Source organism: Acinetobacter sp. TTH0-4 (genome assembly GCF_015602665.1).
In the GTDB taxonomy this organism is placed as follows: domain Bacteria; phylum Pseudomonadota; class Gammaproteobacteria; order Pseudomonadales; family Moraxellaceae; genus Acinetobacter; species Acinetobacter albensis.
Window position 1 is genome coordinate 288,357 of the sequence record NZ_CP059079.1, and the last position, 57,671, is coordinate 346,027.

At 39.4% G+C, this 57,671-nt stretch carries 53 protein-coding genes and 1 pseudogene (2 of these 54 cut by a window edge); 36 read left to right on the top strand and 18 right to left on the bottom strand.

All coding sequences use genetic code 11. The features are described 5' to 3' along the window. From pilQ to H0S58_RS01400, 14 genes and pseudogenes are all read left to right on the top strand, one after another. Nucleotides 1–1,791 carry the 3' portion of a type IV pilus secretin PilQ family protein gene (gene pilQ, locus H0S58_RS01335; protein WP_195727540.1) on the top strand. The gene continues 339 nt to the left of window position 1, outside the view, so 1,791 of the gene's 2,130 nt are visible here — the last part of the coding sequence; its start codon lies off the left edge, out of view; the stop codon is at nt 1,789–1,791. A gap of 36 nt (nt 1,792–1,827) precedes the next feature. Next, on the top strand, nt 1,828–2,376 hold the full coding sequence (gene aroK / locus H0S58_RS01340) for a shikimate kinase AroK (protein ID WP_195726932.1): 549 nt from the start codon (nt 1,828–1,830) through the stop codon (nt 2,374–2,376). 17 nt (nt 2,377–2,393) lie between these two features. Further along, nucleotides 2,394–3,479, top strand: coding sequence for a 3-dehydroquinate synthase (aroB, locus tag H0S58_RS01345; RefSeq protein ID WP_193890797.1), 1,086 nt, complete (start codon nt 2,394–2,396; stop codon nt 3,477–3,479). Between the two features lie 3 nt (nt 3,480–3,482). Further along, nucleotides 3,483–4,352: a hypothetical protein gene (locus H0S58_RS01350; protein ID WP_195726933.1), complete on the top strand. Its 870-nt coding sequence runs from the start codon at nt 3,483–3,485 to the stop codon at nt 4,350–4,352. Between the two features lie 439 nt (nt 4,353–4,791). Beyond that, nucleotides 4,792–9,267, top strand: coding sequence for a glutamate synthase large subunit (gene gltB, locus H0S58_RS01355; RefSeq protein WP_195727541.1), 4,476 nt, complete (start codon nt 4,792–4,794; stop codon nt 9,265–9,267). A 73-nt stretch (nt 9,268–9,340) separates the two neighbouring features. After that, nucleotides 9,341–10,762 carry an FAD-dependent oxidoreductase gene (locus tag H0S58_RS01360; RefSeq protein WP_195726934.1) on the top strand — a complete coding sequence of 474 codons (1,422 nt, stop codon included), beginning with the start codon at nt 9,341–9,343 and terminating at the stop codon, nt 10,760–10,762. Nucleotides 10,763–11,051: 289 nt separating this feature from the next. After that, a complete protein-coding gene (locus tag H0S58_RS01365; RefSeq protein ID WP_195726935.1) occupies nt 11,052–11,942 on the top strand; it encodes a metal-dependent hydrolase in 891 nt (296 codons plus the stop codon). 145 nt (nt 11,943–12,087) lie between these two features. Continuing rightward, nucleotides 12,088–12,678, top strand: a complete 591-nt coding sequence (locus H0S58_RS01370) for a LemA family protein (protein ID WP_195726936.1) — start codon at nt 12,088–12,090, stop codon at nt 12,676–12,678. Nucleotides 12,679–12,753: 75 nt separating this feature from the next. Then, a pseudogene (locus tag H0S58_RS01375) lies at nt 12,754–13,778 on the top strand (TPM domain-containing protein). Further along, nucleotides 13,772–14,332, top strand: a complete 561-nt coding sequence (locus H0S58_RS01380; RefSeq protein ID WP_195726937.1) for a TPM domain-containing protein — start codon at nt 13,772–13,774, stop codon at nt 14,330–14,332. Before H0S58_RS01375 ends, H0S58_RS01380 begins: the two are co-directional and overlap by 7 nt. Nucleotides 14,333–14,540: 208 nt before the next feature. After that, the gene (locus H0S58_RS01385) at nt 14,541–15,023 is read left to right on the top strand and encodes a pilin (protein WP_195726938.1); all 483 of its coding nucleotides are present in this window, start codon (nt 14,541–14,543) and stop codon (nt 15,021–15,023) included. 65 nt (nt 15,024–15,088) lie between these two features. Further along, nucleotides 15,089–16,762: a PglL family O-oligosaccharyltransferase gene (locus H0S58_RS01390; protein ID WP_227592249.1), complete on the top strand. Its 1,674-nt coding sequence runs from the start codon at nt 15,089–15,091 to the stop codon at nt 16,760–16,762. A gap of 4 nt (nt 16,763–16,766) precedes the next feature. After that, on the top strand, nt 16,767–17,495 hold the full coding sequence (tfpZ, locus tag H0S58_RS01395; RefSeq protein ID WP_195726939.1) for a TfpX/TfpZ family type IV pilin accessory protein: 729 nt from the start codon (nt 16,767–16,769) through the stop codon (nt 17,493–17,495). A 70-nt stretch (nt 17,496–17,565) separates the two neighbouring features. Beyond that, nucleotides 17,566–19,212: a PglL family O-oligosaccharyltransferase gene (locus tag H0S58_RS01400; RefSeq protein WP_195726940.1), complete on the top strand. Its 1,647-nt coding sequence runs from the start codon at nt 17,566–17,568 to the stop codon at nt 19,210–19,212. Nucleotides 19,213–19,276: 64 nt separating this feature from the next. Here H0S58_RS01400 and bfr read toward each other — a convergent pair whose 3' ends face one another. The 6 genes from bfr to gmk all read right to left on the bottom strand — a co-directional run bounded on the left by bfr (nt 19,277) and on the right by gmk (nt 24,377). Beyond that, entirely contained in the window at nt 19,277–19,741 is a 465-nt protein-coding gene (gene bfr / locus H0S58_RS01405) for a heteropolymeric bacterioferritin subunit Bfr (RefSeq protein WP_053579434.1), read from the bottom strand. Nucleotides 19,742–20,061: 320 nt separating this feature from the next. After that, nucleotides 20,062–20,256 (bottom strand): bacterioferritin-associated ferredoxin, encoded by a 195-nt coding sequence (locus H0S58_RS01410; protein ID WP_053579435.1) that lies wholly within the window; start codon nt 20,254–20,256, stop codon nt 20,062–20,064. Nucleotides 20,257–20,610: 354 nt separating this feature from the next. Continuing rightward, complete coding sequence (locus H0S58_RS01415) at nt 20,611–20,997, bottom strand: RidA family protein (RefSeq protein WP_092718725.1); 387 nt, start codon at nt 20,995–20,997, stop codon at nt 20,611–20,613. Between the two features lie 60 nt (nt 20,998–21,057). Beyond that, complete coding sequence (locus H0S58_RS01420) at nt 21,058–23,163, bottom strand: RelA/SpoT family protein (RefSeq protein ID WP_195726941.1); 2,106 nt, start codon at nt 23,161–23,163, stop codon at nt 21,058–21,060. A gap of 232 nt (nt 23,164–23,395) precedes the next feature. Next, complete coding sequence (rpoZ, locus tag H0S58_RS01425) at nt 23,396–23,677, bottom strand: DNA-directed RNA polymerase subunit omega (RefSeq protein WP_053579438.1); 282 nt, start codon at nt 23,675–23,677, stop codon at nt 23,396–23,398. A gap of 76 nt (nt 23,678–23,753) precedes the next feature. Further along, nucleotides 23,754–24,377 (bottom strand): guanylate kinase, encoded by a 624-nt coding sequence (gene gmk, locus H0S58_RS01430; protein WP_092718719.1) that lies wholly within the window; start codon nt 24,375–24,377, stop codon nt 23,754–23,756. A 134-nt stretch (nt 24,378–24,511) separates the two neighbouring features. On the opposite strand from gmk, the gene ispH reads away from it, so the two are divergent. The 12 genes from ispH (at nt 24,512) to rplS (ending at nt 35,955) form a co-directional block, all read left to right on the top strand. Further along, the gene (gene ispH / locus H0S58_RS01435) at nt 24,512–25,462 is read left to right on the top strand and encodes a 4-hydroxy-3-methylbut-2-enyl diphosphate reductase (protein ID WP_195726942.1); all 951 of its coding nucleotides are present in this window, start codon (nt 24,512–24,514) and stop codon (nt 25,460–25,462) included. Between the two features lie 144 nt (nt 25,463–25,606). Then, nucleotides 25,607–26,107 (top strand): GspH/FimT family pseudopilin, encoded by a 501-nt coding sequence (locus tag H0S58_RS01440; protein WP_195726943.1) that lies wholly within the window; start codon nt 25,607–25,609, stop codon nt 26,105–26,107. Then, nucleotides 26,104–26,613 (top strand): type IV pilus modification protein PilV, encoded by a 510-nt coding sequence (gene pilV / locus H0S58_RS01445; RefSeq protein WP_195726944.1) that lies wholly within the window; start codon nt 26,104–26,106, stop codon nt 26,611–26,613. The genes H0S58_RS01440 and pilV overlap by 4 nt, the downstream gene beginning before the upstream one ends. Further along, on the top strand, nt 26,613–27,581 hold the full coding sequence (locus tag H0S58_RS01450; protein ID WP_195726945.1) for a PilW family protein: 969 nt from the start codon (nt 26,613–26,615) through the stop codon (nt 27,579–27,581). Before pilV ends, H0S58_RS01450 begins: the two co-directional genes overlap by 1 nt. Next, nucleotides 27,581–28,390 (top strand): hypothetical protein, encoded by an 810-nt coding sequence (locus H0S58_RS01455; RefSeq protein ID WP_195726946.1) that lies wholly within the window; start codon nt 27,581–27,583, stop codon nt 28,388–28,390. The genes H0S58_RS01450 and H0S58_RS01455 overlap by 1 nt, the downstream gene beginning before the upstream one ends. Nucleotides 28,391–28,414: 24 nt before the next feature. Then, nucleotides 28,415–32,686, top strand: a complete 4,272-nt coding sequence (locus H0S58_RS01460) for a PilC/PilY family type IV pilus protein (protein ID WP_195726947.1) — start codon at nt 28,415–28,417, stop codon at nt 32,684–32,686. An 11-nt stretch (nt 32,687–32,697) separates the two neighbouring features. Continuing rightward, entirely contained in the window at nt 32,698–33,198 is a 501-nt protein-coding gene (locus H0S58_RS01465; RefSeq protein WP_195726948.1) for a type IV pilin protein, read from the top strand. 1 nt (nt 33,199) lies between these two features. Beyond that, nucleotides 33,200–33,658 (top strand): type IV pilin protein, encoded by a 459-nt coding sequence (locus H0S58_RS01470; protein WP_195726949.1) that lies wholly within the window; start codon nt 33,200–33,202, stop codon nt 33,656–33,658. Nucleotides 33,659–33,797: 139 nt separating this feature from the next. Beyond that, nucleotides 33,798–34,055 (top strand): 30S ribosomal protein S16, encoded by a 258-nt coding sequence (rpsP, locus tag H0S58_RS01475; protein ID WP_004718284.1) that lies wholly within the window; start codon nt 33,798–33,800, stop codon nt 34,053–34,055. A 30-nt stretch (nt 34,056–34,085) separates the two neighbouring features. Beyond that, nucleotides 34,086–34,634, top strand: coding sequence for a ribosome maturation factor RimM (rimM, locus tag H0S58_RS01480; protein WP_092718701.1), 549 nt, complete (start codon nt 34,086–34,088; stop codon nt 34,632–34,634). Nucleotides 34,635–34,691: 57 nt separating this feature from the next. After that, entirely contained in the window at nt 34,692–35,432 is a 741-nt protein-coding gene (gene trmD, locus H0S58_RS01485; protein WP_053579448.1) for a tRNA (guanosine(37)-N1)-methyltransferase TrmD, read from the top strand. 148 nt (nt 35,433–35,580) lie between these two features. After that, on the top strand, nt 35,581–35,955 hold the full coding sequence (gene rplS, locus H0S58_RS01490) for a 50S ribosomal protein L19 (protein ID WP_053579449.1): 375 nt from the start codon (nt 35,581–35,583) through the stop codon (nt 35,953–35,955). A 59-nt stretch (nt 35,956–36,014) separates the two neighbouring features. Here rplS and H0S58_RS01495 read toward each other — a convergent pair whose 3' ends face one another. The 3 genes from H0S58_RS01495 to H0S58_RS01505 form a co-directional block, all read right to left on the bottom strand. Beyond that, on the bottom strand, nt 36,015–36,986 hold the full coding sequence (locus H0S58_RS01495) for a lipase family alpha/beta hydrolase (RefSeq protein ID WP_195726950.1): 972 nt from the start codon (nt 36,984–36,986) through the stop codon (nt 36,015–36,017). A gap of 172 nt (nt 36,987–37,158) precedes the next feature. Next, nucleotides 37,159–38,142 (bottom strand): lipase family alpha/beta hydrolase, encoded by a 984-nt coding sequence (locus tag H0S58_RS01500; protein ID WP_195727543.1) that lies wholly within the window; start codon nt 38,140–38,142, stop codon nt 37,159–37,161. 43 nt (nt 38,143–38,185) lie between these two features. Further along, the gene (locus H0S58_RS01505) at nt 38,186–39,214 is read right to left on the bottom strand and encodes a lipase secretion chaperone (RefSeq protein ID WP_195726951.1); all 1,029 of its coding nucleotides are present in this window, start codon (nt 39,212–39,214) and stop codon (nt 38,186–38,188) included. A 144-nt stretch (nt 39,215–39,358) separates the two neighbouring features. On the opposite strand from H0S58_RS01505, the gene truB reads away from it, so the two are divergent. From truB to H0S58_RS01520, 3 genes are all read left to right on the top strand, one after another. Then, the gene (truB, locus tag H0S58_RS01510; protein ID WP_195726952.1) at nt 39,359–40,264 is read left to right on the top strand and encodes a tRNA pseudouridine(55) synthase TruB; all 906 of its coding nucleotides are present in this window, start codon (nt 39,359–39,361) and stop codon (nt 40,262–40,264) included. 29 nt (nt 40,265–40,293) lie between these two features. Next, nucleotides 40,294–41,064, top strand: a complete 771-nt coding sequence (locus H0S58_RS01515) for a sulfite exporter TauE/SafE family protein (protein ID WP_195726953.1) — start codon at nt 40,294–40,296, stop codon at nt 41,062–41,064. A 135-nt stretch (nt 41,065–41,199) separates the two neighbouring features. After that, nucleotides 41,200–41,658 (top strand): hemerythrin domain-containing protein, encoded by a 459-nt coding sequence (locus H0S58_RS01520; protein ID WP_053579454.1) that lies wholly within the window; start codon nt 41,200–41,202, stop codon nt 41,656–41,658. Nucleotides 41,659–41,733: 75 nt separating this feature from the next. Here H0S58_RS01520 and H0S58_RS01525 read toward each other — a convergent pair whose 3' ends face one another. The 3 genes from H0S58_RS01525 to serA form a co-directional block, all read right to left on the bottom strand. After that, on the bottom strand, nt 41,734–42,594 hold the full coding sequence (locus tag H0S58_RS01525; protein WP_195726954.1) for an EamA family transporter: 861 nt from the start codon (nt 42,592–42,594) through the stop codon (nt 41,734–41,736). 154 nt (nt 42,595–42,748) lie between these two features. Further along, nucleotides 42,749–43,630 carry an EamA family transporter gene (locus H0S58_RS01530; RefSeq protein ID WP_195726955.1) on the bottom strand — a complete coding sequence of 294 codons (882 nt, stop codon included), beginning with the start codon at nt 43,628–43,630 and terminating at the stop codon, nt 42,749–42,751. A gap of 114 nt (nt 43,631–43,744) precedes the next feature. Further along, a complete protein-coding gene (gene serA / locus H0S58_RS01535; RefSeq protein ID WP_092718682.1) occupies nt 43,745–44,977 on the bottom strand; it encodes a phosphoglycerate dehydrogenase in 1,233 nt (410 codons plus the stop codon). A 464-nt stretch (nt 44,978–45,441) separates the two neighbouring features. Between serA and H0S58_RS01540 the strand changes: the two genes are divergently transcribed. The 3 genes from H0S58_RS01540 (at nt 45,442) to H0S58_RS01550 (ending at nt 49,179) form a co-directional block, all read left to right on the top strand. Beyond that, nucleotides 45,442–46,851 (top strand): FAD-binding oxidoreductase, encoded by a 1,410-nt coding sequence (locus tag H0S58_RS01540; protein ID WP_092718679.1) that lies wholly within the window; start codon nt 45,442–45,444, stop codon nt 46,849–46,851. A gap of 111 nt (nt 46,852–46,962) precedes the next feature. Continuing rightward, entirely contained in the window at nt 46,963–47,337 is a 375-nt protein-coding gene (locus tag H0S58_RS01545; RefSeq protein WP_053579459.1) for a hypothetical protein, read from the top strand. 612 nt (nt 47,338–47,949) lie between these two features. Further along, nucleotides 47,950–49,179: an MFS transporter gene (locus tag H0S58_RS01550; RefSeq protein WP_195726956.1), complete on the top strand. Its 1,230-nt coding sequence runs from the start codon at nt 47,950–47,952 to the stop codon at nt 49,177–49,179. Between the two features lie 144 nt (nt 49,180–49,323). Here H0S58_RS01550 and yccS read toward each other — a convergent pair whose 3' ends face one another. The 4 genes from yccS to H0S58_RS01570 all read right to left on the bottom strand — a co-directional run bounded on the left by yccS (nt 49,324) and on the right by H0S58_RS01570 (nt 54,227). Beyond that, nucleotides 49,324–51,474: a YccS family putative transporter gene (gene yccS / locus H0S58_RS01555; RefSeq protein WP_195726957.1), complete on the bottom strand. Its 2,151-nt coding sequence runs from the start codon at nt 51,472–51,474 to the stop codon at nt 49,324–49,326. Nucleotides 51,475–51,659: 185 nt separating this feature from the next. Then, on the bottom strand, nt 51,660–52,151 hold the full coding sequence (sodC, locus tag H0S58_RS01560; protein WP_413784414.1) for a superoxide dismutase [Cu-Zn] SodC: 492 nt from the start codon (nt 52,149–52,151) through the stop codon (nt 51,660–51,662). Nucleotides 52,152–52,312: 161 nt separating this feature from the next. Then, entirely contained in the window at nt 52,313–53,446 is a 1,134-nt protein-coding gene (locus H0S58_RS01565; RefSeq protein WP_193889763.1) for an AI-2E family transporter, read from the bottom strand. Between the two features lie 136 nt (nt 53,447–53,582). Next, nucleotides 53,583–54,227 carry a ParA family protein gene (locus H0S58_RS01570; protein WP_053579463.1) on the bottom strand — a complete coding sequence of 215 codons (645 nt, stop codon included), beginning with the start codon at nt 54,225–54,227 and terminating at the stop codon, nt 53,583–53,585. Nucleotides 54,228–54,350: 123 nt separating this feature from the next. Here H0S58_RS01570 and H0S58_RS01575 point away from each other — a divergent pair, with 123 nt between their 5' ends. Beyond that, on the top strand, nt 54,351–54,818 hold the full coding sequence (locus H0S58_RS01575; protein WP_053579464.1) for a Holliday junction resolvase-like protein: 468 nt from the start codon (nt 54,351–54,353) through the stop codon (nt 54,816–54,818). A gap of 77 nt (nt 54,819–54,895) precedes the next feature. Here H0S58_RS01575 and H0S58_RS01580 read toward each other — a convergent pair whose 3' ends face one another. Beyond that, a complete protein-coding gene (locus H0S58_RS01580; protein WP_193889544.1) occupies nt 54,896–55,558 on the bottom strand; it encodes a class I SAM-dependent methyltransferase in 663 nt (220 codons plus the stop codon). A 168-nt stretch (nt 55,559–55,726) separates the two neighbouring features. On the opposite strand from H0S58_RS01580, the gene H0S58_RS01585 reads away from it, so the two are divergent. Together H0S58_RS01585 and H0S58_RS01590 are read left to right on the top strand one after the other, a co-directional pair. After that, the gene (locus H0S58_RS01585; protein WP_193889546.1) at nt 55,727–56,287 is read left to right on the top strand and encodes a hypothetical protein; all 561 of its coding nucleotides are present in this window, start codon (nt 55,727–55,729) and stop codon (nt 56,285–56,287) included. Between the two features lie 48 nt (nt 56,288–56,335). After that, nucleotides 56,336–56,752 (top strand): protease inhibitor I42 family protein, encoded by a 417-nt coding sequence (locus H0S58_RS01590; RefSeq protein WP_092718662.1) that lies wholly within the window; start codon nt 56,336–56,338, stop codon nt 56,750–56,752. Between the two features lie 74 nt (nt 56,753–56,826). Here the strand turns inward: H0S58_RS01590 and H0S58_RS01595 are convergent, their stop codons facing one another. After that, nucleotides 56,827–57,159, bottom strand: coding sequence for a HopJ type III effector protein (locus tag H0S58_RS01595; protein ID WP_053579468.1), 333 nt, complete (start codon nt 57,157–57,159; stop codon nt 56,827–56,829). Between the two features lie 159 nt (nt 57,160–57,318). Between H0S58_RS01595 and crcB the strand changes: the two genes are divergently transcribed. Then, nucleotides 57,319–57,671, top strand: the 5' portion of a protein-coding gene (crcB, locus tag H0S58_RS01600; RefSeq protein WP_053579469.1) for a fluoride efflux transporter CrcB. The gene runs 28 nt beyond the window's last position; the window shows 353 of its 381 coding nt (coding positions 1–353); the start codon lies at nt 57,319–57,321; the stop codon falls past the right edge of the window.

Below are 57,671 nucleotides of genomic sequence, written 5' to 3' on the forward strand. Positions count from 1 at the left end.
CGTATGGAAGGCAATACTTTTATTTTAAAAATTAATACAGTTGAGAATAATAATTTTAGTACTCAACAGGCGGTTGCTCAGAATCCAACACAAGGCATTTCAAATATTGGCTTTCAGCGTGGCAGTCAAGGTGAAGGTCAAGTCGTGATTGATTTGCTGGGCAGCAATACGCCTGTCGATGTGCAACAACAAGGCAGTAAAGTAGTAATACGCACATTAGGAAATAAAGTGCCGACACATTTGGCACGTCGTTTAAATGTGAATGATTTTGCCACGCCGGTTTCAGTTGTAGATGCAAAGAATGACGGTGGTAATGGTGTTATAACAATTCAAACTGAGGGTAGCTATGAATATATGGCCTATCAAACGGATAATAAACTCACCATTAGTTTGAAGCGTCCAGAAGATAAAGACCCCTTCAAACCTAAAGCTGCGAACAGTTATACAGGTAAAAAGATTTCTTTAGATTTTCAAGATATTGAAGTACGTCGTGTACTACAATTATTGGCGGATTTTACTGAAATCAATATGGTGACTGCTGATACAGTACAAGGCAATATTACCCTACGTTTAAAGGATGTTCCTTGGGATCAAGCCTTAGATATCATTTTAAAAACCAAGAACTTGGATAAACGTCGTAATGGAAATGTGATTTGGATTGCCCCTGTCACAGAATTGATTAAATCGGAAGAAGAAGAAGCAAAAGCGATTGCGCAAAGCGTTAAACTTGCGCCATTACAAACAGAATATATTCAACTCAGTTATGCTAAAGCGGTTGATATTGAGAAACTCATTACTCAAGGTAAAAACTCTTCAAATGGATCGAATCGCTCTAGTGGTTCTGGAGCAGACTCTCTGGGGGATAGTGTAGGAGGTTTACTCAGTCCACGAGGGACAATTTCAACTGATCCGCGGACCAATACGATTATTGTAAATGATACTTCGGTAAAAATTGATCAAATCCGTAAAATGATTGACTTGTTGGATGTGTCAGTAAAACAAGTGATGGTTGAGGCACGTATTGTGCGTGCTTCTACTGAGTTTAGTAAGCAGATGGGGGTGAAGTGGGGAATTTTATCCCAAGGTATTAACCAAAATAGTGACTTATTAGTGGGTGGTAGTGATACGACTTTATGGGATTTAAAAACACCAGATGATGATGGTAAATATACCATTCAACGTCCAGATAATTTAAATGTCGATTTAGGTGTAACAGCACCTGGTGCCAGTAAGATTGCCTTTGGTCTCATTAGTTTATCTGACTTTATGTTGGATTTGGAGCTTTCAGCACTACAAGCTGATGGTTATGGAGAAGTCATTTCAACGCCAAAAGTGCTGACTGCGGATAAACAAGCTGCCAAAGTTGCTTCAGGTACACAGATTCCTTATCAATCTGCCGAAGGTGGTGGTGCAAATGCAGTGTCTACCACAGAATTTATTGATGCAACCTTAAGTCTGGATGTCACCCCAAGTATTACCCCAGATGGCAAAATTCAAATGATGTTGCAAATCAAAAATGACTCCGTGGGCAATCCGACTCCTACAGGTCAATTAACGATTAATAAAAATGAAATTAACACCAATGTTCTGGTTGATAATGGTGAGACTGTAGTCTTGGGCGGTATTTTTGAGCAAACCACTGCCAACCAACAAACCAAAGTCCCGTTTTTGGGAGATTTACCTTATATTGGGCGTTTATTCCGTAAAGATGTAAAATCTGATAATAAGAGTGAGCTCTTGATTTTTGTGACACCACGAATTGTTAATGACAGTGTTTCAAGAAATCATTAATATATTTTTAATTTAACGAAATAAATAGGTGACTCCTTGCCAAGCAATGAGTTTGAAACCCTACCAAATATTTATTTGGTAGGGCCAATGGGGGCTGGGAAAACAACTGTTGGTCGACATTTAGCGGAACTATTAGGACGTGAGTTTCTTGATAGTGATCATGAAATTGAGCGTAAAACAGGAGCGACTATACCTTGGATTTTTGAAAAAGAAGGTGAGAAAGGATTTCGTCATCGTGAGACCATGGTGATTAATGAGCTTACAGCACGCACAGAATTGGTTCTCGCTACAGGAGGTGGGGCAGTTACTCAATCTCCTAATCGTGAATTTTTAAAACAACGTGGTATTGTTGTTTATCTTTATACTCCTGTCGAAATTCAATTACAGCGTACTTATCGGGATAAGAACCGTCCTTTATTACAAGTTGACAATCCTGAACAAAAGTTACGTGATTTATTGACACTTCGTGATCCATTATATCGAGAAGTTGCACATTATATTATTGAAACCAATCAGGGTGCTGCGCGTGATTTGGCGCAAAAAATTCTTCATTTAATTATGGCTCAAGAAGCAGATTTAATTTAATTAACGGTTTTAATTTCATGCAAACTTTACATGTTGAACTTGGCGATCGGCGCTATCCTATTTTTATTGGTAGCGATTTAAACCCACGCAATTTACTTGAACCTTATATTCATGGTCAGCAAGTGATGATTGTGAGCAATACCACGGTGGCTCCTCTGTACTTAACCACTTATGTTGCTGCGCTTGAAGCGTTAGGTAAAAAAGTGGCAACATGTATTTTGCCTGATGGTGAAAAATATAAAAATATTGAATATTTAAACTTAATTTTTGATGCTTTGCTTGAAGCAGGATTTAACCGTGATGCCACCGTTTTAGCTTTAGGCGGTGGTGTGATTGGTGATATGGCTGGTTTTGCTTCGGCCTGTTTCCAACGTGGCGTTTATTTTATTCAAGTCCCTACAACGCTTTTGTCTCAAGTCGATTCGAGTGTGGGAGGCAAAACAGGAATTAATCATCCTTTGGGTAAAAATATGATTGGTGCTTTTCAGCAGCCACAAGTGGTCCTTGCAGATATGGCACAGCTGGTAACTTTGCCTACTCGTGAATTGTCCGCAGGTTTGGCAGAGGTCATTAAATATGCCTTACTGGGTGATGTCGATTTTTTAGACTGGCTAGAACGTCATATAGATGATTTAGTGGGGCGTGATCCTGAACGTTTAGCAGAGGCAGTTTATCGTTCATGTGCACACAAAGCACGGATTGTGGCGAGTGATGAGAAAGAACAGGGCGAACGGGCTTTGCTTAATCTTGGACATACTTTTGGACATGCGATTGAATCATATATGGGCTATGGGGTATGGCTGCATGGAGAAGCAGTTGCTGTGGGTATGGTCATGGCCGCAGATCTGTCGCAGCGTTTGGGTTGGATTTCCACTGATGATTTAGAGCGTACAAAAAAAATCATTCAACGTGCGCATTTACCCGTAAAATGCCCAGCTATTCCATTAGATGAATTTCTTGGTTTTATGGCGCATGATAAAAAAGTACTGAATGGGCAGTTACGACTGGTCCTGATGAGTACTTTAGGAAAAGCAATCATTACCAAAGATTTTGATGTGGAATTGATGAAACAGGCGATTTTAGCGAATCAAGAAAAGGCATAAATCATGACAACTCTGCGTACACCATGGCAGCATATTCAACATTATATTTGGCTTGTGTGTGGCGTAGTCTGCCTGTTTGCAGCGATTGTTTTTTGGGCAATTACGGATACAGATTCGTTAATAGAAGTTGAAAAGTCAGCTGAAACAGAATCTGAATTGCAAATTCAACCTGAAAAAGTGGCTGCAACCAATTTGCTCGGTGCGCTTCAGGATGAAGTTCGTCCTTTAGAAATGATGACGCGTACAGTGACTACGGAAAATTACGAACCTGAGTTTCGGGGGAGTAAGTTTGTCAGTGAAAATAAAAATGCCACCACTATTGAGCTATTTCGTACCACGAAGAACGATATTATTCAGAGCTTTTTAAAAAAGCAGACAGATCGTCAGAATTTTTTCTATCTGCGTCTTAGCGGTGAAGACCAGATTGAGCAGTATGTTTTAGTCTATGGCCTATATAAAAATAGCAATGAAGCAAAAAGAATACTTCAGCAATTACCTTTCCAATTTCCAAAATCTGTTTTACCTCAAGTCGTAGAGATGAAAAACTATTTACCTTTGGTCAATGATATGGGCGCAGAGGAAATGGGCACGAATCATAAGTTATATGCTGTACAATTGAAGTCTGCACCATTGCCTCGCGTAGATGAGAGTTTACTGTCTTTTCCAACCCCAAAAGCTCAATCTAAAGCGAATCAGTCTGTTGATCATAAGGCTGCAACCACCAGTACAACTGTGACACGTCGTGATGAGCAAGGTAATATTGTTGATGTACAACAATCACGTTCTAGCGTTGAAACTGCGCCTAAAAATACGATGCCGAATGCTGAGCCAAACAAAATACCTGAAAAAGAAATAAATGATCCATTTAACTAAAAATAGAGTTCTAAAATAGAGCAAAGTAGGTTATAAAAATATTTATATGCACAAAACTGGTGCGAATAATGTTTTTAAAAAAATACACTATAGCTAATCAAACTGAATTCCTTCTACATTTAAAAGATTTAGATGCTTGTTTTTTTAATTGGCATAATTTTTGCTTTATTGGTGCATGAATTGAGTTCTTGTCCCTATTTTGGCGCGAAAAGATTCAAGGATGAGATTAAATATTTGGTTTTTCTTGCTTTAAAACAGTGCGAAACTTCAATTTAACCTGTGGTTTTATGGGTTAAATCGGATGAGCTGAAAGCATGTGAAAAATAGTTTGATCTCATTTTGATCTGAGTGTGCATAAATTGGACTAAATCGCAAAAAGATATTTGATTGTTAGATGCCCATTTTAAGGGCCATGTTGAAAGAAGGGTACGCTATGCACATGCCATCGCCTAATACTGTAGCTCCCACTCAAGGGTTGTATCAACCAGATGAGTTTAAAGATAACTGTGGTTTCGGTTTAATCGCCCATATGCAGGGTGATGCAAGTCATGATTTGGTCAAGACCGCGATTCATAGTTTAAGTTGTATGACCCACCGTGGTGGTATTGCTGCAGATGGCAAGACCGGAGATGGGTGTGGTTTATTGTTGGCCATGCCAAAAGCGTTTTTCCGCGAAGAAGCGAAAAAACTGAGTGATATCACTTTAAGTGAAGTTTTTGCAGTCGGGACTATATTTTTAAATCTTGACCCTGCGCTTGCAGCACATTCAAAACAAGTATTGACCAAAGAAGTTGAATCTGAAGGCCTAAAAGTATTGGCTTGGCGTGTTATTCCCACCAATGTCGCGGCTTTGGGTGAAATTGCACTTCAGTCGATGCCGGCTTTTGAGCAAATTATTGTTAATTGTCCCATGGGCGTAACAGAAGTTGAATTTAACCGTAAGTTGTTTTTGGCGCGTCGTCGTGCTGAACAGTTATTGGTGAATGATTCTTCATTCTATGTCACGACATTATGTTCAACAGTGATTACCTATAAAGGTTTGATGATGCCTGCAGCAATTGCAGATTTCTATACCGACCTTGCTGATCCGCGTTTGGAATCACATATTGTGGTCTTCCATCAGCGCTTCTCTACCAATACCTTACCGCGTTGGCCTTTGGCACAGCCGTTCCGTTATCTTGCGCATAATGGTGAAATTAACACGATTACTGCGAACCGTAACTGGGCTTTGGCACGTGTGCCTAAATTTGAAAATCCATTGCTTCCGGGTTTAACTGAACTTCATCCGATTGTAAACCGTACTGGTTCTGACTCTTCAAGCCTCGATAATATGCTAGAGATTCTGGTCGGTGGGGGGATGGATTTATTCCGTGCACTGCGTATGTTGGTACCACCTGCATGGCAAAATGTCGAAACACTTGATGCAGATTTACGTGCTTTCTATGAATTTAATTCTAAACACATGGAAGCATGGGATGGTCCAGCAGGTCTGGTGATTCAAGATGGTCGTCATGCGATTTGTATGCTGGATCGTAATGGTTTACGTCCTGCACGTTGGGTCATTACCAAAAATGGTTATATTACACTGGCATCAGAAATTGGGGTGTGGGGTTATCAGCCTGAAGATGTGATTTCCAAAGGCCGTGTTGGTCCAGGTCAAATTTTAGTGATTGATACCTTCACAGGTAAAATGCTAGATACGCAAGATGTCAGCAAACATTTAAAAAATATGCGTCCATACCGTGAATGGTTACGCGAAAATTCAGTGCGCTTACAAGGTAGCCCAGAGCTTGAAGAATATTTATGTGATCAAGGCTTAAAAAGCGATGCGCTAAAAGCTGCACAAAAAATGTTTATGGTGACGTTTGAAGAACGTGACCAGTTATTACGTCCAATCGCTGAAAGTGGTCAGGAAGCGGTGGGATCTATGGGTGATGATACGCCAATGGCTGTTTTGTCACGACAAGTGCGTCATGTTTCGGATTTCTTCCGTCAACAGTTTGCACAAGTGACCAATCCACCTATCGATCCACTGCGTGAATCGATTGTGATGTCATTAGAAACCTGTTTTGGCCGTGAGCAAAATGTATTTGAACAAGGCCCTGAACATGCAGATCGCTTGATCGTATCGAGTCCAGTGCTTTCTAATTCAAAAATGCATCAAATCCGTACATTGGGTCGTAAAGGCTATGAAATTGCCGATATCGATTTGAACTATGCGGAAGCTGAAGGTTTACAAGCTGCGATTACGCGTATTTGTATCGAGGCTGCACAAGCAATTCGTGATGGCAAAACGTTGTTGGTACTTTCAGATAAAAAAATTCGTGAAGATTATTTACCTGCCAATGCTGTAATGGCGACAGGTGCAGTACACCATCACTTGATTCAAGTGGGTTTACGTACTGATGCCAATATCATTGTAGAAACAGGATTGGCACGCGATCCACACCAATTTGCCGTTATTCTAGGATTTGGCGCAACTGCGATTTATCCATATTTAGCGTATGACGTGATCAATGATTTGGTGGCGAAAGGTGAGTTATTGGGTGACCCAATCCAAGCTCAAGCCAATTTCCGTAAAGGCATTGAGAAAGGCTTGCTGAAAGTTCTGTCTAAAATGGGTATTTCAACCGTTGCCTCTTATCGTGGTGGTCAGTTGTTTGAAGCAGTTGGTTTATCCAATGAAGTAGTGGATCAATGCTTTACAGGTGTTCCAAGTCGTATTCAGGGTGCAACATTTATTGACCTTGAAAATGATTTGAAAAAATTGGCGGAGAATGCGTGGAAGTCGCGTAAGCCAATTGATCAAGGCGGTTTATTAAAATTCGTTTTTGATAAGGAATACCATGCATTTAATCCTGATGTAATTAATGCTTTGCATAAATCAGTACGTTCAGGCAATTATGCAGATTTTAAAGAATATGCGGAATTGGTTAACAATCGTCCAATTGCTACCATTCGTGATTTATTTAAGCTCAAAACAGACAATTCGATCGCTTTAGAGCAAGTTGAATCAATTAAAGAGATTTTGCCACGTTTTGACTCGGCAGGTATGTCGCTTGGTGCATTATCGCCAGAAGCGCATGAAGCCATTGCGATTGCGATGAATACGATTGGCGGTCGTTCAAATTCGGGTGAGGGTGGTGAAGATCCTGCACGTTATGGCACGATTCGTAATTCTAAAATTAAACAGATTGCTTCAGGCCGTTTCGGTGTTACACCTGCCTATTTAACCTCTGCTGAAGTATTGCAGATTAAAGTGGCGCAAGGTGCCAAACCAGGGGAAGGCGGTCAATTACCGGGTGGTAAGGTAAATGGCTTAATTGCACGTTTACGTTACTCTGTACCAGGGGTAACGCTGATTTCACCACCACCGCATCATGATATTTATTCAATTGAAGATTTATCGCAATTGATCTTTGACTTAAAACAAGTCAATCCTCAAGCGATGGTTTCAGTGAAATTAGTGTCTGAACCGGGTGTAGGCACGATTGCAGCAGGTGTTGCGAAAGCCTATGCCGATTTCATCACCATTTCGGGTTATGACGGTGGTACAGCAGCATCACCATTGTCTTCTATCCACCATGCCGGTTCACCGTGGGAATTAGGCTTGGCAGAAGCGCATCAAGCACTCCGTGTGAATGACTTACGCGGCAAAGTCCGTGTCCAAACTGATGGTGGTTTGAAAACGGGTCTAGATGTGGTAAAAGCCGCCATTCTAGGAGCCGAAAGTTTTGGTTTTGGTTCAACACCAATGATTGCATTGGGTTGTAAGTACTTGCGTATTTGTCACCTCAACAACTGTGCGACGGGTGTAGCGACGCAACAAGATCATTTACGTCAAGAGCATTATATTGGCGAGCCAGAAATGCTGATTAATTTCTTCCACTTTATTGCAGAAGAAACACGTGAATGGTTAGCCGCATTAGGTGTTTCAAGTCTTAAGGATTTGATTGGCCGTACTGATTTACTTGAAGTATTACCTGGTGATACTGACAAACATGCCCACTTAGATTTAAGTGCTTTGTTAACCTCACATCCTTCTGCGGAAGGTAAGGCACAGTACTGCCAAGTTCAAGGCAATGCGCCTTTTGATAAAGGCTTACTGGCTGAGAAAATGGTGGTTGAAATGCTTCCGACGATTGAAGCAGGACAAAGTGCTGAGTTTAACTACAATGTGGTCAACTGTGACCGTTCAATTGGTGCTCGTATTTCTGGTGAAATTGCACGTCGTTATGGCAATTTAGGTATGGAAAACCATCCTGTTGTCATGAACTTAAAAGGCACAGCTGGACAGTCATTAGGTGTATGGAACGCAGGCGGCTTACATATTAAACTCGAAGGTGATGCCAACGATTACGTGGGTAAAGGTATGGCGGGTGGTCGTATCTCTATTTTCCCACCAAAAGGTTCACCATTCCAAACTCAAAATACCGCGATTATTGGAAATACCTGTTTATACGGAGCTACTGGCGGTAAAGTATTTGCTGCGGGTACCGCAGGTGAGCGTTTTGCAGTACGTAACTCAGGTGCATTTGCAGTGATTGAAGGTGCGGGCGACCATTGTTGTGAATACATGACCGGTGGTATTGTGACTGTACTGGGTAAAGTTGGCCATAACTTTGGTGCAGGTATGACGGGTGGATTTGCCTATGTACTTGACCTCGATAATGACTTCGTTGACCACTACAACCATGAGTTGATTGAATTAAATCGTATCTCGACAGAAGCGATGGAAGAACATCAAGAATTCTTAAGCCGTATTTTAGATGAACACATTCAAGAGACTGGTAGTGCGTGGGCGTATAAGATCCGTAATGAGTTTGATTTTTACAGCCGTAAATTCTGGCTTGTAAAACCAAAAGCTGCTAATTTGCAAACGCTTTTGAAAACGACTAAAGCCGATCCACAATAATTCCACGACGAACAGATTGATAGGCAGGTGTAGCGGATAAATAAACCAACTACACCTACCCACGGAGAGAGACATGGCAGAGCGCCTAAACAATGACTTTCAATTTCTGGATGTTGCACGCCAAGATCCAGAGAAAAAAGATCTCACTGTCCGCAAAGCAGAGTTTGTGGAAATTTATAAACCCTTTACAGCGGAAATTGCGGCCAATCAAACGCATCGTTGTCTCGGTTGTGGTAACCCATATTGCGAATGGAAATGTCCAGTACATAACTACATTCCAAATTGGCTTAAACTCATTGCTGAAGGTCGTATTTTTCAAGCAGCTGAACTGTGTCATCAAACCAACACTTTGCCAGAAGTCTGTGGTCGTGTTTGTCCGCAAGATCGTTTGTGTGAAGGTGCCTGTACCCTCAATGATGGTTTTGGTGCTGTAACGATTGGTAATGCTGAAAAATATATTAACGATACAGCGTTTGCTTTGGGCTGGCGTCCAGATATGTCCAATGTAAAATGGACAAACAAGAAGGTTGCGATTATTGGTGCAGGTCCTGCAGGCTTGGGCTGTGCTGACATCTTGGTACGTAATGGAGTCAAACCTATTGTGTTTGATAAACGTCCTGAAATTGGTGGCTTGCTGACTTTTGGTATTCCAGAATTTAAAATGGAAAAAGATGTCATGAAGCGTCGCCGTGAAATTTTCACAGGCATGGGTGTGGAATTCCGTCTAAATACGGAAATTGGCACTGACATCACGATTGAGCAATTACTTGCAGATTATGATGCTGTATTTATGGGTATGGGAACCTATACTTATATGAAAGGCGGTTTTGCAGGCGAAGAATTTGAAGGTGTCTATGATGCGCTAGATTTCTTGATTGCGAATGTCAACCGTACACAAGGTTGGGAAAAAGACGCTGCTGAATATATTAGTGTTGAAAGCAAGAAAGTGATTGTTCTCGGTGGTGGTGATACTGCAATGGACTGTAACCGAACTTCGATTCGTCAAGGTGCTGAATCTGTAGTATGTGCTTATCGCCGTGATGAAGAGAATATGCCAGGCTCACGCCGTGAAGTGAAAAATGCGCGTGAAGAAGGCGTAGAATTCATGTTTAACCGTCAGCCGATTGAAATTGTTGGGGAAAACGGTAAAGTCACAGGTGTTAAAGTCGTGACAACTCAATTGGGTGAAGCAGACAGTCGTGGTCGTCGTAGTCCAGAACCTGTTCCAGGCTCAGAAGAAATTTTGCCGGCAGATGCTGTGCTCTTGGCTTTTGGTTTCCGTGCGAGCCCAGCAGACTGGTTTGCAGGTGCAAATATTGGTTTAGATGGTTCAGGTCGTGTGGTTGCTGCTGAAAAGCAACAATACCGTTTTCAAACTTCTAATCCGAAAATTTTTGCTGGCGGCGATATGGTCCGTGGTTCAGACCTTGTCGTGACTGCTATTTGGGAAGGTCGAGAAGCTGCTGAAGGTATACTCGATTACTTAGATATCTAGTCAGGATATCTACTAAGCTCAATATTCAGTTTTAAAATCCGTATATAAAAGCCTACATTCTTGTAGGCTTTTTTATGAGTTTTCTATTGTTCTAAATGATGAAAATTAAATTTTTTTATAGATATTTAATGATTGTGTATTGGATTTAAATTGATCTCGCATTTCATAAAGCGCACATTTCGATTTATTTGAGCATTTTGGTCAAGTTTGCGAGTATTTTTGCAATATACAACTGCATATTATCTGTCAGTATGAGGTGAATTATTCATTTTTAGATGGGGCTGCCCGCGTGAAAAAAGCTGAATTTAATGCCGAAAAATCATATTTACAGCGTCCCAAAGCCATCGGGATTACAGTGCGACGCTTACACTTTAAGCCTCAAGCCATCCGTCGACATTATTTTGCCAACTCGCCTATCATGTCTCACTTACTCACCGCACTCTCATCAACCTTTCCAATTGGCGAGCAATTTTTTGTACATAGTGTGCGAAATGTACGTGACCAAGTGAAGGATGAAACTTTACAGGCGCAGATCGCTGCATTTATTGGTCAGGAAGCGATGCATTCCAAAGCTCATACAGAATTTAATGCAGCGTGGCGAACTGAACAATATAATTTAGATCGTTTTCAAGCATGGTTGGAGCGCAAAAATCATCATGTCAAAAAATTGCATCCTAAAATTCAATTGGCGATTACCTGTGCATTTGAACATTTCACCGCTTTATTGGGGGGATATCTGTTGAAACATCCAGAAATTCTGAGCACTTTAGATGATGAAGCAGCCAAGTTATGGATTTGGCATGCGATTGAAGAAATTGAACATCGTGCAGTGGCATTCGATGTCTATCAGCATATTTATGGTGATGATCGAGTTCGTCGTATGATCATGCGTAGTGTCACCACAGGCTTTGCCAGTTTGACCTTTTATTCTGCAACACGCTTGTTTTTGCAAGACAGGAAAAAAAGTTTAGCGAAAGTGGGAGGGAATATTTTTGGGCTTTATTTCCTTATGAAAATGTTTGTCCAACTTGCTCCAGAATATTTATCTTATTTTAAAAAAGATTTTCATCCTTCAAGTCATGATTACAGCACCATTGTAGAGGTCTGGAAAACACGTTTGGCTAATGAGTATCAGTTGGAAAGTTTTCAACAGGAATTAAAACCCATGTTACTCAATTAATGCATAAAATAAAAAAAGGTGAATAGAGATATTCACCTTTTTTTATAGATTATGAAGAATACTGAAATTAAACAGAACTGACTTGAAATACCGCTACAATAAAAATATTTAAATAAATACAAACAAATATAGAGGATATAAATTAATGAATCCAATAAAGAAAAGTTTAGTCGCGATTGCGCTTGTCAGTACCTTAACATTATCGGGTTGTGGCTATAACACTTTACAAGTCAAAGATGAAGCTGTGACCGCGTCATGGTCAGAAGTACAAAATCAATATCAACGTCGTGCCGATTTGGTGCCGAATTTAGTCAATGTGGTCAAAGGGTATGCCAAACATGAAGAACAAGTACTGACTGAAGTCACTCAAGCACGTGCCAATGTGGCGGGTTTAAAAGTTGATCGAGAAGTACTAGAAGATCCAGCATTGTTTGAAAAATATCAACAAGCTCAGGCACAGATGACCACTGCTTTATCCCGACTGATTGCTGTGTCTGAAAACTACCCTGATTTAAAAGCCAATGAGCAATTTCGTGACTTACAAGTACAACTTGAAGGCACTGAAAACAGAATTGCGGTGGCGCGTAATCGTTATATTACGACAGTACAAGACTTCAATGGTTATGCACGCCAGTTTCCACAAGCGATGACTGCTAAAGTGATTGGTATGGACACGAAGCCGAACTTCAGTGCAGACCAAAGCGCGCAAAATGCACCAAAAGTCTCTTTTGAGTAAGTCTGCGTGATTGAATAAGGATTGCCGATGTCGGATTTTGATAAAAACTCTTTTTTCAGCCTAAAAATTCTATCCATGTTGATTTTGTGCTTTGGCATGTTATTCAGTGTATTGACATGGGCAGAAACTGCGACTGCGACCGATGAGACCACTGAAGCAGTGGTGGTTGGAAAAATAATCAAAGATCAGCAACAAACAGCGCAAAACTCAAACACAACACCTACTGCTCCTGAAATCAAGATTCAGGTACCAACGGTGGCCAATGATATGGCAGAGGGCGAATCTATTCGCGGATTGCCGACTTTAAATGAACCTGTAGTCGATCAGGCCAACCTATTAAATGCCAGTCAGAAGCAAGACATTAGTCAACGTATTCTGGCTTTGCATAAGGAAGGCAAAGCGCAAATAGGCGTGGTGATTGTACCGACCACAGGTCAGGAAGATATTTTTGATTTTGCCATGAGAATTGCGGAAAAATGGCAACTGGGTTCGGCCAAACAGGACAACGGTCTGCTCATGGCAATCGCGGTCAATGACCGTCGTATTCAAATTTTGACAGGGTATGGTTTGGAAGGCGTGATTCCAGATATTGTCGCCAGTCGGATTATTCGCAATCAAATCACGCCTTATTTTAAGCAGGCTCAATATGCACAAGGTATTGATGCGGGTCTGGTGGAAATAGAACGTATTTTAAATATGGACCCTGAGCTGGCGCAAAAAGCGGCACAGGAACTCAAAGAACGTCAACAACAAGCCTTGCATGAACAACAAGCCAAACAAAAAACCTTGAGCACGGCCTTATTTATTTTAATTGCAGGTATTGTCGGTTCTTTTGTGGTGGGAAAACGCTTAAGTGCTTCAACGGCTGCAGTTGCAGGAACCGTTGCAGGACTGGTCAATGGTGCAGGTTTAATCACCAGTTTATTGATTGGTGGCGGAATTTTTGTATTACTGATTACGGCCATAGCACAAACTATTTTCCAACTGTTTTTGGCGGGTGGCGGTGGTCGTGGGGGCGAGGCGGTGGTGGTTTTGGGGGCGGTGGATTTAGTGGTGGTGGCGGTGGTTTTGGCGGGGGAGGCGCATCAGGCTCATGGTAACAACAACAGATACAACAGAAATACTGACACAACCGAAAATAGAACAGCTGAATCAGCCCAGCTTTAAGCGTTGGTTTAAGCACTTTTTATATATGCCTGCAACCAAGCGTTATTTTTCAAAATCTGATCAGCATGCCATTGCGCAAGCCGTAAGCGAGGCAGAACATGGGCATATTGGAGAAATACAGGTGGTGATTGAAGGTTGTCTTCCTTCTCATCAAGCGTATCAGCAAAATACACGTATGCGTGCACGGCAACTGTTTGCTGAACTGGGCGTATGGGACACTGAATATAACAGTGGGGTACTGCTGTATTTAAATTTATGTGAACGCACAGTTGAAATTGTGATTGATCGTGGCATTGAAAAAGCCACTGAGCAAGGGGTATGGGATGAAATATGTGCAACAATGCTTGCTACATTGGCTCGTCAACAATATCGTGAAGCTGTGATTACAGGTGTTTTTCAGATAGGCGAGATACTAAACCAGTTTTATGAACATTCAATACCTGACCAAAGTAACGAATTGAGCAATGAACCAATTATTTTGGGTTAGTAAATAGGTGTAAAACTGACAAAAAGTGTCAATTAGTTACTTAAAAAAATATAAATACGACGAAATAATAATTTTATTTTTTTAAAGTACTGTTTTTTTTATTCATTTTATTATAATCAAAATTGGCACATTAAGTGCTACATAGAAAAGAAGCTAAATTAAGTTGATAAAGCTTATAAATAAACAATAAACATTTGTGGAGAATGTGATGAATACAATGCAAAAGGGTTTTACTCTTATCGAGTTAATGATCGTTGTTGCGATTATCGGTATTTTAGCGGCAGTTGCGTTACCTGCATATCAAGACTATACAGTACGGGCTAAAATATCTGAAGCCGTATTAGCAGGTTCTGCATGTAGAACAACGGTTACAGAAGTTTACCAATCTGCATCTGGGTCTTTACCACTAGAAAATGGGTGGGGATGTGAGGTAGGAGGCACAACTGCAGCTTCTAAAGCGAGCAAATATGTTCAGCAAGTATCAACAGATGCAGCAGGTGTAATTACGGTTACGACTACTACGGATTCATCTTTAAAAGATGCTGGTGGAAAAACGATTGTAATGTCGCCGATGAAAGCAGACGGTACTACTGCAATGGCTGCAGCTGATATCGGTACTTCAGTGGGAGCTTGGAAATGTGGTCCAGGAACTATGCCAACCAAATATTTACCAGGTTCTTGCCGCGGTTAATTAAAGTTTAGCTATTTCAAAAAATGGGGTGTTTAGCACCTCATTTTTTTATTTAAAAGTTAAAAATGATGAAATATTTTATTGTTGTTGCATTGAGTTTTTTAAATTTAGCATGGTTGTTGCCCAATCATTATGAACCTTGGGTAACATCACATAGTGACTTTTGTGCTTTTATGGCTTTGGTTGTTATGATAGGTGTAGTGGTTTATTCTTTAAAAGAAATTAAAATACCTGTCAAAATTTTACCATTACTCTTCATCTCATTTATTCCGATTGTACAATATATATTTGGCCTGATTTTTTTTGCAGGGGATGCTTTCATTGCGGCAATCTATGTATTCAGTTTTTTTTGTGCCGTAATAGGTGGTTATAATCTGTCACAACACGGAAAAAATAATCCCAAAATATATTTGGTTTTATTCAGCAGTATTTTATTTTCCAGTTTAGTTAGTGTATTTATAGCACTTATACAATGGTTGCTTCAGTCGAATGGACAAGTTTGGTTTGCCGATTTTCCACTGAACGCTAGACCATTTGCTAATTTTGCTCAACCCAATACATTAGCAACATTTCTCATCATGGGATTAATTTCATTATTATATTTATTTGAAAAACAAAAATTAAATGTTATTAGTTCAAGTTTAATGGCTTTATTGATTATTTTTGGTATCGCTTTAACACAATCACGAACTTCTTGGATCTTTGCACTCTGTTTTGTCGTTTGGTGGTTATGGAAAACTTCGACATTTCAACCTAGAACAAGCAAAAAGTATTTATTTTTGTTTGTTAGTTTTTATATATTATCTATTTTAACTTTACCGACTCTTTCAGAGTTTATAGGTGTCAATAATACCAGTAATGTTTTCACTCGAGCTAGTACAGGTTTAGAGCGTTTAGAAATGTGGCAACAAATGCTGATTGCGATTCAAAACCAACCTTGGTTTGGTTATGGGTGGAATCAGGTGAGTGTGGCCCAAGTAGCGACAACGTTGGAATTTCCAGTAACAGGATGGACGGAACATTCGCATAATTTTATTTTAGACTTATTTGTTTGGAATGGTATTCCGATTGGGATAGCTATTATTGTATTTTTGATTTACTGGTTTTATCAATTATATCAGTTAGCTAATAATATAGAAGTTGTAATTGCACTTTCAATAGTTGGGGCAGTTTTAGTCCATGCAATGTTTGAATATCCTCTAGATTATGCATTTTTTCTATTACCTCTCGGATTTATTATCGGTTTAATTCAAGCGAAAGATCAAAATACTAAAGTATTAAAATTTTCAAGGCTTTATACTGGTAGCGCACTCGTCATTTCGATTATTTTATATGTTTGGATTTTTATAGAATATCGCACCATTGAAAAGGATATGCAATTAGCACGATTTGAGGCATTGAATATAGGCGAATTACATGCAAAACATGCAGCGCCCAATATTGTACTTTTAACACAACTTAGAGAAAAAATTCGCTTCATGCGAACGCAACCTAAAAAAAATATGTCAGATGAACAAATATTATGGTTGCATCATATTAGTTATCGATATCCAACAATACCTGCATTATTACGATATGCTCAAGCACTGGCACTTAATAATAATTTGGCATTAGCCAAAGACCAGTTATTGATTATTGAAAATTTACATGGTCTAAAATTGAATGAAGCTAGACTTTATAATATTGATCAGTCACTTTCCTTTGCATGGGAAAATAATAAAATAGACTTAAAGGAATAAATTTGTGTCAAATCGCTTAAAATTCTTCCTTAGCCATTTATCTATTTCTATTCTCATTGCTTTATTTGTGATGGGACTGGTATTTTTTATATGGTATCCCACACCATTGGCAAAAGCTGTTGGTGTTACGCAGATATTCCTAATGATGCTGGCCATTGATGTGATTGTCGGGCCACTTTTGGGGCTATTTGTTTATAAAAAAGGCAAGAAAAGTCTGAAATTTGATTTAATCGTCATTATTGCGATTCAAATTTCTGCATTGCTGTATGGGATATATAGTATTGAGCAGGGTCGTCCTGCGTGGATTGTGTTTAATGTAGATCGCTTTGAGCTAGTACGAAAAAATGAAATTGTGGATCAAAATATAAATCAGGCTAAACCCCAATTTCAACAGGTATCTTGGTTTAGACCCCAGTTTGTAGCTATGCAATTTGCTAATAATACCCAGCAACACAATGACGATATGTTTGCTGAAGTCTTAGGCGGAATCTCATTGGCTCAACGTCCAGAACGCTATGTCAATTTTGCAGAGGCCAAAGCACAATTACAAAAACGTGCACAATCACTCGAATTATTACAGCAATACAATGATAAAGCTGTGGTAAAAAATATCTTAGCAAAATACCCACAAGCCACAGCATTTTTACCTATGAAAGCCAGTGCTGTAGATATGACGGTATTGATCAATAAGCAAGGTGAAGTGGCTAAAATCGTCGATTTAAGACCGTGGTAGTAAACTAAAAATACTGCGCTAAAACGTAATTTTCACTATCATAGCGCCAGTCTATTTTGTCGCTTTAAATATGAAATTTTTTCTATTGCTTCTCGCCAGTGTTTTTATCGGATTGGCTTGGCTTTTACCCATTCATTACCGTCCTTGGGTCACCTATACAGGCGAATTGTTTGCTTTTTTATCGCTCTTTGCCTTGGCTGCATTGTATTTAAGAGACAAAATAAAGCTGCCGATGATGAGCTTGCCTTTATTATTTTTGGCAGGTGTGCCACTTGTACAATATTTTTTTGGGACCTTATTCTTCTTCGATAAAGCTTTGCTCAGTAGCTTATTCGTTTTAGGCTTCTGGTTCAGCATGGTGATTGGCTACAATCTTTCGATACAACCCATAGAGCGTAAACAGGTCTTTACTGGTTTCAGTCAAGTATTACTATTAACGGGAGCGACTACAGCATTTATTGCAATCTGTCAGTGGTTAACCCTAGACGCCTATATTCCAGGTATGGTGAATATGCAACATGCAGTTCGTCCCTATGCCAACTTTGCCCAACCGAATAATATGGCGACTTTTTTAGTCATGTCACTCATGGCTTGTCTTTACTTATATGAAACTCAAAAACTTAAAACATGGACACTTAGCCTTTGTGCCATCGTGATTATTTTTGCGATTGCTTTAAGTCAGTCACGTACTTCATGGGTAGCTTGCTTATGTATTCTGCTTTATGGCGCATATCAGCAACACAAAGGTTTTATTCGCTTAAAGTGGTTTTATAGCTTGGCTTGGGTGGGAGTATTTATTGTATTTATTTTATTACTTCCTTTGGCTACACAGTTGATTGCACAACTCACTGATGCAAATATTGCCCAAACCAAAGATGTGATTGCACGTGCGACAGGGGATATGTCACGTTTAGCCATTTGGGAGCAAATGTTACATGCGATTGCTGACCGACCTTGGTTTGGCTATGGCTGGAATCAAACCAGTGTTGCTTATGCTTTGGTGAGTGAACATTTTCAAGGGCCGGTTTGGATTCGCAGCGCCCATAATTTTATTATCGATTTTGTGCTTTGGAATGGCTTAATCATAGCGCTTCCATTTCTTGCGTATTTTGGCTATTGGGGCTATCAACTGCATAAACAGATCAATTCAGTTGAATCTGTCATTGGTATTTTAATGATCGGTGCGGTACTTGTGCACGCCATGTTGGAATTTCCACAATACTATGCCTATTTCTTACTACCTGTCGGTTTTATATTGGGCTTGGTTCAATCACAAAATATAAACACCAAGGCGCTGACTTTATCACCGAATTTTATGCGTGTTGGCTATGCAGGAGCTGTTCTACTCTGTATTTTGATTGTGCGTGATTATACAGTCATGGTACCTAAATTGAATCAGTCGATGCGTTATGAAAATACACCCGAAAAAATAACCAACCAAGATCAAGTTTATCTGTTGGAAGAGTTTAACCGACGAATTGCATGGATTCGTATGAATCCTTACAGCAAGGCTAATCATCAGCAATTGCAAGAGATTCAAGAAATGGTGTTAAATTATCCGACACAATATGATGTGGTTAAATACGCCAAAATACTGGCTTTTAATGGATATGAAGCTGAAGCACGTCATCAACTGGAGTTACTTAAAAAAATACGTAAAGTTGATTATGATTATGCCTCTTTAGCACAATCAAATACTGAAAATGAAAAAGATTAAAAAGAACAGGGAATAACAAAAAGCCAGTCGAATAGACTGGCTTTTCACTCTTTATTAAACGATATTAAATTTGGCTTTGAATATAATTTTCCAGACCCACTTTTTCAACCAGATCGAGTTGAGTTGTCGTCCAGTCCCAATATTCTTCCTCTTTTTCCAAAATCTCTTGCATCAAATCACGGGTAACATAATCCAATTCTTGTTCTGCAATACTGACCGCCTGTTGTAAGGTTTCAATATTTTCTTTGACTTTACGTACATCACAATGCAGTACTTCAATGGTATGTTGCCCAATATACAACTTACCTAAATGTTGAAGATTCGGTAAACCTTCTAAAAATAGAATACGTTCAATAATTTTATCCGCATGCTTCATTTGATGAATAGATTCTTTATATTCTGCTGAACCCAATTGCTCAATTCCCCAATCATTAAACATACGCGAATGCAGGAAATACTGATTAATGGCGGTTAAATGGTGATAAAGCACCTGATTTAACTGATTAATTACATCACGGTTGCCTTTCATACCCAATACTCCATTTCATCTTTTCTTTCAGCCTATATAAATATTCAGGCGCTCAAAAACATCATTCTTTCAATGATATTAAACAACTCCCCGCAGAATGGCGAGTAATTTATGGAACGGCAAATGAAAATCGCAATCAAGAACAATTAAAGGTTGAGTGAGGATGGGTAAAAATAAAAAACCCGCTTAGAGTCATAAGCGGGGGAGGAGTGATCTTTCGATCATCAAAACTTGAACAACAAATATATAAAAACTAAGGAGTATCTAAATAAAATTAAAATAATGAAAAATACAGTCGAAAGAGTGGCGAAAATTAAACGTTATGCAGCAATTGAGATACGGGCAGCAATCTCTGAGAGTTCATCACTGATGATTGCGCGTGCTTCAGGTACACAGCGACCACAACAAGTCCCTAAGTCAAGTAAGTCGCGAACTTCGCGATAGCTTTCAGCACCATTTTCTACAGCATCTTTAATATCTTGATCTGTAATACCACGACATAAACAAACGTACATTTCGTCTCGCCACAAGAGTGAAATAGGATAAGTAATATTATTGATAATTATTATCGTTTGTCAATGAAATTCATTTAAAAAAGGATGAATCATGATTGGGTTTTTGAATAAAAAAACAGCAATTTATTGGGTATATGTAATTTTATTTTATAAGTAATTAATTTTTATAAATTTATTTAAAATCAAAAATAAAGGTATTGAGGAGGGAAAATGATCATTTTTATTGAAGAAGATGTGTATCAATATTGATGACAATGTTGCAGAATTTTTATTCTATAAAAAAGCTGACTTTGACTCAACAAAATCAGCTTAAATAAGTTGTCTTCATACTTTTTGAAAAGTGAGTGCCATTACTTATTGAGAGTTGATAATGACAATACCATCCATTTCAACCAAAGCATCTTTAGGTAAACTTGCAACGCCTAAAGCTGCACGTGCAGGATAAGGTTGTGCAAAGTATTCCCCCATAATTTGATTAACCAGTTGGAAATGAGAGAGGTCAGTCAGAAAAATATTTAACTTGGCGATATCTGCCAAAGAACCGCCTGCTGCTTCGCAAACTGCTTTTAAATTATCAAATACACGACGAATTTGAGCTTCAATTCCTTCAACCAATTCCATACTGTACGGATCTAAACCGATTTGACCTGAAAGATACAGTGTATTCTCGACTAAAATCGCTTGAGAATACGTACCAATTGCTGCAGGTGCATTTTCCGTATGAATGACTTGGCGGGACATTGATTTCTCCTTAAATGGGCATGAGGCATGATAGCGCAAATAAAAGTGATGATGCCAAATTTAACTGGCTTTAGACGTCTCAGAAATATTGATGGGTTGACCCAGGCGGGCAATACGCGGAAAACCAAAATGCATACGTAAATCACGAATAATTTGAGCAATTTGTTTGCGGTTATGAACCACAATATTTACGTAGGTTTTTCCGTCATGATTGTGCACCATTTCTACCCCAGTTTTTTCTTTACGGCATTGGTAAATCAGGTCGGAAATTTGCTCGTCGTTCATTGACAGGTCAATACTTAAATATGCATTGAAGCTAATATCTTCAATATCTTCAGAACTCCATTGTAACGGCATAATATTTTCTGGATGCAAATGCTGTTCATGCAAAAGATTATGACAACGTGCACGATGTACAATCAAACCGCGACGTGATAAATGACCTTGGATTGGATCACCCAATACAGGGTTACAACAATGTGCATATTTAACATCCACCCCTTCAGTGCCTTGAATTAAACGGGTAGAGAATTGAATTTCGATATTTTGGTCATGTGCAAATAAATGATTCGCGACCAACTGGGGCAGTAAATCACCGACAGCAATTTGTTCAAATAATTGTTCTTTGGTTTCGACATGTCGCCATTGCAGGATATCAATCCAATCTGCTTCAGTTAAATCTTTACTGGAGCGATTAAACAGTTTAAGGGCACGATTTAAGGCTTGTTGTCCCACCAATTGTTGTTCTTCAATATCTTGTTCACGCAAAATATTTTGCAAGGCTCGGCGTGCCTTTTGAGTATTCACAAAACTAAGCCAATCTGGATTAGGCGTTGCTAAAACATCAGTAATAATTTCAACTACTTGTCCACTTACTAATGGTGTGGAAAGTGGTTTGGTTTCTCCATTTATCTTTGCACCCACCGCATGATTACCTAAAAAGAGACTGGCAGAATAGGCAAAATCGACTGCTGTAGCGCCTTGAGGTAGCTCGTGTAAATGACCGTGAGGCGTATAGACCCAGATTTTTTCTTGATGTAAATAATCGAGTAAATCACTGAATGTGGTTTTTGCACATGCCCCATCAATGAGTACATTTAAATTTTGCATTGAGGCCTGAATGGCAGAGCGACAGGCTTGTGGCGCATTTTCACCCAAAACCACTCCGAAGCGCGCAGCTTTACGCATTAACTCGGTTTGTAGAGTTAAAGATAAAGTCGTTTTTTCGCCTTTTAAGCGCATCATTAAAGATTGATTACCACCCGGTAGGGGGCGGCGAATATGATCTTCATAATGTAAAATTTGAAAATTTTCACGTAGAATTTCAGCTAGTCGATCACAGTCAGCAATGCTGTGCAAGATAATTTCAAAGGCATGGCTATGAGTAAGTTCTTGTAAGTTAATGTCATTTTTAACAAAATGACGCAGTAACTCAATATTGTTGTTTTTCTTTTTAATTCGACCCGATATTTGATGTTGTTGTAATAGGTCGGTTAGATTTTTTTCCCACAAACTTTGATAATCACAGCGTTTCGGTTTGGTTTGCAATAAGGCTTCTTGGATATTGTTATACATATCGAGATCAAGATTTTGATAACACAGGTGCTCTAGATTGTCGGCCATTTCATTCATGCCGACAATTCGTGCCATCGGTACAAATATATCAAAAGTTTCTTGCGCAATACGTCTGCGTTTATCTGGGCGTAACGACCCCAAAGTCGTCATATTATGATAGCGATCTGCGAGTTTAATGATGATGACACGTGGGTCTTGTAGGGTTGCTTGTAAAATTTTTCGGAATGAAGCGGCCTTGTTATATTCTTTATCACTTGAATGGCTGAGTTTCGTCACACCATCTACCAGTTCTGCAACAGTGTGTCCAAAATTTTTGCTTATATCGTCTTTATTGAATTCGGTGTCTTCAATCACATCGTGTAAAAGTGCTGCCATCAATGTTTCGGCATCCAAACGCATATGGGAAAGTATACTGCTTACTGCAATAGGGTGCAGAATATAAGGTTCACCACTTTTACGTGTTACGCCATCATGCGCAATATCTGCATAATCGCAAGCCATAAGTACACGCTCGACTTCGCTTACACTGAGATAAGCATCGATAATAATTTTGAGCTGCTGTCTGGCTTGGCTGACCTGTGGGCCTGGCATATAACACCTTTTACTACTGAATTAACGACAATTTAAACCGTTTAGCCTTGCATAAAAAATATGACACGATGTGTATATTTTTTATTCATGAGGCAAAAGAGGGTATAGAGATCGAAGGTTATCCTCTTCTATGCGATCTTTCATCTTATGTTATAACGGTTATTGAACAAATATAAAAGTTATCCAATAAAAAAGCCTAGTTAAAAACTAGGCTTTTTGAAGATTTTTTTTCTTATTGAAAAGAAAAGCCATCTAAATTTAAATTATTTGCAGAAAGAGCAAGATCAAGACTAGATGTTTGATAGTCTTGATCGCGTTGTTTCAAGATGTCTTTAGACACATGACCCATTGCAATTTCACGTAAAGCGACTACGGTTGGTTTATCGTTATCCCACTCTACAGTCGGTTCGATACCTTGACGTGCCAATTGACGCGCGCGCTTGCTTGCCACTAGTACAAGCTCAAAGCGGTTGTCTACATGGTCTAAACAATCTTCAACGGTTACGCGTGCCATAAGAATTCTCGTTTGAATAGTAAATCTGAACAGACTGGGCAGTATAAAAGGCTTTGTCCGAAGACTCAAGTTTTAATCACTCTTCATCAAGTGTTATTAATTTTTGAATGAGTTCACCATGACGCGCAGCCTGTTGCGATAACACTAAGCGATTGGCAATAATGACACATTCTAAATCATGTAAGGCTTTATTAAAGTCATCATTAATAATCAGATATTCAAAATTAAGATAATGCTGCATATCTTCAACTGCACAACCTAAACGGTGTTCAATCACTTCAACTGAATCTGTCCCCCGATTGGACAAGCGTTGACGTAAATCATATTGGCTCGGTGGCAAAATAAAAATTTGTTTCGATTCAGGAAAAAGTTTGCGTACTTGTTCGGCACCTTGCCAGTCTATTTCAAGTAATACATCATGACCTTTGGCCAGTTGTTGTTTAACGGTGGCTTGCGCTGTGCCGTAATAGTTACCGAAGACTTCGGCATATTCAATAAATCCGTCTTGTTTAACGAGCGTGAGAAAATCTTCTTTTTGTGAAAAGTGATAATGCACACCGTCGAGTTCACCAGGACGTTGACCACGAGTTGTATGAGAAACAGAAACATGTAAATTATTCACACGCTCAAGTAGGGCTTTAACGAGAGATGTTTTGCCTGTTCCCGATGCAGCAGAAACGACAAACAAGAGACCCGACATGATATTTTTCCTGATATGATAAAATATCTTCTCTATTTTAGAGTAGAGCATCATCAAACTAAAGAGCTGATCGTAGTTTGTTTGCATTTATTTCAAAATATTCAATTTAAATTCAAGTGAGCATTGAGGGTCCTATGGAAATTGTATTGGCCAATCCACGTGGTTTTTGTGCAGGTGTCGACCGAGCAATTGCGATCGTTAATCGAGCACTTGAGTGTTTTCATCCACCTATTTATGTCCGCCATGAGGTGGTACATAACAAATTTGTCGTAGATGATTTACGTCAGCGTGGCGCAATTTTTGTGGATGAGCTAGATGAAGTACCAGACGATAATATTGTTATTTTTAGCGCGCATGGGGTGTCTAAAGCGGTACAAATTGAGGCGGAGCGTCGTGGATTAAAAGTATTTGATGCGACCTGTCCTTTAGTGACGAAAGTTCATATTGAAGTGACCAAATATGCACGTGAAGGAATCGAGGCGATTCTCATTGGACATGAAGGCCATCCAGAAGTTGAAGGCACGATGGGGCAATATGACCTGAAAAAGGGTGGCTCTATTTACTTGGTTGAAGATGAAGAGGATGTTGCACAGCTTCAAGTGATAAATCCTGAAAAAGTCGCATTTGTGACTCAAACAACCTTATCCATTGATGATACTGCCAAAGTCATTGATGCCTTGCGAGCCAAATTTCCACACATTCAGGGGCCGCGTAAAGATGACATTTGCTATGCGACCCAAAACCGCCAAGATGCAGTTCGAGATTTGGCGATTCAATGTGATGTCGTGTTAGTGGTCGGTTCTCCGAACTCGTCTAACTCAAATCGTTTGCGTGAGCTTGCTGAGCGTATGGGTAAACAAGCGTATTTGGTTGATAACGCAGAGCAGCTTGATCAAAACTGGTTTACTGAAAACACGAAAATTGGGGTAACTGCAGGGGCATCTGCACCTGAAATTTTAATTAAACAGGTGATTCAGCGTTTACAGGATTGGGGCGCTCATGCACCAGAAGAACTAGAAGGATGCGAAGAAAATATTACTTTTAGTTTGCCAAAAGAGTTAAGAATACAAATTACAGAAGTTTAAATTCAAGTCGCATACTTTAAACAGACAACTGCTTTTCAGTTGTCTGTTTTTTTATGCCATTTATCTATGTTGTATTGGTTTTGTAAAAAAATAAGTTATGATTTTAAATAGGGTAATTTTTTATTATCCCGCCTAGGAGGGTGTATGCAGCAAATAAAAATAAATCATGGTTTTACCTTAATAGAGTTAATGGTGACCATTGCTGTGATGGCGATTATTGCGACGATGGCTGCACCTTCTTTTGGGAATTTATTGATTAAAGAGAATCTTAAAACCACGGCTTTTAATATGCGGGATACTTTAAAAGAGGCCCGCAGCAGGGCATTGCTGAATCGTACATCTACTGTAGTGTGCACATCGCTGAGCAAGTCTGCATCTGTTGTTACTCAAGATGGATGCGGTGCAAATTTGACAAACTATGCAACGACTATGTCGGCTTCGCTAAAAAAAGATAGTGTCTTTGTGGTAAGTGTTGAAAAAAAAATAAATGTTAAAAGTACGTCGAGCGACAGTTTTCTGTTTTCTGCTCAAGGAAATTTAACGGCTGCACAAACAATAACTTTTTGCTCTTCTGCTGGATCATATATTTTAACGGTTGGTATCCCTGGAACAGTTGAAATTACACAAGGGGGAGTTTGCTCATGATTGGTGTTTTCGGCCAAAAAGGCGTTGGGTTGATGGAAGTTCTGGTTGCGATGTTAATCCTTGCTATCGCAATTCTGGGTTATGCGGCGCTGCAAGTCAGAGCAACAGCAGCGACAGAAGAATCAATTAAAAGGGCTGATGCGCTTATTTTATTGAATGGACTTGCAGAAAAAGTAAGGCTAAATCCGACAGGTGTTTACAAGGCAGCTGTACCTAATTCTTTGCCTAACTGTGATAGCGGCTGTAATACGGCGAATCAGGCGCTTTATGACTTAAAACAATACAGTGATGTTGCGGTATCAAAAGGGATGAAACTTGGAGTAATGAATTGTTTAAATACTTCGGCAAGTCAGGAGCGATTATGTTTAATCGCGGCTTGGGGGGAAACTCAGCCAATTACTGATGCTAAAGCTACTCCAGATGCTCCCGCAGTTCAAAATGCATGTTTAAAAACAGATGGAAAATATGCAGATGATTCTAGTTGCTTGGTGCTGGAGGCATATTAATGAAAACATTTAAACAGGCTGGTTTTACGCTAATAGAATTAATGATTGCAATCACATTGGGCCTGATATTGGTTGCTGTGGCAATTCAAATGCTTGTCAGTGGACAGCAAAACTATCGGATTCAATCCTCCGCCGCATCTTTGCAGGATAGCGGTTTATTTGGGATTAATTACGTCACTAAGAATATCCGTTTAGCAAACCATGGCAATGCCAGCATCATTAATGATGCATCATTGTATGGTGGTATTGTGTTAAGCAATCAAACAAGCAGCACGACTCCTCCTGCAGATGGCAATTTAAAAGGTTTGAAAATTGGAACTGCCTTGCTGACGGGTAATAACTTAGTATCAGCAAGTGTGAATAATGACAGTGCATTTAGTACTTATCCAAAAAGTGATCAACTGGTTATTATGTATCAAGCGCCGATGAATACCTTTACATGTGACGGTAAAAATTTAAAAGGGCCAGTAAAAACCAGTACAAATTATGCCAAAGGCTGGTATGTCATAGAGCGCTATTACATTAGTAAAGATACTGCTAAAAGTGAAGCAAATCTGAAGTGCTCATCAAGTATGTTTATTGCAGATGGCGAAACTGTTCCACAGAATTACGAGTCTCAAACTATTAATGCGGTAAATACACTGACAACAAACTATGCTGCGAATGCTGGCGAAATTATTGCAAAAAATATTGAGTATGTGCGAGTGCAATTGGTTGTTCGCAATACTGATGGTACTACACGTACTTTAGGTGTGAATGACTATAAAGCAATTACTACATTGCCGCGCCCAGCGGTAATTGGGGTGAATTTAGGCTGGCTTGTACGTTCCTCAGAAAAAGTTGCAATGGCTGAAAAAACAGAATTCAAAGTTTTAGATCAGACGATTACTGCCGCTAAAGACGGTTATATGCGTCAAGTTTACACCACAACAATTGCGATCCGTAATGGTGGATTGGGGGATATCTAATGATAAGTCATTCAAAACACCAACAGGGTGTAACCCTAATTACAGTATTGATTTTACTGATATTAATCACAGTTGTTGGCTTGTACGCTATCCGCAATAGTATTTTTAGCTTAAAGCTGGCGACGAATGCTCAGGTGCAAACTTTATTAATGCAGACTTCTGACGTTGCATTGGATCATTTAGAAAAAAACTTTAATGCCAATGAGAGCGCAAATTTAGCGGGTACACCAATTGGGCAAGTTTTATTAGATGGCAACCAAGGTAAGGAGCTGCAGTTTTGTTTTAAACCAACAGAAATAGAAAGCAGTGCGGCTAAAAATAATATGTTTTTTAATCTTGGCGATTTTCGGATTATTGAGCGAGCTTCAGCGACTGCTGCTACAGGTGTAAGTGCTGCGCTTTCTGGAGATATTGATGCGGTTTGTAATCCAGCAACAATGTTTTCTATCAGCCGTAAGGCGATTGTGACGCAGGTTTCTGTTGTTAATCCAGATGATCCTGCAGTGGAAATGCGTAAATTTGAATTGACCAATAAAAATACAGATTTAAAGGCCGATGTAGATACCAAACGTATTCGTGTGGTTGCGACATCGTTTGCTCCTGCTATGGCGCCGTCTGTAACCTTAACAGAAATGAATACGTGTTTGAGCGGGCGTGTAATGGATGATTTGCTATTGAAGAACCGTGCAAATAGTTCTACAGGCCAAGTTAAGGTAGAGACTTTGTATGAATGCCTAAATCAGTTGGGTGTACCGCTGAATACGCAAGTCGCAGAATATATCGTCCGCTTAACTGAAACAAAAAGTTAACACTGGAAGATTGGGAGAAGAGAAATGAGATTAAAACCCCTTGTAATAATGATGGCCTTGCTTCCAGTGATGGCGGTGCCAACAAGTACGGCAGTTCTTGCGAGTGACTTGAGCTTGTATAGAGGAAACACAACTGGAAAGACGTCTATTCTACTCATGCTTGATACATCAGGGAGTATGGGGATTAGTTCGCTGGTACTGCCGAAAAATAATGCTTATGGTAGCCCTGGGGATGTGGATAATACTGTTTGTGAATCAACAGTAGTATCTGAAGCGGGCGGTAATATGGCAGGTAATATTTATGAATATCAATACAATGCAAAAGATCTTCGTGATACTGTCAAGGTGAATGGCACGACCGTCACCAATCCAACACAAAGAAAAACTTCGTTTTATAAAGAAGTTATTATCAATGGTACAACTGTACCTTATTATGTTCGAGGGTGTGGCACAGCAACAGTCGATAGTAATGGTAAATTGGTTGAATCGGGGAATAATCGATTTGATCGACTTTCTCGTTTAAAAGATGCAGTATTAACCCTCTTGGCTGATACTGCACTTTCAAATAATATTCAAATTGGTTTGGGACATTTTTCCAGCAAAACAGATTTATTTGTAGGTAAAACTGATAGCACTAGAAAAATCCCATTGGTTGATGGTCACTCTGGTACAATTCTTTTACCTGCTAATGCTCTAACACCAACCCATCGTTTAGCACTTGCCCAAAAGATTGCTGCCTTTAAGTCGCTTGATACAACGACTAATGAACAGGGAGTTGAAGTTAGTAATCAAAAGTATTCAAGTCTTTTACCGCCTTTACTAGATTATAAAGCTTCCAGCGGTACACCTACGGCTCACGCCTATGCAGAAGCAGCAGCGTATATGATGGGAACACAGACCAGAAAACAAACTTATACAGGAGATGTAAAGTTTATTTACGATGGTACTTCATTTGTTGTCAATGAAAATGCACAATCTGGGCAACCAAAACAAGCGTATTATATTTGTGCAGAAGTTGCAACTTCGGGATCAACAAATGGTCTAGGGTATACGGGGAATGTAAAATGGTGTCAGAATGCATGGCCAGGAATAAATAGTACTTCAGGTGGGAAATTAATTCCATCTGTTCAAAGTAATATTAAAATTCCCTATGGTGATAGTGAATGGCTGAACTTAACTGGGAATTATAGTGGAGACAAAAAAACAGCAGTAGATGTGGCAAAGACGAAGTTAAATGCTATAAATTTTGCAAATGATTGGGATGTTTACACTAAATTACCATCGGGCTGGCGCTATGGTGGGTGGATGAAAGTGGATCAACAGCCGATGGATATCGAACCAATTGCAGGTTTAGCTTGGGAGTCTTTTAAAGTAGGAAATACGCAATATTTTAGAAACCTAGTCAGTTACCGTGCCTCACCATTTACTCTGGATGGTACGAACGATAATGTCGCTGGCGGTTTTAGTTATTCTGCTGCGACTACTAAAGATCCGGGTAATTCGACTAAATATAAAGCGGGTGGTTCAACCAGTAGCTGTGATGGCAATGGGATTTACTTTTTAACAGATGGAGCACCCAATTCGACTAAAGACAGTATGGCACGGTGGATCATGAATGATACGTTGACCACTGCTTTAGTCACAGGCAGCCCAGCAGGAACATATGGTTTTTCTCAAAAACCGACAGGGACTGTATTGGAATCACCTTCTCTAAAATCCAATCTTTTCTCGGTTGAAACAGGTGGTTGGGAATATATTGGGGAGTATTCGAAAAAAATTCTTAACCCAACCAGAAACCCTGCCGGTATGAAAATTAAAACTGCGGTGGTTGGTTTTGGTTCATCGTTTGCAGGTATTCCCAAAAATGGAGATGGTAGTTATAACTGCGAAGCAGTTAATCATACTAATCCTGCACAACCAAATTATAACCCAGATGCCTACAACGCTTGTAAGTGGGGTGGAGCTGAATATGGGGACGGCGGTTTCTACTATGCTGAAAATGCAGATGACATTAAAAACAGTATTGTTAAATTTGTATCGGATATAACAGTTGGTTTCACCCCGTCAAGCCTAGGTTCCATATCTGTACCGCGCGATCCTTTAGATCAGACTAAGTCAATGACTGAAGGTTTTTTCCCAATGATGATGCCTATGGAAGATTCTACCTTCCGTACATGGGCGGGAAATTTAAAGAAATATAAAATTCTTGGCGGTACGCTAAAAGATAGCAGTAATAATGCGATTTATAAAGTTGAAAATAATCAGCAGATTATTAACTCATCTGCAAAAGATTTATGGTCAAATGCAGCTGCTGGTACAGATCATTCATTAATTAATAGCGGTGGTGCATGGAATAAAATTCCTGTTCCATCTACAGCTTTGGCTGCAGCAGACTCAATCAGCAATGTAGATAGTGAGCGTAAAGTCTACATCTTAGATGGCAGTTCTTTAAAGAAAGTGACTAAGACAAATCTGGCAACGGATACTACTGGTACAGATGCACTGAGCGGGACTTACACAATTAACCAGCGTTTAGCTTTGTTGAATTACATGGGATATCAAACTGCATTCCCTGCAGCAGCGTCTAAAACAACTTTAACTTCTACAGAAATTAATACGCTTGCAGTTAATCCAGCTAGCCCATATAGATTCCTTGGCGGGGTTGTGCATTCAATACCATTAATGCTGACTAAAGAAGCGACAGTAAGCGGCGCAAACGCGGCAGGTACTCGTGATGAATATACTGTTTATGGCTCTATGGATGGCGGCTTGCATATTGTGAATGCTTCAACAGGTAAAGAACAGTCGGTATTTGTTCCGCCAGAAATTATAACGAATCAATATGATACGTTAGCTACTAAAGACTCAAAAGGGGTGGCTAGTCTGTCAGGCATTGCTTATGGCGTTGATGCGCCATGGGTAGCGGACAATACTTTTAAGGTTCAAATTACTAAGTCTGGTACAGCTACAACCACAAAATATGTTGCCAATAAAATGAATATTTATGGCGGTCTGCGTATGGGCGGAAGTGGACTTTATGGATTGGATATTCTTAGTCCAGCAAGTCCGAAGCTGTTATTCCAAATTAAACCGACAACAACAAATGAATTTCAGCGTATGGCTCAAATCTGGGCTAAACCGACTATTGCTGAAATTCGTGTCAAAGGCGAACGTAAAAAAGTTTTAATTTTTGGCGGTGGTTACGATGCGGCGGCATATGAGCAAGCGAACGCTGCAAATCCAAGCTCAACTTATGGCAATGCTTTATACGTTGTCGATGCTACAAATGGTAACTTGATCTGGATGAGTAGTTCAAATGGCTCAGGGATTAGCGACAGTTATAAGAAAACGATTAATGGCGATATAAATTACAGTGTTGTAGGGCAGCCTGTGGTACGTGATTATGATGCGGACGGTCTTACAGATATGATTTATTTTGCAGATTTGGGCGGACAGATTTTCCGTGTAGATTTGAATAACAACGATCAAATGTCTGCAACAACAAATACGAATATTGCAGTGCGTGTGCAAACATTAGCGAAGTTAAAAGATGGAACATTTGTACCGCGTTTTTATGAACGTTTATCTACGGCAGTCTTTGATGATGGCCAAAACCGCTTTGTACTTGTGACAGCGGGTTCTGGTAATCGCAGTTTTCCTTTGGAAGTAGAGGTTGGTGGAAAAAACAAAATCTACGGTTTAATTGACCGTGATGCGGCAGCCAATGGTTTGGAAAACTTGAGTTTCACATCTGCTGCGACTATTTTGCCAGCGAATTTGGCTAATTCAGGCATACTTGGCAAAACGGTTACTAAGCAAGTTTCTGCTGCTGACATTGCTAATATGAAATTAACTTCAGGCAATACGATGCTTAGAGGTTGGAGCTTTGAACTTCGCTCAGTGGACTCTGGAAATTATGCGCGTGCATTTGAAGAGTCGCAGCTCATCACTGGTGATTTATATGTGAGCTTGTATGATCCGAAAGCGACATTGACTGGAACCGTAAGTGGCTGTGGTGGTGGTGTGACAGGTATTTCAACCACTCACCGTATTTGCATGCCTTATGGTGATTGTGCGGCATATGTCAAAACCAGCTATCAAGGCATTAATGGTCCAGCTTTTGGAGCAGTGTTATCTGAATATCCGAGAACAACCATGTTGGTTGGACCTGTTGCGGAGACACAAGAAGCTTGTGTGGGAAATTGCCCAACTGCAAATACAGCTTTAACCAATAAAAATCTGTATACATATAGTCAGGCACGTAAGATTAAGCCTGTCCGCTGGTTTGAGTGGTAAGGGAAGCGTGTATGGGCAAAATTCAAAAATATACAGTAGGCTTCACTTTGCTTGAATTGATGATTGTTGTCGTGATAGCTGCAGTTTTTGCAGTTATCGCTATACCCAGCTATCAGGCATATGTCGCCAAAGCGCATAAATCAAAAGCACAGTCTGAAATGCTCAAAATTGCTGAGCGGCTCGAAAATTATAGAGGCAAGCAATTAAGTTATGCGGGCTATGTTCCAGAGCATCAAACAGCGAATAAGGGGGAGATTAATATTCCATATGATTCAGGAACTGATTATGATTACCAAATCAAATTAGTTGATATCAATGATTCAACAATTGCCTTGGAAGATTCTGCTGTTGGGCAAGGGTGGAAAATGATTGCCCTTCCAAATCAATTAAAAGGAAATGCACTGAGAGCTTCTCAATATTTATTATTGGATTCTCGTGGGGTGAAATGCATGACGAAAAATGTATTAACAGTTTCCAGCACCAGCTGCACGAATGGGGAAGATTGGAGATAGTATGAGAGGATTTAAAGGATTTACTCTTGTAGAGTTGCTGATTGTCGTTGTTATTATCGGAATATTAGCAGCAATCGCATTGCCTTCATATCAAAGCTATGTGAAAAGAAAAAATCGCGTAGAGACCCAAAGCACAATGATGGAAATTGCACAAAGGCTGCAGTCCTATAAGTTGGCCAATGGAGATTATGGGGTAAATAACGCCACTTCAGCATATGCGCAGAATCCATTGAAAAACCCAACGATTTATGGACAAACGGTATCACCAAGAAGCGGCCCTGCACTGTATGACTTAACCATAACCGTTTCACCGAACGCATCTTGGACGATGACAGCAACGCCTAAGTCAGCAGGCATGCAAAAAAATAACGGAGCTCTGACTTTGACACATTCTGGAACACAGTGTTGGTTTAAAAAAGATGATGCTACCGGCAGTTGTTTAAGCTGGGCCGACAAATAAATTCAAACTGTCGATAACCTAAAATTTGATCTTTCATTCAAAGTAAATTTAACGTAAAATACCGCCCTCTATGAAAGGGGTTTGAAATGTTCCGGTGGTCGGTTCATGGATAATCCGTAAAAACTATAAGGTTGTTATCATGGTCGTAATTCGTCTAGCACGCGGTGGTGCTAAAAAACGTCCGTTCTATCAAGTTATCGTAACTGATAGCCGCAATGCGCGTGACGGTCGTTTCATCGAACGTATTGGTTTTTTTAACCCGACAGCTCAAGGTAAAGCAGAAAAACTTCGTTTAGATGCTGACCGTTTTGCTCATTGGGTTGCTCAAGGCGCTCAACCGTCTGAACGTGTTGCTTCTTTAGCTGCTCAAGCTAAAAAAGCTGCAGCTACTGCATAATTTTTTTGCAAATTAAGCCGTAGGTAGCCCATGACACCAACACAGAATGTTCCCGAAGATCGTATTCAGATTGGACAGTTACGTTCAGCATATGGATTAAATGGGTGGCTCTGGGTCTATTCCAATACAGAACCCATGAGCAACATCTTTGACTATCTGCCTTGGTACATTGAAACCAAAGCAGGTTGGCAAACAGTAGATGTAAAACGTTGGAAGCCACATGGCAAAGGCTTGGTTGTTTCGTTAAAAGATGTGAGCGATCGCACTGCGGCGGATAACTTGGTTGGCGTCAATGTTTGGATTTCAAAATCGCAACTTCCGAAAGCAGGTATGGATGAGTTTTACTGGACAGATTTGAAGGGCTTAACTGTGTTAGGTTTGGATGATGCTGAACAAGAAGTAAACCTTGGTAAAATCCATGAAATGTTTGAGACTGGTGCTAATGATGTGATGGTCGTTCATGCAACGCCAGACAGTATTGACAGTGAAGAGCGTATGATTCCATGGCATAAAGATGTGGTGCAACAAGTTGATCTAGACGCTGGTCGTATCTACGTGAATTGGGGCGTAGATTACTAAATATTTAAAAGCTTGTCCTTTAAGGATGAACGCAGCAGGAAAATAGAGGAGTCTGCGATGTTTTTTGCAGTCATTACGCTTTTTCCTGAAATGTTTGAAGCGATTACAGCGTATGGAATTAGCGGGCGTGCAGCAAAACGTGAAATAATACAAGTGACTTGTATTAATCCACGCGATTTTGCAACGGGCAACTATAAAAGAGTGGATGAACGTCCATTTGGTGGTGGTCCGGGAATGGTGATGATGGCTGAGCCTTTGTCTCAAGCGATTAGCCATGCCAAAGTGCTTGCTGCCCAAGCAGGATGCGTCCAAGTTCCTGTGGTGTATATGTCGCCACAAGGGAAAACCTTAAACGAAACAGCAGTACAAAATTTTGTCGAATATGACGGACTCATTGTACTTTGCGGACGTTACGAAGGTGTCGATGAGCGTTTGATCCAGCAATATGTTGATCAGGAATGGTCAATTGGTGATTATGTTTTATCGGGTGGCGAATTGCCTGCGATGGTTTTATTGGACAGTATTATTCGACGTTTGCCGAATGTCATGTCTGATGAACAGTCTGCAATACAAGATTCATTTGTAGATGGTCTATTAGATTGTCCACAATATACCAAGCCAGATCATTTTCAAGGTTTGGATGTGCCCGAAGTTTTAAAATCAGGACATCATGCAAATATTGAAAAATGGCGTTTTTTGCAGCGCTATCAACGTACTTTAGAACGTCGACCTGAGTTGGTGGAGAAAGTTGAGTTGAGTAAGCAGCAAAAAAAATGGCTTCAAGATTTGAATACTTAGAATATTTTGAGTATTTACAACTAGGCTCTTTATTGATTTAAGTTTTGACTTAAACCATAAAGGGAAAGATAAACGGGTCGATATGCGCTTTAGCCTCTGTCCCCAGCGGTAACAGACCTCTTCTGTCCCGCACATTGGAGATTCCCACATGAGTGGTAAACATCCTTTAGTTCAAATTATTGAAAATGCTCAGTTAAGATCAGATATCCCTGCTTTTGCACCAGGTGATACTGTTATTGTATCTGTAAAAGTAAAAGAAGGTGAGCGTGAGCGTCTTCAGGCTTTTGAAGGTGTTGTGATTGCGAAGAAAAATCGTGGTTTAAACTCTGCGTTCACAGTACGTAAAATTTCAAGCGGTGTTGGTGTTGAACGTGTTTTCCAAACACATTCTCCAATTGTAGCTAAAGTTGAAGTGAAACGTCGTGGTGATGTTCGTCGCGCTAAACTTTACTACCTACGTGAATTGTCTGGTAAAGCTGCACGTATTCGTGAAAAGTTACCTGCTCGTAAAGTTAAAGCTTAATTTTAAGTTTTACTTGAGTAAAAAAATGCGCCTTAAGGCGCATTTTTTTATATTAAATATTATAGATCTTGTAGTTTTAAGCGGTTGGCATGTTGACGATAGACAGCAACAGGGTCTGGGGCAAAAATAGAACGTAGCCCAAAAAATTGGTTAATGACATCTAAATGGTTCCAGTGATAGTTATCACGAACGGTTTTACCATACTTGGCACTACACCGTGAAACTAAGCCATCATTGTCATTAGGCGCTTGCATCAGTAAACCAGTCGCCGCCAGAAATGAGTCTGGATCGAGTGCGTTCGTCAACGTTGAATTACCCGAAAAAGAATAGAAGTAAATGCCTTTTTCCATAGCAGCCCCTTCACCACAGGCCGTTTTCGGCATACCCAGTGCATATTTTTGTGCAAAAGCTTTAGAGCCTGCCAGCGTTAAGCTTTTTCCAGCACCGAGTGAATCATGTGGGAGTGAATTTGGATCTTGTTGTTGCGCCCAAACAATGGCTTTCGAACCAAAATTGATTAAATCTACCACGGGTTGCTCTAAAGGGGTCCCTTGCACTGAAACAATGAGATCCGCTACAGGAGAACCTTTTAAAGGACTGGAAATGGCTGTGGCAGACGCGATTTTATCGGGCAAAATATTGGAGACATAAGCAATACTATGCCCGCCATGGCTATGTCCTAGCAAATTGACTTTAGGTGCATTGGTAATCGCTAAAATTTCTTCGACTTGTTGCAGCAATTGCTCACCACGCACCTCAGAGGTGTTAAACGGAGAAACACGTGTTGCCCATGCATTAGCACCATTACGGGCTAGGTCTGGCAAAATTTGATACCAATAATCCACACCAAGCTCATCTATTCCAGCACGAATCCAGCCGCCCATACCATGTGCAAAAACTAAAGGGTATTTGGTTTTTGCGTAGCTAGATGTGACATAGGTGGAGTTAATGTGTGAAGCCGCTGCTTGTGTTTGTGTGGCGCTGAGTGTGCAGATAGATAGCAGTCCAGCAATTAATGATCCATATTTCATTGCTCATCCTCTTTTTTATTTTTTGTGACGACCATTTAAATGGTCGAAAATTAGTATAAAGGTGGGAATAGAAAAACGTAGAAAAATCGATTAAATTGTGTTCAGATTGTAAGTGAGTAATTCATAAAAAACTTCCCTCCGAAATTTTGAAACCTCGAAGGAAAGGACTATATTAGAGGCCTTGGAGTTTTAGACGATTTGCATGCTGACGAAATAATGCAACTGGATCTGGAGAGAAAAGACCACGCATCCCCAAGATTAAGTTGATCTCATCAAGGTGCGTGAGATCATAGTTATCACGAATCACTTTACCGAAGTGAGAACTGCATGGTGTAACCAAACCATCATTATTACGATTTCCGTATGACAGTGGTGCTAAAACGCCAATGGCAGTGTCAATCGTATCAAAAATATTGGTGGTAGGTGATGCACCTGCCCATGAGTAGTAATACGTGCCATTATTTGAACTTAGGCCGTTACTGCTACAGTTAGACGGAATAGCTGCGGTTGGATGTTCAAGATTAAACTGCGTAGAGCCTGCGACACTGATTGATTTAAGTGAACGTTCCATATTGATGGGTAAAGATGGATTACCTTCTGCCCAAGTCATGATGGGTGCAAGAATCATATCCCCAAACACGCCTACTAAGGTTGATGATGCTTTAGTACTCAATAAATCATCTGCAACTTTAGAACCTTTAAATGTACCAGCTACACCCGTCAGAGAAGCAACATATTGGGGTTTAACGCTTTCAATATAAAGTGCAGTGGGTCCTCCATGGCTATGACCAATAAGATTGACTTTACTTTTTCCAGTGATTGCTAATACCTCTTCAACCTGAGTTAAAAGTTGTTCGCCACGAATAGCCGTTGATTCTAATGGAGATACTTGAGCGGTGAACGCTGTTGCTCCATTACGCGCAAGATCAGGGAGCACTTGATAAAAATAGTCCATCCCAAATGCGCTGGTTCCTAGACGGGTAAAACCAAACATACCAGGAACCATCACAATCGGATTTTTGGTTTTGGCATACGTGGCATATTTGTCAGCTGCGATCGTTTGTAGTCCTGCTGCAGCCTGACTTTGAGTCATTGCAAACGAACCCGTTAAAGCAAGAATAGATGACAATATTATGGTCATTTTTTTGTTTTTCATCATTTTATTTTCATCCTGAAAATATAAAGTTAATGGTTATCGCTTATTCAAAAAAAGGTAATTTCCCCCCTTGGTCATGAACTGATTCAAAAGTACTGAGTCGAAGTTGTTCTTCTTTTTTATTAAAATATTGATTACGCAGTTGGTCTACCGCTTGTTGTTTAGCAGTGTCAGCTAAGCCACTTTGCATAATGCTATCGCGTTTATTTAAATAATCATTTACTTTATCTTTCCAATCAATACGTTGGCTATCCAGCTTTTCTAAGCGTTGCGTCGCTTCAGGGCCGACCAAATTGGTACGCATTTGATGAATTTCTTCTGCAGAACCGCCTCGTGTTTTAATGTCCGCAGTCAACTTTCTCAGGTCTTCAAGTTTATTCAGTTGTTCTAAATTTTCTTGCCAATCTACGGGGAGTTGATTGAATAATTCTTTTAATTTTTGAGCTTTTTGGATTTCGCTTAAACGTTTATCGCTCATGACCGCCATACGTTTTAAGGTATATTCATTGTAAATATTCTCAGCGCCAAACAGACCTTCAATTTCATAATCAGAAAATAGCTGTTTGCGAAGATTTTTTGTATCTGCAAATATACGTTCATAATATTGAGGATGATCAGAATCAATATTGGGAGGCGTTAATTTACCCAATTTTTCTCGATAATCGATATAACGATTCCACAAATCTAAAATTTGACTTCGTGCTGGCTCTTCATAACTTTGTTCTATATAGGATTGGAAATCTTTTTTAATCTGTTTAAGATTTTTCTCTCCAAATTGCGTAATAAAATACTCAAAACAATTGCGTGTCTGTTCATTGACAATTAAATGTTGACTGGGATCTAAGCGTAACTGACAGTTGATTTCGGTATCTTGCTGACTTGGGCTGATGAAATGTTCTTTTTGAACAGGAGTTTGAATCAAGACCGAGGCTTTGGAATTATGTTGTAAATCAGGAGATGGCTTTAAGTTTATTTTTTCTGCACTGGACTGAGAAGGGGCAAGCCAAAACAGTAATGTGCATAGAGCAATAATCAGAACAATGACAATTATCCATAATTTATATTTCTGCATATCCTATGCAACCTTCTTTTTTTATTTTCAGTTTAAAATATGAAATTAATCTGTCATAAAATAACAAAATCCAGAGTACAGAAGTTGTAAATGGTGACGAACGGTTGTTAACATGTGGCACGTTTGTCCTGCTTTGACTTTGCCATGAAAAAGACCTCACCCAAAATTGAACGCCGCCTCATTAGTGGTGTTTTTTTGCTCAACAAGCCTTTGGGTTTCAGTTCAAATGCAGCCTTACAAAAAGTACGTCACCTATATCGTGCAAAGAAAGCTGGGCATACGGGTGCATTAGATCCACTTGCTTCAGGTTTACTTCCCATTTGTTTGGGAGAAGCGACTAAATTTTCTCATTATTTATTAGAGTCGACCAAACGTTATCACACCACTATACATTTAGGACATAGCACCACCACTGGCGATGTCGAAGGTGACGTGCTATTGACGCAAGACGTGCCGATGCTCAATGAAGAAAAAATCCAACAGGTCTTGGCTGTTTTTCAGGGTGAAACGCAGCAAATACCTCCGATGTATTCTGCGCTAAAAAAAGATGGTCGACCTTTATATGAGTTGGCACGCAAAGGTATTGAAATTGAACGTGAAGCACGTCCGATTAGCATAAAAGCGATTGAATTAATTTCTTTCACCGAAAATAGCTTAACTTTAGATATCACTTGTTCAAAAGGAACTTATATTCGTGTTTTGGGTGAAGATATTGCTAAAGGCTTAGGAACTTTTGGACATTTGACTTATTTACACCGGATTAAAACTGGTCATTTTGATTTGATTCCGACCTATACCATTGAATATCTCGAAAGCTTAACCGAGCTCGAGCGAGATGCATTGCTGTTACCTGTATTTGCACCTGTGGCACATTTTCCCAAAATTCAGGTTCCAGAAGGACGTGCCGACTATTTTACTCAAGGTATGGAAAGTAATATCGAACATGACGCTTTAGAACAGGTGTTGGTTTTTGATGAAGAAAAATGCTTGGGTTTAGCAGAAATTACCGATAAAAAGCGTTTAGTGCCTAAACGAGTTTTAAACCTCTAATTCTTCTTTTTCATTAGGTATAAAATCATATGGATATTGAACTTATCCTAAGCCTCATTTTTTTTGCATTTTGTGCGGGTGCAATTGATGCAGCTGTAGGCGGGGGCGGCCTTATTCAGATTCCTGCATTAATGAATGCCTTTCCAAATATGGCCACAGCAACTTTGTTTGGCACCAATAAATTGGCTTCAATTTGTGGAACAGCTTCTGCTGCATTTTCATATTTACGTCAAGTTAAACTTTCATGGAAGTTACTTGCTGTGATTGGCGTCGCCGCTTTTATCAGCTCCTTTGCGGGTGCAGCATGTGTGACGCTCATTCCGCAATCCGTGCTGAAACCTTTTGTTTTGGTCATGCTGATTGTGATTGCGATTTATACATTTATGAAAAAGCAATTTGGCCAAGTACACTTTCAACAAAGCTTAACCACTAAAACTTTGGTCTTGGCCGGCATAGGTGGATTGGTGATTGGTTTTTATGATGGTATTTTTGGACCGGGAACAGGCAGTTTCTTTATTTTTTATTTTATTCGCTTTTTAAAAGTGGATTTTTTACATGCTTCTGCTTTGTCTAAAATTGGCAATTTTATGACCAATTTTGCTGCATTGAGTTTTTTCATTCCAACAGGGCATGTACTGTTTGGTTTAGGTCTAATGATGGCTGTGGCGAATGTGCTTGGCTCAGTGATGGGGGTAAAAATGGCCTTAAAATACGGCAGTGGTTTTATTCGAATTCTATTCCTTATTTTGGTGGTGATTTTAATTTTCCGTTTAAGTTATCAAGTATTTTTCTCAGGTTAATCAAAAATTCACAAAACTTAACTGTATTATTGTGCGTCTCTGCATAAAAATAAGAATTCACAGGGGCGTTGCCCATTCTTTATAAAAAAATGTTTATCACGATCATATAGCCCATCGCCAGAGGTCAATAAAATAATGAATATATTTGAAGCTTTACGTCAAAGCCACGAAATACAAAGAGCGCTTTCTGAAAAATTAATACAAACATCGGGGAATACCGAAGAACGTCGGGAGACGTTTGAGCTACTCAAAAATGAACTATTTGCCCATGCCGTAGGGGAAGATCGTTATTTGTATATTCCTTTAATGATGACCGATTCTGGTTTAAATATTACCCGTCATGCTTTATCTGAACATCATGAAATAGATGAGTTGCTTGAACAATTGACTGAAACTGAATTTAGCAATCCAGGATGGCTTGCTATTGCGAAAAAACTATCGGATAAAGTTCATCATCACTTAAAAGAAGAAGAACATGGTTTTTTTCAGCAGGCAGGTAAAATTTTAGAAGATGAGCAAAAACAAAGTTTGGCCAAACAATATTTGGCTGAATATAAAAAGTATAAAAAAGCCGATAAAGACAGTTTGGTTTAAATTTAAGCTGGATATAAAAAAAGAGGGTTTAAATACCCTCTTTTTTTATATCCCTGTAACTGCTTATACTTCGGGTCATTGTGTTTTTTTTGCCCTATAGGTGACCCCGACTGATGCTAACATAATGCACAGCAAGGCAATCATTTGTAAAAAGGTAATTTGCTCTTTTAATAATAACCAACCTGCTAAAGCACCTAAGGCTGGGGATAAGCTGGAAAGGGTGCCATAACTGAGTTTACTTAATTGCTTAAGTGCCATGAGATCTAAAGCATAAGGAATGGCTGTTGCAAGCAAGGCAATCCCTAAGGCTTGCGGCCAGTATTGAGTTTGAATGAGTGCAGTGGGATTGTATATTACACTGATCGGAAGCATCACCAGAGCTGACAAGACAATCGCAATACTCAATGCATGCATACCAATATTTTGTCGCACAACGCGCTGTCCAAAATAAATATAAATGGCCCAGCAAATACCTGCGCCTAATGCAAAGGCGGCACCCAAATAAGAAAAATTCTCCGCTGATGCTTGTTGCCAAGGTACCATCAATGCGACACCTAAAATCGCTAGACTCACCCAAAGATAATCACTTTTCTGTTTGATCGAAAGTAAAGCAAGAGTCAGTGGTCCTAAAAACTCTAAACCGACCGCAATCCCTTGAGGTAATTTGCCTAAAGATGCATAGAACAATACATTCATTAAACACACGGAACCGCTATAAAATAATAAATCTTTCCATTTTAAATAGGGCAGGCGTTGAATGATTTTCCATGAACGGAACATCAAGATGATGAGAATAGAAGCAAAGCACAGGCGTAAGGTCACGACGCTAAGTGGGTCAAGTACTTCAAATAGCTGTTTAGCAAATGAGGCACTGATTTGATAGGCCACCATGGATAAAACCATGAACAAAACAGCAGTCATTTGAGTATTCGGCATGATACACACAGGATGATTAAGTCAGATCATCGATTAGATGGAGGGGGATTAGTATAGCAATATCATTCAATTGATGAGATTCAGTTTAAAGGTAAAATGAGTATTCTCTGTGGTGATCAGATAGGTGTATCGCTTTTTTGATAAAATCCTGCAGTCATTTTTTATCGCTTTTGTTCTTGGCTTGTTGTGTGGTGTAGGTGCAGCCCATAGAGGCACAAATAATTGTCGCAAGTGCAAGCCATTGATTCCATAACAACTGTTCACCTAAAAATATAAAACCAGAAAGTGCTGCAATCGCAGGTTCTATACTCATCAGTGTGCCGAAACTGAGTGGTGTTAAATGACGTAATGCAATCATTTCTAAAGTAAAAGGTAACGCACTGGCCAGTACTGCCAAAGCAATAAAATAAATGAAATTGGACGGCTCAAATACTGCAATCGAAAAACCTGAAAATAAGGCGACTGGCATTAAACACAACATACCAATAAACATTCCCAAACAGACCGTATGATTGCCTGAAATACCTGAAGGTTTTTGTCCAGAAACAATATAAATCGCCCAGCATGCGCCAGCACCAAGTGCAAAACCAATTCCAATGAGGTCTAAATCTTCCGATACTTGATCAAAAGGAAACAATAAAATGAGCCCTAGAATCGCCAATCCAACCCATACAAAATCAAATTTTTGCCGTGCATAATATAATGCTACGCTGAGTGGACCAACAAACTCAAAAGACACTGCTATACCCAGCGGTAGTCGATCAATTGATAAGTAAAACAGCGCATTCATTCCTGCTAAAGCAAAGCCATAGCTGATAATGGCTTGCCATTTCACCTGTCTAAAATTGATTTGCCAGATTTTAAAAATCAGTGCCAAAATGAGCGCACCGAACAAAAGACGCATGGCTGCAACAGTCAAAATAGGGAAATCATGAAATAAAATTTTGGCCAGTGAACCACTACTTTGCACACTAATCATCGCAATGATTAATAAAACCAATGCTTGAACATAAGGCGTATTTTTAAAAGAGGACATGTATACATTAAACTAAATTAGATTCGATGACGCGAAGCGTGGTAGATCAGCCATAAAACGATCAAAATAAAAAAACCACAGCTTTAAAGCTGTGGTTTGATATGCTCAGTTCAATTAGAACAATACACGAACGCGAATTGTACCTTCAACCTCTTGCAGTGTATCTAAGGCTTCTTTAGATGTGGTCGCATCAACATCCATGACCAAGTAACCTACATCGCCTTTGGTCATCAAAGATTGACCTGAAATGTTGATACCATGCTCAGCAAAGAGGTTATTGATTTTAGACAATACACCTGGAATGTTTTTATGAATATGAAGTAAACGATGTTTACCTTCAGTCAACGGTAATGCAATTTCAGGGAAGTTCACTGCAGATAAAGTCATGCCTTTATCAGAATAGGCGACAAATTTCTCTGCCACTTCTGAACCAATATTGGCTTGTGCTTCCATTGTTGAACCGCCAACGTGTGGTGTTAAAATCACGTTGTCTAAACCGCGTAGTGGAGATACAAATTCTTCACCATTGGCTTTCGGTTCTTTCGGGAATACGTCAACCGCAGCGCCTGCAATATGGCCCGATTTAATCGCATCTGCTAAATCTTCAATCAAGACGCATGTACCACGTGCAGCATTAATGAAAATTGAACCTTCTTTCATTTGGGCAAATTGGTCTTTGCCAAAGAAGTTGCGGGTAGATGGCAGGTCAGGTACGTGTAGAGAAACTACGTCAGCATTTGCCAACAATTCAGCCATAGTACCGACTTGGCGTGCATTACCCATTGGAAGCTTAGTGACAGCATCATAATAAATCACATGCATGCCCAAGCTTTCAGCAAGAACTGAAAGTTGTGAACCAATTGAGCCGTAACCGACAATTCCTAAAGTTTTACCACGTGTTTCAAACGAACCGACAGCAGATTTGTTCCAACCACCGCGATGCGTAGAAGCAGATTTCGCAGGCACACCGCGAAGTAAAAGAATCGCTTCAGCAAGCACAAGTTCAGCCACTGAACGTGTATTTGAATAGGGTGCATTAAAAACAGGAATACCGCGAATCATGGCAGCATTCAAGTTTACTTGGTTGGTCCCAATACAGAAACAGCCAACAGCAATCAGCTTGTTCGCTGCTGCAAAGACTTCTTCAGTCAACTGGGTGCGCGAACGAATACCGATAAAGTGGGCATCTTTTACCGCTTCTTGCAACGCTTCACCTTCAAGCGCAGTTTTACGGGAATCGATGTTGGTATATCCAGCAGCATTTAAGATGTCGATCGCGTTTTGGTGAACGCCTTCTAACAACAAGAAACGAATTTTATCTTTTGGAAGTGAAAGATGTTGGCTCATTACGGCTCCGCTACAAAGGCCAAATTTAGTTGCGGTATCATAGCATAGAGCATTGGAATATAGATATTTCGATTAAATTTACAACAATGGAATTATTTATAAACTTTCATCAATTTATTTATTTTTACGAAGTCGACAGATGTAGAAGAGACCTAATGCTATATTTTTGAAGATGAATTGTTGGATAAGTAAAAATAGGATGAAATTTAATAACTTTCCTGACTCAACAAGGCAGGTCTTATATACAATTTGTGGTGATGCTATCTCTAAACCAAGCTTTATCCCACAGCCGCTTACATGTAAAATAAAACATCATGTAGCGGTCAAACTTAAAACACTAAATTTTGGGTTTTCCGTACATTGTTCTAACTTGGACATTTTGCCAATCTTTTTTAAAAAGTCTTGGTAAAGACAGTACAATCGTCCGAAAACCACTTGTTTACTTCTTGCTAGGTCTGCAAACGATGAATGCTCCAGTCGCTTTAACACCTGAGTTACTCAACCAATTGACAGTAATTGTTGGTGAAAACCGTATTAAAACTGATGGCGATAGCCTCGAAAATTGGGGGCGCGATCATACCAAGCATTTTGATCCTAACCCGTCAGTCATCGTTTTTCCGTCCAGTACAGAACAAGTGCAAGAAATTGTTAAACTTGCCAATCAATTTGATGTTGCAATTACACCTTCAGGTGGTCGTACAGGTTTATCTGCCGGTGCGGTTGCAGCACATGGTGAAATTGTGATCAGTATGGATAAAATGAACCAGATTCTGGCGTTTTTTCCTGCTGACCGAATGGTACGTGTGCAAGCGGGCGTTGTGACGGAACAATTGCAAAATTATGCGACTGACCAAGGCATGTACTATCCCGTTGATTTTGCATCATCAGGGTCTTCGCAAATTGGCGGCAATATTGGTACCAATGCAGGCGGGATTAAAGTTATTAAATATGGTATGACACGTAATTGGGTGTTGGGTTTAACCGTGGTCACGGGTAAAGGTGATGTGCTGCGTTTGAATAAGGGCATGGTTAAAAATGCCACGGGTTATGCGTTGCAGCATTTGTTTATTGGTGGCGAAGGTACTTTAGGTTTAGTCACAGAAGCAGAAATTAAACTGGAACGTCAACCACATGATCTGCAAGTGATGGTATTGGGTATTCCTGATTTTGATTCGATCATGCCTGTCTTACATGCATTCCAAAACAAAATTGATTTAACTGCATTTGAATTCTTTGGTGAATTGGCCATGCAGAAAGTGTTGGACCATGGTCATGTACAGCGTCCATTTGAAACTCCATGTCCTTTTTATGTATTGCTCGAGTTTGAAGCGCCGTATGAGCCAATTATGGACGCTGCGATGGAAATTTTCGAGCATTGCATGGAACAAGGTTGGGTACATGATGGTGTTATGAGCCAAAATCTTGATCAAGTGCATAACTTGTGGCGTTTACGTGAAGATATTTCAGAATCTATTGCACCTTTTACACCTTATAAAAATGACATTTCAGTACTAATTACGCATGTTCCTGCATTTATTAAAGAAATTGATGCCATTGTTGAAGCGAATTATCCTGATTTTGAAATTTGCTGGTTCGGTCATATTGGTGATGGTAACTTACACTTAAATATCTTGAAACCTGCCGACTTAAGTAAAGATGAATTCTTTGCTAAATGTCAGGTGGTAAATAAATATGTGTTTGAAACCGTTAAAAAATATGATGGCTCAATTTCTGCTGAACATGGTGTGGGTATGACCAAAAAGCCGTATCTTGAATATTCACGTACTGCACAAGAAATTGAATATATGAAAGCCTTGAAAAAAGTATTCGATCCAAATGGAATTATGAATCCAGGCAAATTATTCGATTTATAAATTGAAGGCACATTAGAACTACAGAGTATCTATAGTGTAAACAAACAAGGCATTGCATCATAAATGTAATGCCTTTTTTATTCTCAGATTTTATAGGCTGGAGATTTATTTATGTTACGTTTAATGTCAGCCACTATACTCAGTTTAGGCTTGTTGTCAGGTTGTGCAAGTACAGAAAAATTAATGAAAAAAGTCAATATAGGGTCATCTGATACACCATTGCAACAAGTGTTCAAAGCGCATCCAGATTTGAAAAAATCATCATCTAATATTGATATTCGACAGGTATTTAATCGCGTTGAATCGCCAACGGCTGCACAAGTGATTGTGACACAAACAGGATTAATGGATGATTCGGTACGTGCAATTCGAACTGTATACAGCTTTAAAAATATTAAACAGGATTGGGCGCTGCAAAATACCCAGAAAAGTTACCAATGTGCACGTGGTAAAAATAAGGCTTTTCAAACTGCGTTGTGCCCATAAGCAAAATTTGAGTTTTGCTTGAAAGTAAAATCAGATAGTTATCTTCGTAATGATTTATCAGTGTAATGCTGATCAGTGAAGTTGTTGCATATCTTTTTTGAATGGAACTACACTTATTTCCATAAAATTATTGCCATAAAATGGCAAAAGACTTTATGTATATTAAAGAGTGGATCAAATTGAAAAATGCCAGTTAATTGCTTAACTGACTGGCATTGATTGGTGGGGAAATTTTATTCTTAATGTTCATTGCATTTTTGAATAAACTGATCCTATTTAAAGTTCTGAATAATTCATCAGTGGACTTTGACAGAAAAAAATGTGAATCAAGTACTTCAATGTTAGCCAAATCCTAACATTAAATTAATACAAGCCATTTTATAAGTCTGCTAAAATATAGTTTATTCATCCAGTGAATTGACTGGCTATATCCTTATTGTTCTCATGCCAAATTATTTTTTGATACACCTTGTGAAAACGGTGTTTTAAGAGTTATTACTCAATCCATTTCTAAAATTTAATTTAAAAACTCAATGCTTGTCATTGGGCTGACGCTTATCTCCCTGAAAATAGTGCCTCGCCTGACCAGCTTAAAATGATATGTAGAAAATAATGCAAAAAGTTAAAACCGCCACCTTAAGCCGTGCCACGCTCATGTTTCCATTGGCATTGGTCCTGTTTGAATTTTCCGTCTATATCGGTAACGACTTAGTCCAACCCGCCATGCTTGCCATTACTCAAGACTTTGGTGTGAGCAGTTCTTGGGCACCATCTTCTATGTCATTTTATTTGTTGGGTGGGGCATGTGTGGCATGGTTACTTGGGCCATTGTCTGACCGTTTAGGACGAAAAAAAGTATTATTGGCAGGCGTTTTGTTCTTTGTCCTGTGTTGCTTACTAATTTTACTGACGCACAATATTGAAAGCTTTTTAGCCTTGCGTTTTTTACAAGGCATCGGCTTAAGCGTGATTTCTGCCGTGGGTTATGCCGCCATTCAAGAAACCTTTGAAGAACGTGATGCCATTAAAGTGATGGCATTGATGGCAAACGTGTCATTGCTTGCACCTTTGCTTGGGCCAGTACTGGGTGCATTTATGATTGACCATGTGTCATGGCATTGGGGTTTTATTGGAATTGCGTTATTGGCATTTTTAAGTTGGTTTGGTTTAAAAGCCAAAATGCCAGAAACAAAGGTGAGTATTCCGAAAAAACCTTTTGCTTATATTTGGGATGATTTTAAGCAGGTCTATCAAAATAAACGCTTTTTAGCGATGACTGTAGCTTTGCCTATGGTCGCCATGCCCTTGATGCTCTGGATTGCGCTTTCACCCGTGATATTGGTGGAAGAACTCGGTTTTAGCAGTATGCAATATGGCTTAGCACAGTTTCCAGTATTGGGTGGCTTGATCTTGGGAAATATCGTGCTGCTTAAAATTATTGATAAACTGGCTTTAGGGAAGTCAATTTTAATGGGTTTGCCCATTATGTTCTTCGGCACCTGTCTATTAATGCTTGGTATGATTTGGCAGGATTATCTGCTTTGGTGCTTAATTATCGGCATGACATTGATTAGTTTTGGCGAAGGCATCAGTTTTTCAGTGTTGTATCGCTTTGCTCTGATGTCATCGGAAGTGTCTAAGGGAACGGTGGCGGCTGCGGTATCTATGTTGATGATGTTTAGCTTTTTCATCATTATTGAATTGGTCCGTGTGCTCTATGAACATTACCATTTATGGGCATATACGTTTGCGTGTTTTATTTTAATTGCGCTATGGTTTAGTTTTCCGCGTGCCATGCTGAAAAAAATTCTAGCTGAGCGCGTTGAACAAGGACAATTTTAGACTGTATAGATTTTTCTTTTAAATTGCTCTCTACGAATAATGAATAGATTTTCCTTTCCCACACCTATCGATCTAGTGGTAGGGAAAGGAAATACTGCTCTTCATAAGCGAAGAAAAAAGAGTGGACGAACCAAAAGTGCCACATTATTTAATGTCCTGAGCCAATAAAGCTGTTTTTAAATTCATTAATTCAGGTAAAGTTTCTAACAAAAGACTGATCTGTTTTAAGATTAATAATAAATGATCAGATAAGTGATCTTGTTCGCTGATGAGTTTAATCTCATGTAATTTCTGCTGAATATCCTGTGGTTCTAAAGATTTTTGCTGTAACAGGAGTGTAAATAATGCATTTTTACACCACAGCATTAAATCAAGCACTTGAATATCTTGAACGTATTCACGATGACTGCCTAAAGCTGATACATAGCTGAGTTGGCTATGGCTATAAACCAAATAGCGAAAGGCCGAATGGATCAATTGCTGATTCGGATTCGGTTCAGTACTTAAACTCGAAATCATGCTCGACAGTTCAACTTGTGCATTATGTGCCGAACGCCGTGCTCTGCGATAATCAATACTGTTATTTTTACCTTGCTGATATTGTTTCACCACAGCATCAAAATAATCTAATGTGGCTTGATTACTTTTTTTGATGGTTTCTGAAATATTCCGAAAATCCCAATCTGGCCAAATAAAACTGACTGCACACCAAGCAATAAAACAGCCCAAAAGGGTATCAATTAAACGGGGTAAAAGAATGGCATAGCCTGCACCCTTTAAATTGAAAATCAATAACACCATTAAGGTTGCCATCAACGTCGCCATGGCATATTTTTGCGAACGTAAATAGAAAAAGGCGACCCCAAAAATAATCGTTAGAAATAATTTTCCTTCAATACTGGGAACAAAATATAAAATTGGGATACCTAAAATCACCCCCAATACCGTACCTAAAGTACGAAGTTTTAAACGCGTTTTAGTCGCGAAATAACTGATTTGGCAGACAAACAAACTGGTCAGTAAAATCCAGTAGCCATGCTGGGCAAAAGGAAGCAATGAAAAGGCATAGCCCACTGCAAAGACAAAAGCGATCCGAACAGCATGACGAAATAATGCTGATTTTGGCGTCAAATGTTGTTTCAACTTAAGCCATAAATCGGCCAAGTCATGAATATCATCATCGAGTAAATTGATGTTGTCTGGGTGCTGCATATAATTTTGTCGATAATTACTTTGCGCATCACTTAAATGAAGTAATTGTTCCTGAATATTTTTTAAGTTTCGTAAAATCAGCAGTAGGTTTTTAATTTCTAAATTGTGTGGGTTTTCTTGCATCCATAAGTGAATCGAATGTTCGAAATGAGCAATTGCAATATCGGTATCTGGATTGGATTGATAAGGTTGATGGTGCAGAATATTTTGGGCCAAAGTCTGGCAGGAACTGGCATGCAGTCGAACATTTTTTTGAATACGAAAAATCAGGTCGGTACGGCTAAAATTTTGATGAATAGCTTCGTAATGTAAATAATTAGAGGTGGCCTGTTCATGAATGTCTTGTGCCAAAAAATACAGGTTCAGCCAATAAATAGTATTTTTATTGGCCCGTGATGCTTTTAAGCGAGTGAGTAATGAGGCTTTGGTGATATTTAGGCTATGGACAACTTGGCTATTTTGTAGCGAGAGTTCATAAAGTAAAGATTCTATATTATCGGTATTATCAGGATCAAATAGCCGAGCTTTGGCAAAGAGAAAGGCAGCCAGTGTCTCAAAATTAGCTGCTAATTTATCTTGTAATGCTTGAGTCGGCTTCAGCAGGTAAAAAAGAATAGAACTGAAACCATACCAAATAGCGCCTAAAACAAAATAGCTAGGTTGTTGATACCAGTGAGGGTATTCACCTAAACCAAACAGTGTATAAATAGACAATAAAATGGTGCCAAAAGAAATAGTCGCATAACGCTGCCCCAATGCGCCCATTAAAATAAAAAAGCCACTAGAGAGTGACAAATAGAGGATAAACAGTAATTTATATGGAAGGAGGAATTCAAGAATACTGCTGACGCTAAAAAACAGAATACAGACGTAAATCAAATTGCGTAGACGAATACTTAAGCGGTCATCAAAGTCAGTCAGAGCCGCAGCTATTGTACCTAAGGTCACGGGTACAATTAAATTTTCATGACCTAAAAACAATAAGCCTAAAGTTGTCCCTGTAAAAACAATAAAAATTTGTAAACAGTAAATAAGAATAGAATTTGATTTAAAGCCTTGAAAGAGGTCTTTTAGATGATTCACAGTTTTTTCTGAATGAAGAATATTTTTAAATATAGACTGAGCATTTTTAGCAGAGATGTCAATGAATACTCCGTTCATTTCAAAATAAAACAGCAGGTCTGGAGCCTGCTGTTTTAATTGAATTGTGGATAAGTTGGATGTTACCCACAATCAAGATTGTTTCATCCAACAATTTAATCAAACCATTAAATTACACCACAAGCAATGCGCTCACCACCACCACCTAAAGGTTTAGGTTGATCGGCATAGTTATCGCCACCCGCATGTACCATCACTGCTAGACCCTGAATATCAGCTACTTTCAAGCGTGGTGCAACTAAATTTTGCTTGGCATTTCCTTGAGCATCGACATTCAATACGGGTAAATCACCTAAATGACCTTGTAAAGGAGTTCCATGATGTGGTGATTGGTTCGGGTTAAAATGACCACCTGCTGCCAACGCTGCCCCCATTTTTCCATCTTTTTCCGCAGGTTCGCATGAGCCTTTTTCATGAATGTGAAAACCATGTGGGCCAGGCGGTAGTTTAGATAAATCGGTATGAATGACGAGTCCTGCAGGACTTTCCTTGAATTGAATGGTACCAATTTCTGCTCCAACACCTGTCGCTGAAACTGTGTGTACGGAGACCTTTTCTGCAGATGAGGATGACATCGGCAAATTGGCACATCCCACCATGGTAATACCGGCGGTTGCGCATACGGTGCTGAGTTTAAGGAATGAAGACCACATTAAATTGCATCCTTTTCTTTATCATATGATTTTCACCATTCAAACAAAGTGAGTCATGCAATTCAATATAAATTAAGTAGTTGAATGTATTAGTTTCTTAACACACTTTATTTATTTCCATCTGGATCTAAATTTTTCTCGTCGGTTTCTAGATCATAAGCCATGGTGGTTTTAGGCAACATGAGTGGGTCAAATTCATTGGTTTCATGTAACCATTCACGCCAAATAGCCAACAACACCGCCAAGATGACGGGGCCAATAAATAAACCGACCAGACCAAAACTGGCAATACCGCCCAATACACCAAACATAATCAGTAAGAATGGAATTTGTGTAGCGCCAGAAATCACCAAAGGACGAATCACGTTGTCTGAAGTGCTGACAATACATACGCCCCAAGCCATAACGCCAATCGCTTCCACGGTTTGTCCTTGAGAAAAGAGCCACAAGGCAACTGAACCGTAGGCCAGCGGCGTACCAAAAGGAATGAGCGCCAGCAGAAAAGTCACGATGGTCAACACCATGGGATTAGGTACGCCTGCAACTAAATAACTTAATCCTGCCAAGACAGCTTGTGCAACTGCTGTTAGACCAACACCATAAACCACAGCACGGGTCGTTTCAGAGATAGTATCTAAATAATGATGGATCCGTGGACCAATCACCATTTCCAAGGCTTTACTGACTTGATTTAAAATGGTTTGACCATCGCGGTAGAAAAAGAACAGGGACATCACGGCAAAACAAAGCTTGATAATGTTTTTTCCAATTTCATTTAATACAAAACGACCATAATTTAAATGGCTTTGAATCCAGATAGATACCGTTTGCACAATACTATTTGGATCGGTATTGATGTCATGTAAAGTGCGGGTAATTTCTTTACCAATAAATGGCAATTGTCGAATAAAATCTGGAACATTTAAGTGACCAGAAAAAACTTGCTTCTGTAATTCGTAATATAAACTTCGACCTTCATGTTGCAACATGAAAATACCAAAGGTTAATGGAATACCAATCAACAGAATGATCAGGCTAATCATCAGTGTTGCGCTTAAAGTAGCACGCGAACCACACTTTCGATAAATCCACTGATAGCATGGCCACGTCATGTAGGCAATAATGGCGGCCCAAAGTACAGGCACAATGAAATATTTGAGTACATTGAAACTTAAAAAGAGAAGGACAAAAAACAGTCCAAACAATAAAACTTTTTGTAATGTTGGCGCGTATTGTTGCACTGCATTCACTGAATTATGTCGAAGGTCAAACCATCTTAACTGAAAAAAAAGCTCACGAAAATGGAAGCAGGGTAAGTTGTAGTGAATAATGAATCAACACATTGGATTTATTCACTACACTACTTAGCTGATGAAATTAAAACCACTTTGCTGGATCTTCGATAATACTGTTTAAAACGGGTTGCCATTGCTGTTGAATCAGCAAATAATTTTTTTGGGTTTTATCAAATACGGTTAAACCTTGCATGGCCAATTGACCATACGCCGTTCTTTCAGAAATCCAAGCCACTGGTTGCTGATCGATTTTGCTAAAAAATTCCTGAATCTCTTTAGCACTGGCGCTGTTAGATTTAACGCGGTTCGCAAGCAGTAAAATTTGAACTTTACCTTTACGAATGCGTTTTATATCTTGTAAATGTTTCAAAAAGCGACGTGTACTATCAATGTCAAAAAATGAGGGTTGTAAAGGTGTAATAATCGCGTGTGCTTCACTAATTAACTGTTCTGCCTGTTCACCAGACAAAGCGCCAGGTGCATCAATAATTAGATATTCTATATTTTTTGGCACATCTCCAATGGATTTTTCATGTCGCCAGTCAAGACTTTGAATCGGTGCAACATGATCTGGACGCTGTTTAAGCCATTGTAAGGTCGATTTTTGATTGTCGGCATCGGCCAGTGCAACGCGATATCCTTTGTGTGCTAAAGCGGCAGCAAGATTAATTGCTGTAATGGTTTTTCCGCATCCACCTTTCTGATTGGCAATTAAGATTGTTTTCATGGCCCTAACGATTTTATTCTGCTCAGACCTAGCATATCATTGTTTAATGCGATGAATATGACACGTGACCAAAGTCTTGCAAGATAAATCTGTCGCAGCTTTTTTTTGATTTAGGAAAAAATAATGTCCATTTGGATGGCAATGTTAATTGGTGCAGGACTAGGTGTGATTTTGACCACGCTGATTCTGAGTAATACCCGTAATGGACGGATCAAAGCAGAATATGAACAATATATTGCAGAATTGGAACTTGAGCACCAGCAAGCGCTCATCCATGCTCAAAAACGCAGTGTCAATACCAGCCGTGCCGTCCTGAAGGGTAAAATGGCTGAGCAAATGGCGCCGATTATGCCTGAATTTCAATATCTTCCGAGTGATGCTAAATTTTTAGGTGATCCTGTGGATTACGTGGTTTTTGATGGGTATACCGACCTACGCGATGGTCAAGGCCGAGCAGAAGATATAGAAGTCGTACTGATTGATATTAAAAGTGGGGGGGCACGCTTAACCAAAGGACAGCAGGCGATTGCCAAAGCAATTGCTAACGGTCGAGTTCGTTTTGAAACCATCCGTATTGATTTTGATGATTAAATGAAGGTTGAGCTTATCGGTATGGCTGAAGATTTTCCGTTCATCCTGCAATTTTATAGTGATTAAATGACTGATGATTATTGAGTTACAGTTGATGATTTGATAGCTGATTGGGTTGGTCTCTTTTGCGCTCGAGCAAAAAACATACGTTGTGCCAATTTAGGAATACCCGTTGCATCAAAATAGTGTTGTTCTTTAAAGCTAAAATTCGCTTGTAGTAAGGCTTGTTCTATATCACGGTTCAAATGACAACCATCTGCAAGTCTTTTATGAATTGGAGTCATTATATTTTGTAAATAATGCAACGCCAGATTGTCTTGATATTCAACATGTTCAAGCACATGCAAAATGCCATTTGGTTTTAAGACACGATGTAATTCATTTAACGCCAGTGCTAAATGATCAACACTGCATAGAGTCCATGTACTGACAATATGGTCAAAACTAGCATCGGCAAAAGGTAGTTTTTCAGCACGAGCTTGTACATGTTGAAGCTGTAAAGCACTTTCATGCACACGTTGTGCGGCTAATTGATATATTTCTGCGCTAGGCTCAAGCGCATATAAGGTTTCAATATTTTGATAAAAAGGTAGATTGATGCCTGTGCCAAAACCAATTTCTAGAACTTGCCCCGAAACTGGTAATAAAAGTTCTCTGCGTTGATCCATTAGACTTGGAATTTGCATAACTTGATTCAGTACATGCGGAAAAATATGCTGTTGATAAAATTGGTAAATCATTGAAAGCTCAATATTTCCGATCATTTGTTAAGTGTAGGGAATAATAACAAGAAGCAAGAAGACAAAAAAATGACTAAATCGCTCTATATTGTTACCAAGCCTGTGATGTTATTTAATCTATTTTGTTTAAAATAAAAAATGTAAATAGAAAAATGGCAAGACGTAAAAATGATTAAACCTTTTATATTCAGTATTTTATTAGCAACCTTAATGGTGCAAGTCAGTGCAAGTGCATCTGTGGATCATAATATTTCAAAGGGTTTGGCGCCGCTTGCCAAAGATCAATCCATTAAAATGCTTCAACCTTTTAAAGGCGATTTTCGGATTTTAGGTTCTAAAATTTATCACAATGATGAGCAAGCCAAGTTTTCTCCGATCGATTATGCGGTGAGTTGGGGATTATTTGCTGAACCTGAAATTGCTCGACATATTTCTGTGAATCAATATGACCGTTACTTAAACTGGAAAATGGATCGTTTACCTGTGCCTAAAGAACAAGCCATGCAAATGGTGTCAAATATGCACATTATCCCTGCCAACCCAAACATTGCTAAACAAATTAAGAATGTAAAACGTGGTGATCTAGTACGTTTAAAGGGTGAATTGGTTGAAATTAAAGATAAAGATTTAGTCTGGACGTCATCTCTTACACCTACCGATACTGGTGATGGTGCTTGTGAATTATTTAGGGTCAGCTCAATTGAGTGGATTGAAAAAGTAAAAGGCTAATTATTTAAAAAACTATCTAAACTTATCTTACTAAAACATGAGTCCATAATGAAAGCTTTAGCAATATGTTGCGCTGTACTCTCTGGATTATGGTTAGCGGGATGTAGCAGTATGAGTCCAACTGTGGATGGAAAAACCCATGTCTATTCTCTTAAGCAACAATGCCCCAATTTACTCGAAATGAATGTCGGACAAACCTTAATGTTCACTGTTCCAGAAAACCCCTCTACGGGCTATATTTGGCAAGTGGTCAAGCCACTGCAGATTTTTAAAGTAGATGAAATTTATCAGCAGGATCAAGTCAAAAGCCAAAAACCTATACTTGGAGCTGGAGGCGAAAAGCTATTCCGTTTTACTGCCTTAAAACCGGGTGAAGAATTAATTCGTGTCAAACATGCACGGTCTTGGGAGAAAAATGCGCTTGAAGAATGGTCGTGTAGAGTAAGAGTTTCATCGTTTTTATGAATGATTGAGCGGGTAAAAAAAACATCCCTTTTGATATTCGAGAGGGATGTTTTGATCGAACTATTTAAAATGACTTATTTTGCCGTTAATGCCTGACCTTCAAATTGAATGCCATCCCAACCATTTTGCATAAACTGGCGAATATTTTGGTGATCAGTGGCATCAGGAGTAGCAACCACAGCAGCATAATGTTCAGCGAACAAACTCAATGTTTGTGCTTGATCTAAATGATTCAGTTGAGCAAAAGAAAATACTTTGGCGCTCCCTTGATTTTCATTAGCAGCATTGCTGTGTTGCCCATTTTTAAATGCAGTCGCGGTATGATGATAACGTGCTTCAATATAAGCAATGACATCGGTAAATTTAACTTCATTTGCTTTCAGTTGTTGTAATAAATTCTGAGCCATATTGTCCTCAATTAAATCGTGAATTTAAAGCCAAGACTATCACAGTTTTTGTGAATTTTATTGCGCATCATGGCTGAGTAAACACCGTCCGTTCATGCAAAATTAAAGCATTATGGTTTATCATCCGCTGAATATAAAACATTCAATAGGAAAAAATAAATGAGCTGGCTATGGGTGGCTTTAGGAGGTGCAATTGGCGCAAGTCTTCGCTATGGCACAGGTGTATTTTTAATAAAGCCGAACAGTTTATTTCCGTGGGCAACTTGGAGTATTAATATTTTAGGCTGCTTATTGGCGGGCATTTTTTTTGCCTATAGTCAAAAATTTCCCATTTTACAAAATGAAGCACGCCTATTTTTAATGGTCGGTATTTTGGGGGGCTTTACGACATTTTCAAGTTTTGGTCTGGAGACTTTTCAGTTATTAAAACATGGACAGGCGAGTTTGGCTTTTGGCTATGCTCTTTCAAGTGTAGTGGTCGGGATCCTCTTTTTAGCAGCTGGCTTTTATTT

Coding starts and splice junctions, on each gene's coding strand:
- rpsP (WP_004718284.1), top strand. CDS start 33,798: ATGGTCGTAATTCGTCTAGCACGCGGTGGTGCTAAAAAACGTCCGTTC.
- H0S58_RS01440 (WP_195726943.1), top strand. CDS start 25,607: ATGCAGCAAATAAAAATAAATCATGGTTTTACCTTAATAGAGTTAATG.
- H0S58_RS01545 (WP_053579459.1), top strand. CDS start 46,963: ATGTTACGTTTAATGTCAGCCACTATACTCAGTTTAGGCTTGTTGTCA.
- truB (WP_195726952.1), top strand. CDS start 39,359: ATGAAAAAGACCTCACCCAAAATTGAACGCCGCCTCATTAGTGGTGTT.
- H0S58_RS01500 (WP_195727543.1), bottom strand. CDS start 38,142: ATGAAAAACAAAAAAATGACCATAATATTGTCATCTATTCTTGCTTTA.
- H0S58_RS01595 (WP_053579468.1), bottom strand. CDS start 57,159: ATGGCTCAGAATTTATTACAACAACTGAAAGCAAATGAAGTTAAATTT.
- H0S58_RS01380 (WP_195726937.1), top strand. CDS start 13,772: ATGGTAACAACAACAGATACAACAGAAATACTGACACAACCGAAAATA.
- H0S58_RS01385 (WP_195726938.1), top strand. CDS start 14,541: ATGAATACAATGCAAAAGGGTTTTACTCTTATCGAGTTAATGATCGTT.
- H0S58_RS01525 (WP_195726954.1), bottom strand. CDS start 42,594: ATGCCGAATACTCAAATGACTGCTGTTTTGTTCATGGTTTTATCCATG.
- H0S58_RS01530 (WP_195726955.1), bottom strand. CDS start 43,630: ATGTCCTCTTTTAAAAATACGCCTTATGTTCAAGCATTGGTTTTATTA.
- H0S58_RS01465 (WP_195726948.1), top strand. CDS start 32,698: ATGGGCAAAATTCAAAAATATACAGTAGGCTTCACTTTGCTTGAATTG.
- bfr (WP_053579434.1), bottom strand. CDS start 19,741: ATGAAAGGCAACCGTGATGTAATTAATCAGTTAAATCAGGTGCTTTAT.
- gmk (WP_092718719.1), bottom strand. CDS start 24,377: ATGTCGGGTCTCTTGTTTGTCGTTTCTGCTGCATCGGGAACAGGCAAA.
- H0S58_RS01590 (WP_092718662.1), top strand. CDS start 56,336: ATGAAAGCTTTAGCAATATGTTGCGCTGTACTCTCTGGATTATGGTTA.
- H0S58_RS01505 (WP_195726951.1), bottom strand. CDS start 39,214: ATGCAGAAATATAAATTATGGATAATTGTCATTGTTCTGATTATTGCT.
- H0S58_RS01370 (WP_195726936.1), top strand. CDS start 12,088: ATGAATCCAATAAAGAAAAGTTTAGTCGCGATTGCGCTTGTCAGTACC.
- H0S58_RS01580 (WP_193889544.1), bottom strand. CDS start 55,558: ATGATTTACCAATTTTATCAACAGCATATTTTTCCGCATGTACTGAAT.
- H0S58_RS01415 (WP_092718725.1), bottom strand. CDS start 20,997: ATGTCCCGCCAAGTCATTCATACGGAAAATGCACCTGCAGCAATTGGT.
- rimM (WP_092718701.1), top strand. CDS start 34,086: ATGACACCAACACAGAATGTTCCCGAAGATCGTATTCAGATTGGACAG.
- H0S58_RS01570 (WP_053579463.1), bottom strand. CDS start 54,227: ATGAAAACAATCTTAATTGCCAATCAGAAAGGTGGATGCGGAAAAACC.
- serA (WP_092718682.1), bottom strand. CDS start 44,977: ATGAGCCAACATCTTTCACTTCCAAAAGATAAAATTCGTTTCTTGTTG.
- trmD (WP_053579448.1), top strand. CDS start 34,692: ATGTTTTTTGCAGTCATTACGCTTTTTCCTGAAATGTTTGAAGCGATT.
- rplS (WP_053579449.1), top strand. CDS start 35,581: ATGAGTGGTAAACATCCTTTAGTTCAAATTATTGAAAATGCTCAGTTA.
- H0S58_RS01350 (WP_195726933.1), top strand. CDS start 3,483: ATGACAACTCTGCGTACACCATGGCAGCATATTCAACATTATATTTGG.
- H0S58_RS01410 (WP_053579435.1), bottom strand. CDS start 20,256: ATGTACGTTTGTTTATGTCGTGGTATTACAGATCAAGATATTAAAGAT.
- H0S58_RS01400 (WP_195726940.1), top strand. CDS start 17,566: ATGAAATTTTTTCTATTGCTTCTCGCCAGTGTTTTTATCGGATTGGCT.
- H0S58_RS01585 (WP_193889546.1), top strand. CDS start 55,727: ATGATTAAACCTTTTATATTCAGTATTTTATTAGCAACCTTAATGGTG.
- H0S58_RS01420 (WP_195726941.1), bottom strand. CDS start 23,163: ATGCCAGGCCCACAGGTCAGCCAAGCCAGACAGCAGCTCAAAATTATT.
- aroB (WP_193890797.1), top strand. CDS start 2,394: ATGCAAACTTTACATGTTGAACTTGGCGATCGGCGCTATCCTATTTTT.
- rpoZ (WP_053579438.1), bottom strand. CDS start 23,677: ATGGCACGCGTAACCGTTGAAGATTGTTTAGACCATGTAGACAACCGC.
- H0S58_RS01455 (WP_195726946.1), top strand. CDS start 27,581: ATGATAAGTCATTCAAAACACCAACAGGGTGTAACCCTAATTACAGTA.
- H0S58_RS01390 (WP_227592249.1), top strand. CDS start 15,089: ATGATGAAATATTTTATTGTTGTTGCATTGAGTTTTTTAAATTTAGCA.
- pilV (WP_195726944.1), top strand. CDS start 26,104: ATGATTGGTGTTTTCGGCCAAAAAGGCGTTGGGTTGATGGAAGTTCTG.
- H0S58_RS01540 (WP_092718679.1), top strand. CDS start 45,442: ATGAATGCTCCAGTCGCTTTAACACCTGAGTTACTCAACCAATTGACA.
- H0S58_RS01520 (WP_053579454.1), top strand. CDS start 41,200: ATGAATATATTTGAAGCTTTACGTCAAAGCCACGAAATACAAAGAGCG.
- H0S58_RS01550 (WP_195726956.1), top strand. CDS start 47,950: ATGCAAAAAGTTAAAACCGCCACCTTAAGCCGTGCCACGCTCATGTTT.
- ispH (WP_195726942.1), top strand. CDS start 24,512: ATGGAAATTGTATTGGCCAATCCACGTGGTTTTTGTGCAGGTGTCGAC.
- H0S58_RS01450 (WP_195726945.1), top strand. CDS start 26,613: ATGAAAACATTTAAACAGGCTGGTTTTACGCTAATAGAATTAATGATT.
- H0S58_RS01515 (WP_195726953.1), top strand. CDS start 40,294: ATGGATATTGAACTTATCCTAAGCCTCATTTTTTTTGCATTTTGTGCG.
- H0S58_RS01470 (WP_195726949.1), top strand. CDS start 33,200: ATGAGAGGATTTAAAGGATTTACTCTTGTAGAGTTGCTGATTGTCGTT.
- H0S58_RS01360 (WP_195726934.1), top strand. CDS start 9,341: ATGGCAGAGCGCCTAAACAATGACTTTCAATTTCTGGATGTTGCACGC.
- sodC (WP_413784414.1), bottom strand. CDS start 52,151: ATGGTGGGATGTGCCAATTTGCCGATGTCATCCTCATCTGCAGAAAAG.
- gltB (WP_195727541.1), top strand. CDS start 4,792: ATGCCATCGCCTAATACTGTAGCTCCCACTCAAGGGTTGTATCAACCA.
- H0S58_RS01460 (WP_195726947.1), top strand. CDS start 28,415: ATGAGATTAAAACCCCTTGTAATAATGATGGCCTTGCTTCCAGTGATG.
- H0S58_RS01495 (WP_195726950.1), bottom strand. CDS start 36,986: ATGAAATATGGATCATTAATTGCTGGACTGCTATCTATCTGCACACTC.
- H0S58_RS01575 (WP_053579464.1), top strand. CDS start 54,351: ATGTCCATTTGGATGGCAATGTTAATTGGTGCAGGACTAGGTGTGATT.